This window comes from Mesobacillus foraminis, assembly GCF_004340465.1.
Classification (GTDB): domain Bacteria; phylum Bacillota; class Bacilli; order Bacillales; family Cytobacillaceae; genus Mesobacillus_B; species Mesobacillus_B foraminis.
This window is the reverse complement of sequence record NZ_SLVV01000006.1, coordinates 1-55,832: the sequence shown is the minus strand read 5'-3', so window position 1 is coordinate 55,832 and position 55,832 is coordinate 1. Positions and strand designations below refer to the sequence as shown.

Below are 55,832 nucleotides of genomic sequence, written 5' to 3'. Positions count from 1 at the left end.
ACGTCCATCCGCTTTTTCACTGTTCAATATATACAGGATCCCGTCGGCTCCAAGGGAGGAATCTCTGTCACAAAGTTGTTTTGCCAGCTCTGCGCGACGTTCCTCCGTAAAGCCGTAATCACGGTCCATTTCATCGATCAGCAAAAAGTCATTGCCTGACCCATGGCACTTTATTAGTTCAATCATCATAATGGAAGCCTCCAAATTCTTTTACTATAATAAAAGATGCCATAATTTTGCTGAATGTTCAATAAAGAATCCAATTTTCCCTGGTAATGGAGCTGATGGAATGAATGAACCTTATAAATTTTCGTTTTTTATTACAGAAGTTGAAACAGCAGAAAAAGGACTAAATGAAAAAATTGCCGTAGTGGAAACCTCCTGTGTTCATCCCCAGGCAGGAAAAACGGCCGGAATCATCCGGGTGCGCTTCAACGATTTCGGCATCTTCCCTAATCCTGAAGATATAGCTGCCTTTACCAGCCAGCTTTCACTTAGACGCGCCCTTGCAGCAGAGATTAAACGGTATATAAAGCCGCAAAAACCATTTTTATAGGTGATGGTGATGATATTCACTTGCCACAGTTCATTACGGGAAATAGGCAATCACGCTCAAGGAAGTTTCTTGATTTCTTTCTCGAGAAATTCCTTCGTCATCCCTCCCACCGATTTGCTGCGGATGACGCCATTTGCATCGATAAAGAAGCTGGTTGGATAAGCCAGGATTTCATAATCACTTGAAACCCTGTTTTTTTCATCCATTGGAATCAGGAAGCTCAACTCGTATTTTTTCACAAATTCGCTGACATCCTTTTCGGATTTTTCCGTAACCGTACTGTTGACGGCGAGGATTTCAAATCCCTCTTTTTTATATTTATCATACATTTCCTGCATGTATGGCATTTCAGCTTTGCAAGGCGGACACCAGGTGGCCCAAAAATTCAGGAGTACCTTTTTCCCGCGGTAATCGCTGAGTTTTACTTCATCGCCGTTTAGTGTCTGCAGGGTAAAGTCCGGTGCACGATTTTTTACCTCAAGCCCTTCCGGAAGATCTTCAGGATTGGCTATTTTGCTGTATTGACCTGAAAGGCCTGCCTGGCTGAGCATTCCTTGGTCTTTTAAGATGGTCAGGTCAACAATTAGTAATACAGCCAGGATGGAAGCTGCAACCATCAGAAATTTCTTCATGTGTAAACACCCTCCTCTAACTCTATTTTAAGAAGTGTGGACAAAAAAATGAATTCTTTTATGTAAATAAGTAAATCATTAAACTTAAACTTCGCAACACTAGCATTCCTTCCCTAAACAGCTGCAATATTACCAGGCAGCCAGACGTTCTGCCGCAAGCTTCGCGTCCTGATAGCCCTGAACATACAAGTTTTCAAGCTTTACCGGATTCCTCTCAATCCGGCCAACATCCAGCGGCTTTGCAGGCCGTATTACGACCGTATTTCCCTTTTTCTCTTCCTCCCTCAAATACTCTACGGTTTCATTATACTTCCGGTACCGGTCGGCAAGCGCCCTTTGAAGCCCAGTATACTCAGGATATTTTCTTTTTACGAGAAAATGGAATTTTGACGGTTTTTTTAAATAGCCTTCATTTCTGGTGAGTATGACTACATTCCGTTTATTGCCATCCTTCTGTGATTTCCCTAAAGGAATCGGGTCGCTTATTCCGCCATCAAGCAATATCCTGTTTTTAAAGTGAATTTCCGGAGCAATGAACGGCAATGAGCTGGAGGCCTTGATGGCCTTAAGCATTTCCTCACCATAATCCTCTTTTGTTAAATATACAGGTTCACCAGTAAGGCAATCCGTGGTCCCGATCACAAATTGTGATTTACTTTTGAAAAATTCATCGTAATCAAAAGGTACAAGCTTATTTGGAATTTCATCAAAGATAAAATCCATTCCAAAGAGCTGACGATTTTTAAAATAATTTCTCCATGAAAGATAACGCGGGTCCTTTACTAATTCAATATTTACTCTTTTATTTCTTCCCTTTTGCTTGGAAAGATAAGATGCAGCCATCGCGGCACCCGCTGATACACCGATTACATACGGAAAGGAAATTTCCTTTTCCAGGAAATATTCAAGCACTCCGGCTGTATATACCCCTCTCATTCCGCCCCCTTCAAGAACAAGGCCAGCGTCTACAGACATTGTCATTCTCCCTTTCTCCAATCGACTTTAATAGTTTTGCCTGCTGTTATCTTCGTTTCCAACAGGCACACCAGGCAAAGAGTAGTATACCATTTCCTTTCAAAACCTCGCTTAAAACAGCTTTTACGAGTTTTTAAAGTACCAGTCCCCTCCTTGAAGCAGGTTTATTTTATACATGTTAATTCATTAATTATTTTTTAACGAAGGGTTAAAGATTGTTAACTATTGGAAAAACCTGTTTTCTTTATTTAAAAAGCTTGTATGATGAGATTGTATAAAAAAATTGTTTTACAGAGGAGGCAATTAAAAAATGAAAAACCTGCAAAAATGGCTTTTGACTTTGATGGCTGCTTTTATGCTGACAGGGGTTGCCACAGGCTGTACCAATGCGAATAGCGAAGAAGAAACGGAAGAAAACCAAGAAGTTGAAGATGACACGAATGATGATACAGAAGCGGAAGATACGGAAGAAGATGCCGCCGACGATGAAACCAATACAGATGATACTGAAGAAGAAGGTCAATAATAAATCAAGAGCGGGCTGTGCCGGTAACGGAACCAGCCCGCTTTTTTATTGGATACCGGATGACTATCACTTGTGATTCGTTAGCTCCAAAGTAGAATTTTAGGTTATCAGTCAATCCCAGTACCAAAAAAAGTGCCAGGAGACTCCCTGGCACCTCTCTTGATATTGAACCTCCCCTGTTCCAGATTATGTGAACAAATCAGCCGTCAGAGCTTTATAGAATCCGAAAAATAAATGGAATCCTGTATTGTTCTCCCTCATAGGCCTTGATCGCCCCCATAACAGTGAATATAACTGCCATCACTGCCACAATTGGCAACAAGAACATTCCAATCAATATAACCATTAAAAGTCCACTGATAAACGAATAAACAGCATATGAAATAAGAAAGTTGAAATATTCTCTCCCATGATAATCGATATAGCCCGAATGATCTTTTTTCACCAGCCAAATGACGAGCGGGCCAATGAACACCGTAAAAAAGCTAATCGCATACATTGCTGCAGCAAACAGTCTTTCCTCATGGCTTGGCATGGACCGGTCCCCCTGATTTTTCTATTTAGTTAAAACTCGAGTAAATTTAACCTCTTACCATTTCCACTCCAGGATTACTTGTAAATTGAGCTGTATTTTATTGAATATGTATGATGATCAGTTCTTGTTTAGGACAACTTGAATACATTTGTTATACAAACAACTTCTTCCGAGGTGAATGAAAAGATGATGTCAAAAATAGAGGCATTTATCCTTGGAATCATCCAAGGACTGACTGAATTCCTGCCAATCTCCAGCACCGGGCATCTTTTTCTCGGCCGGCATCTTTTTGGGCTGGATGAAGCCGGTCTGTTCCTCGACACAATGCTTCATACCGGCACATTGCTGGCTGTTCTGGTCATCTATAAAGAAGAACTACTGGGCATCCTGAAAAACCCCTTTGGGAAGACTACATGGCTGCTTGTGATTGGCACCATTCCGGCGGTAGCAGCCGGAGTACTGTTCAGTGATTTTTTTGACTCGATATCGAAGACTGGAAGTACAATTGGGTGGGAATTTATTGTGACCGGTTTTATCCTTTGGGTGGCTGACGGAGTAAAAAAAGGAAAAAAAAATATGAGCCAGGTCACCTATCAGGATGCTTTTATCATCGGGATTTTTCAGTCTGCAGCCATTATGCCGGCTCTCTCCCGATCAGGACTTACCATTGCCGCAGCCCTGTTTCGGAAGCTTGACAGGGAAACAGCAGCTTATTTTTCTTTTTTGCTGTCCATACCTGCCATTGCCGGCGGGATCCTCTACCAGCTGCCAAAACTTTTTGAAGGGACTGCTGAAGGCGTTTCCCTTGGAAGCCTGTTAGTGGCTACAATTGCAGCAGCCCTTTCCGGTTACATAGCAGTGGTATGGATGATCCAGTATCTAAAAAAGAATTCATTAAAAGTTTTTGCTGTCTACGTCTGGGCTTTAGGGCTGCTGGTCCTAATCCTGCAGTATGCAGGAATCTTTTGAAATGGAGGAATCTCCAATGGCACAAAACTGTTACTGTAAAAATCAGGGGTTCGGGAAATGAGAAAAATATTATTAAAAAATGCACGGGTCTATCCAATTGTCTTTAACCCGCTTCACCATTGTGATGTATTGATTGATTCCGGAAAAATCAGCTCAATTGGCCCAAACCTTCCTTCTGAAGCAGGCATGGCTGTCATTGATTGTTCAAACAGTTACCTCTTCCCCGGTTTTATTGATGTCCATACCCATTTGGGCCTGTACGATGAAGGTACAGGCTGGGCAGGAAATGATGCCAATGAAACAATTGAACCGCTTAGTCCGCATATCCGGGCAATTGACGGAGTTTATCCTCTGGACCCCGCTTTTCTGGATGCGGTCAAATCCGGCATCACCACCGTCCATGTCATGCCGGGGAGCTCAAATGTAATAGGAGGAACAACTTCTGTTATAAAAACGTCCGGAAAAAATATAAAACATATGCTGCTCCGGGAAACAGCAGGTTTGAAAATAGCTCTTGGGGAGAATCCCAAGCGGATGCACAGCCAGGGAAACAAAGATTCCATAACCAGAATGGGAATCATGGGGATGTTAAGGGAAGCTTTTTACGAGGCGAAACATGCGGATAACCCGGAGGCACTCCGGATTATCCCTCTTGTCAAAGCACTTAATAGAGAAATACCAGTCAGAGTTCATGCCCATCGAGCGGATGATATCATTTCCGCAGTCCGTTTGGCAGAAGAGTTTGATCTTGATTTAAGGATTGAACATTGTACCGAGGGGCACCTGATTGCGGAAGAATTGTCTAACATAGGACTGAAGGTTTCTGTTGGCCCTACGCTAACCAGACGGTCTAAAATTGAACTGAAAAACAAAAGCTGGAACACGTACCAGGAGCTGACTCGCCACGGCATCGAAGTCTCCATTACCACAGACCATCCTTATACCCCTGTTCAATACTTGAACATGTGCGCATCAATCGCTGTCAGAGAAGGGCTGACAGAACAAAAAGCTCTCGAAGGGATTACCATTCTGCCTGCAAGAAACCTGGGAATCGATGAGAGACTTGGAAGTATTGAGGCCGGAAAGGATGCGGACCTTGTCCTTTGGAACCAGCACCCTTTCCACTATCTGGCCAAACCAATCTGGACGATGATTAATGGCCAGTTTGTTTACCATAATGGCAAAAGCTTCAATTCCATTTTGTAGAAATTTGACTAAAAAAAGGGGCGCATTTCCGACAAAAAAACTATTCCCTTTTTATGATTTTTTTAGTATGATTTCTATGAAATTGTTTAACCGAAAAATTTCATATCGGAAAAGTAATGAGGGAAGGCAAATGGTGCGCCACCAGTATCCTGGTTCTAGTGGGTTCGATTCCCACCCCGAAATTTTTTAGCAATTTTACAAAAAATTTCGTGGGTGGGCCGTGTCTATTTCTTATGGGAATCGGACTGCCCTAAATGGAGGGATACTTATGCTCAAAAAACGTGATCTTCAGGATTGTCATGTCCTGTTTGAGCTTATGACGCATCCGGATGTCTTCCCTTTTGTTCGGCAAAAAGCATCCTCTTACGATGAGTTTGTTTTTATTACGAAGCAAACCATTGAAGCTGAAGAACGCGGGGAATTGATTTCCCGGACCATCCTTGATGACTGGGGAGCACCGATTGGAACCATTAATTTATTTGACATCCAGGACGGCGCCGGCTTTCTTGGCACCTGGATTGGGAAGCCCTATCATGGCAAAGGCTATAACAGTCCTGCCAAGGATGCTTTCTTTGAAGAGCTTTTTTATGAAAAAGAGATTGAAACCATTTTTATGCGGATCAGGAAAGAAAACATCCGGTCCATCAAAGCCGCTGAGAAGCTTCCTTATGCTGTCAAAGCAAATGAAACGAGAAGTTCCATTTATGAACAGTTAAATGCCGGCGGTGAAATCTATGACCTATACGAGATACCTAAGGATCAATATACCCTTTACCTTCGCAGGACACAAGCCCAGAACGAAGACGGCTCCCAGCTCCTCGAAGCTTAGAAATGAAAAATGCTGCACGGCTTGTGCAGCATTTTTTATGTTTTTTAAAGGTAAATCCTGTAGAAGCTCAAACAGATTGCCCAGTGGATTTTGCTTAGCCAGAATTTAGGAACTAACGCATTAATCCGATTCCAGTAATGTTGACGCAAGATATATCCATTCCCCACTAATGAAAGCGCTTAAATAATACGGAAGGATTATGCAATTGGTTGGCCTGGCACTTCCTTGTCCAAGTTGGGAAATTCGGATTAGTGCCTTGTTTTTAGATGATCCTCATATATCTTTTTAATTACGAAGGTCTTATGAAGCTCAAGTTTCTTTTTATCGATAGGATGCTTTGTAATCCCTGCACCTCTCAGCTTCTTGATATACCAGCCTTTTGAACCTGCAAATGCCACACCATCATCTCCTTTCATCCTATATAAATTTATATTCAGGATGCGAGAGGATAAGACCCCGGTTCTGCTTAATTATGCTATAATTCATTCTTGTATATTGTTAAACCCCAGCATATAACAAAAACCAATGAATGAGGAAATAGCATGAATCAAACACACTCTAAAAAAGAAAAGCTAAAGCAATTATTTTTTATTTTGTACCCTATCCTGATCACGCAAATGGCCATGTATGCCATGAATTTCTTCGATACGATGATGTCCGGCCATTACAGTCCTGCAGATCTCGCCGGAGTAGCTATCGGCTCTTCCTTATGGGTTCCTGTATTTACGGGGCTGAGCGGGATTCTCCTGTCAATGACTCCTATTGTTGCCCAGCTTGCAGGTGCGAAAAGGAATAAAGACGTAGCTTTCTCCGTTATTCAAGGCGTGTACCTTTCAATTATCATGGCATTGATCGTCCTGGGAGCAGGAGCACTGGTTTTAAATCCAATACTCACTCAGATGAATCTGGAAACCCATGTCAGAACAATTGCACATGAGTATCTAGTTGCTCTAAGTGCCGGAATCATACCCTTGTTTGTGTATAACGTATTGAGGTGTTTCCTGGATGCTCTCGGTAAAACAAGAGTATCAATGTTCATAACTTTAACGTCCCTGCCGCTCAATGCCCTTTTCAATTATCTACTGATTTACGGAAAGTTTGGGTTCCCCGAGCTTGGAGGGGCGGGCGCCGGATATGCTTCCGCGATCACTTATTGGCTGATAACGGTCATATCGCTGTTTATCATTATAAAAACAGAACCGTTCGCAAGCTATAATATTTTCAGCCGTTTTTACAGCGTCGATTTTTCCAAATGGAAAGAAATATTGAAGATTGGCATCCCAATCGGCTTTGCCATTTTTTTCGAAACAAGCATTTTTTCTGCAGTTACCCTGCTTATGAGCGGTTTTGATACAATTACAATTGCTTCACACCAGGCGGCACTGAATTTCGCCTCGTTCCTTTACATGGTCCCTTTAAGCATATCAATGGCCTTGACCATTGTTGTCGGTTTTGAAGTAGGGGCAAGACGATTCAGGGATGCTGCACAATACACCTGGATCGGTTTAACGATTGCCGTCCTTATGGCTGTATTATGCGGTCTTGTGTTAATTACATTCAGATACAATGTCGCGGGAATTTATACAACCGACCCTAAGGTTCTTGCCCTTACAGCAGAGTTTTTGCTGTACGCCCTGTTCTTTCAGCTCTCGGACGCTCTCCAGGCACCCATACAGGGCGCATTAAGAGGGTATAAAGATGTAAACATTACCTTCTTGATGGCACTTGTTTCGTATTGGATTATCGGCCTTCCCCTTGGCTACTACCTGGCAAACCATACAGGCCTTCATGCCTTTGGCTATTGGATTGGCTTGATTGCAGGACTTGCAGCAGGTGCCCTGTGCCTTCTCGGCAGACTGATCTTTATCCAAAGGAAACAGTCCAATGTCAGCCTTCGCGCACAGCAATAAATAGAAAGGCCAGCTGCACAATTTTGGCGCAGCTGGCTTTTTTATAAGTTAATTTTCTTTCCGGAACGCTTTTCCCAGGACGTCCTTTCCTCCTGTTACCGGTATAATGCCTCCTGTAATATAGCCTGATTCATTCGAAATCAGAAAGGATATGACCCTTGCGATATCCTCACCTGTACCGGGTCTTCCCACCGGAACAGTCTCATCCGCACTCCCGACTGTATCAGCTATATTTTTTTCCTTCCAGTCACCCACAATGTCTCCCGGGCTAACCATATTCGCTGTAATCCCATGCTGAGCTTCTTCAAGTGCGATGGTCTTTGTCAGGGAAGCAAGCCCAGACTTTGCTGCTGCAAAGGCTGATCTGTAAATCCAGCCTGGAGCCGATTCTACACGGTCGAAACCAATGGTGATGATTCTGCCCCAGTTCCGCTGACGCATGACAGGAATGATCAGGCTGGAAAGGTAGAACACACTGTTAAGATTGCCGTTGATAAGGTATTGCCACTCCTGGACAGAGTAGTCAGCCATCCTTTTTCTTTCATGAACATAAGGACCTGCATTGTGAACGAGAATATCAATAGAATTGAATGCAGACAATGAATCCCTGACTATTTGAACGCACTGTTCAAAGTCGGTGATATCCCCTTTGGCCAGCAGCACCTTAATACCAAATTTCTCTGTCAGTTCTCGTCTGAGCGCTTCTGCTTTTACATGATTGGAACGGTAATTGATTATTAGATTGATTCCCTGTAAAGCTAGCTGGCATGCAGTCTTCCTGCCAATTCCGCTGGCTCCGCCTGTAATTAATGCCGTTCTATTTATCACACCATACCCCGCCAATCCATTCGACATTGATACCATTATATTAAATAGAACCGAAATTATATGCAAATGTTAGGAAACTTTGTTACGTATCACATACTAAAGTTTTCTTAACGGCTGGGCACTGGCCTGCATAGAATGTAAGTACTGACAGCTGATTATTGCAGTTTTTATTAGACGTAAGGAGGGAGGTACAATGTTCCCCTGGAACCTGCATGAAGGGATAAAAAAAAGAGTAGAGAATATGAACCCCGAGGAAATAGATAAATATGTTCAGAGCATGGTTGCCAAAATGTTCCCCCAGAATATGGAGGGGGTGATGAATCCACAGGAATGGCTAAAAGGCATTCAGGGCCTGCAGCCTGACCCCGGGCAAGCGGAAGCGAGACTTAATGCATCTGTTTTTGAAACACACGAATTCGTTTTTATTCGTATTCCCATCAAGGATGACGCATGGCTTAAGAACATGAAGATTCTTCATACCTCCAACCAGGCAATCATTAAGAACATTCCTCAATCGGGAGAGCAACATACAATACCGTTGCCAGCAATTGTGAAGAAAAAAGGCGCAATTGCTTCTCACCGGGATGGAATTCTTGAAATTAAGCTGCCAAGAAGCTTTCATACCCAAATTTCCGAGATCAACGTTCCCGACATATAAAAAGTAACAGAAGGAGGAACATGCCATGGAGGTTGAAAAGCTCAAATATTGGCTGGATTTAACCAGGCAATATGCCGCAGAAAGCTTTTGGAAAGAGGCTTTCAGCCAGGAAACTAACCCCTTTCTTTCCAGCGGCCATATTCAGAACCTGTCACTCGCACCCAAGGGAGGTTCAAGCGAGTGTTTTCCACGGTGCGATTTATATAAGTATAAAGATAAACTGTTTGTTGAAGCTGAGCTGCCAGGCATGGCACGGGAACATGCAGCAATCACCCTCAAAGGGAAACAATTAACCATTCGCGGCCATTACTCCACTTTTAAACCCAATCTCACCTATTTCTTAAAAGAGCGATGTGACCAAAGTTTTGAAAAAAACATTAACCTGCCGTTCAGAGTCAATCATCATGAAATTCAGTCAAACCTCGATAAAGGGCTGCTGACAATCATTCTTCCCATTATCAGCGAAGAAGAAGCTGTTCCTATTCATATTGAACATTCTGCTTCCGCAGAGGCATCCCATCAGCTTCAGGAATAAGCTTTCCTTGCCTAAAAATAAAAACTGCACCCCAAATCTGCCAGAGGAGCCTGACAATTGGGGTACAGTCTTACATACTGCATGATAAATTATTTCCCGATAAACATTTGTGTCCAATAATTTCCTTCTGCAACATGGCCTACACCGATATGTGTAAAGTTGGCGTTCAAGATGTTTTTGCGGTGACCTTCACTGTTCATCCACGCCTGAACTACCTCTTCAGGAGTCTTTTGGCCCATCGCGATATTTTCACCTGCAGCTTTATAAGAAATACCGAATTTCTTCATCATATCAAATGGAGAGCCATAGGTTGGACTTGTATGGCTAAAATATCCTTTTGCCTGCATATCCTTTGATTTTTCTCTTGCCACTTTGCTGAGCTCTGTATCAAGAGTTAAAGGCTTCAAACCATTTTTGGCACGCTCCTGGTTGGTCAGGTCGATAACCTTTTTTTCATAAGCGCTTATTTGTGAAGCAGTATTGGCTGCCTCTTGTGTTTGTTCAGCAGCTGGTGCCGGAGCAGTTGCCTGCTTTGCAGTATTTTGAGCTGGCTTAGCCTCAGTTTGAGGTACAGGCTGCTGTACTTGATTTTGATTGGCCGGTGATTTTACTTGATTCCAGAGAGCTGGTGAATTAGCGAATAATTTTTTTAGAAGATTATTAATCTGTTCCTGATTTAAATTCCCATTTTGATAATAGATAACCTTCGCCTCGCCAGTTGGATAAATTGACGCAGCATCGGCTTTGTCCGTGATTGGATTGACTGCTAGAATTGCTGCTGCAGCCGCAATTGAAAGTATAAACTTTTTCTTCATCCTTGTTTCCTCCCCAAATGATTTCTAAGTGTCTCTATCTCTTGCAACATCATCATATCACGGATTTTTTGTAATATTTCTGGGAGAAAACGGGAATTGAAGGTATTTCAAAATAATATTATTCCGTACTTTTTTCAGTTATTCGCAGCAAAGTCAGTATTTATAAGTGATTGCCCGCAGATTAAGGACTGAAGCTTTTTAATTCACTATCAAACAAGATTGATAGATTTATCATGTTTTGGAGAAAATAGACAGTAAATAAGGGTTGACAAGTTATTTAGATGGCCGCCTTTATTACAACTCTTACACATCTATGACAAAATGGCAGAGTTTGAAACAAAATTTTTTCCTGTTAGAATCGAAAGAGGTACAGGCGGACGATTTGCAAGCTACCTTACTAGACAAAAAAAAGCGCTTCTCTGCCCCCCCTCCCAGCTATTGCATTTCGGTGCATAAGCTTGCATGCAGCTGGATAAGTTTAACCTTGTCCTCATCAGTCAAGCTAGATTCAGCTATCCTTCTAGTCGCCATGAAATACTTTTCATGCAAAGGCCGCCTCACTCGAGGATGTGAATTCTCATCCGTCAGGTCCCTCCTTATTGCTTCCCTAAGCGTTTCTTCTTCGTTTATTCCCGGAAGCTGGCGGTTATTCCAAACTTGACGGTATCGATTCAGTAAGTGGACATAATCCATGTTCGTTGGTTTCACTCCTTTGCACTTCAATCATTTATTGGCATTTTTACATAAAGGGTTGTGTTAATGCAAAAAATAGTTCCAATTCTACTTAATGGAGGGAAATTGAATGACAGTACCTTATCGATGCCCAAATTGCAGAACCAATAAAAGCAGGTTTAACCTGATTCATCAGGTTCCCCAGTCTGTTAAATTGAATCCTCAATCGGGTGAGATCATCGAGGAGTACACTGAAGACCAGCTCAACCCTTTCCATTCACCTTATCGGGGGCCGGAGATGAAAGTCCAATGTGCAGTCTGCGGCTTGATTGAAGATGAAAGGACTTTTATAAAGTTTGGTGAGCTGAATTAACAGAAGAAGGCTGAACCTATTCAGGCTCTGCCTTCCCTTATCTTGCAAGCACTTCAACTTCCTCGAGGAATTGTTTTGAGTCAACCTTCCAGGGTCCCCATGGTGAAAACCGGACTATTGTTATGGTTCCAATGTATTTCTCAGGTCCAATTCCCTTCAGCTGGAGCGCTAATTCCACCGGAACAGACAGTGTCAATGCATCCCCAATATTTTCAGCGGGCAAAGCCGGCATCCGCAAGACGGTTACGTTTTCAATTTGATTAATAATTTTCTCCCTGTCCGGCTTTTGAAGGGCTGCATAATGGATAATTTTAAGGTCCTGCTGTTTTAAACCTGCAAAATACGCATCGACTAATTCATATGGGCCTGCACTCTCAAAGTAATTGTCCAGCTCTCCTGCTGCTTTAAAAATCATCAGTTTATGGGAAAGGTCCATAGAGCTTGTCCGATGAGTTTTGCTGCCGTAAAAATGAATACAAAAATGCCCGGGAAAATTATTATTAAGTGCACCTGCTCCGTGCGGCATTCCGTGCATGGAAGCCGCTATCATCTTCCCCTTGACAATAACAATGATCCCCCGGCGTTTCCAGCTCCATTTCCCGTTGTAAATATGTTTCATAATTTTCGTATCTTTGGTGGTTAAAGGCTGTACATCGGCATGACGGCTTCCCGCCCTCCGCTGAACATGAAACTTTTTCCCTGTTTCAAGATCCTGCACCGTAAATTTACTGTAACGGGGAATGAGTTTATCTGCCTGCTCCCAAGAAATCATTTCAACTGTGTTTTTTTCCCCCTGGATCACTGAGGCGTCCGCTGTAAATAAAAGTAAAAGGGCCATTGGAATAACTACGAATTTCAAGCTGTTCACCCCTTCATTAAATTAAAAGTCTGCGAAGAAAGTTTCTCCGTTTTCCCCTGGTCCTATTCGTTCACGGACAGCAGAAAAAAAGCCTGCAGAATTACAGGCTTTCATTCTTCCTTATGGTTGGCGACATATTCCTTTGCTTTATCAATGGCAATGGGAATCGCTTTTCCTTCGTCGTAATGTTCTTCAGTTAGTAAAGCATTGGCTATTTCAATGGCTTTATTTCGTACATCGGGATCCAGGTTTTTCATTGAAACAGGATAATCGTCCTTTGTCCAGGGCATCTTCATCAACCTTTCTTATCGGGGTTAAGATCTATATACCCTTGATGGACAGGAAAAAACGAATTAATTCTCCAGAGCTTCCAGTTTCAGCTGAATCTCCTTCCAGTCAATGTCCTGCCCAATGAAGACAATCGTAAGCGGCAGTTTTATATACTCCATCATAAATAGCGGCGTTCCATAGGAATACTGAAACAAATCAGGATATTGAGAGTCTGAAAATTGAATGTAGCCTTTTATTCGATAGATTTGGTCAGGCAGGCTTCTAAGAAATTCTTCAAAACGCTCCCGGTTTACAGGTTTTTGAAACCGGTGCACAAACGTACCCAGGCGCAGTGCTTTATGGACATGCGCAGTTTTTGACTCCCTTTTAGGAGCAAATGCCATGTCCTTCAGTTCTCGCTGTGATACCCTTGAATAGGTTGTTAATATGCAACGCGCCTCCGGATTTATGGACTGAATTTCCATCGACACTCTGGCCTGCCCGGAATCTGAAAGAAGATCTGATTTATTGATTAATATTAAGTCCGCATGCCTTACCTGCTCCAGTAATAGCTGCTGGAGCTGGGGCTGGAACTGTGACCGTGCAGCCCATAATGTCCCGTCCACCGTGGTGATGATCCCTCTCATCTCAATTTTTCCCGCAAACAACGGTGACAATACAGAATCCAGAACCTCAACAGGATGTGCAGCTCCTGTTGTTTCAATATAAATGGCATCTGGCTGGTGCTCCACCAGCAGACCCTGAAGCTGTCCCTCAAGTTTATCCTGTATGGTGCAGCAGATACATCCTCCAAGCAGTTCCCTTAATGGCACGTCTTCCCCGACTGCGTCCGAATCGATTGAAATTTCTCCCAGCTCATTCATAAGAACGGCAACTTTTCGCTTTTGCTGCTGCTCCAGCTTAAGGATCTGTTTCAAAAGGGTCGTCTTTCCAGTTCCAAGAAAACCTGCCAATATGTATATCTCGGTATTTTTCATTTTGTTCCTCCGTTCCATCCATTCATTTTAACGGATTGAGCTATTTCTTACAAACACAATGGGTGTCTGGTATAATACAACGATAGAAAGAGGTGGGTGCCCTGCTTGAATACACTGGAGAGCGAATGATTCCAGAAAAAATGAAAATTACAAATGGGATGCTGCTGGAGCATCTGGCACGTTATTACTTTGCCATGCATTATGCAAAAGGAAGAATTCTCGACTTTGCCTGCGGGACCGGCTATGGAAGTAAGCTCATTGCCAGGTCATGCAAAGAAACAGCTGAAATTGTTGCCGTTGACATTGATGCATCAGCGATTGAGTATGCACTGAAGAAACACTACCATCCTAAGGTCAAGTATGTAAAAAGTGATGCGACAGACACTGAAATAGCAAACAGGCTTGGGCTATTTGATGTAATTATTTCTTTTGAAACTCTTGAGCATGTAAATAATGAAACGGCCTATCTCCAAAATATATTCCAGATGCTAAAACCTGGGGGAACGCTCATTATTTCCACTCCTTTTGGAGCTGGGCGCGGCAAGCCAACAAAAGAGCCTTTCCATATCCATCAGTTGACGGAGGAAGAATTCCTCACACTTTTCAACCATTATTCAGAAGTCGATTTTTATTATCAAAAGAGTGTCCTGATTGAACCAAAGCGGCCAGGCAAGCATTACCCGTTCGGAATTGCTGTTTGTACGAAGTAAAAAACTCTCCGGCCCACAGGTCCGGAGAGTTTTCTTATTTATCCAATTCTTTTTTTAATACTTCAACTGCTTTTTTCAGCTGAGGATCGTCTTTGGTCATTTTATCGCGGACAGCCGTCATCAACTCGACTGTTGAACTGTCAGTAAGGATTCCTGTTTGCTCCAGCGAATGATCTTTCTGGAATTCCTTGACCGCTTCCTCTGTCTTGTCATCATAGAATCCATCTTCACGCCCAGGCTCAAAGCCAAGAACCTTCAGCATTTTCTGCGCCGATTTCACCTGCTCTGAAGCAGAAGACAGTTTCAACTCGTCCTCAGGGTCAATAAACGGAAGAGACGCGTATTCTGGCATGGCTACTTCATAATCAGGCTTAATTCCTTTTTTGTGAATCCAGTTTCCTTCAGGAGTAAGCCATTTTTCGGTAGTCAGCTTAATATTGGATCCATCCTCAAAGTCTTCAGCACGCTGCACGGTTCCTTTCCCGAACGTTGTTTCGCCGACTAAAGGAACACCCGCAGATTCACTGACAGCACCTGCAAGGATTTCTGAAGCACTTGCACTCCCCTTGTCTACCAGCACCACCAACGGAAAGTCGGTGTTTCCGCTGCCTTCTGAAGGATATTCCTGGACATTTCCTTCCCTGTCTTCCACCTTAAAGAGAATTTTACCATTAGGCACAAACTTGCTTGTAATCTTTACCGCCTGGTCCAGAAGGCCCCCAGGGTTTTGGCGGAGGTCCAGAACAAGACCTTTCATTCCTTTTGATTCAAGGTCTTCAAGAACCTTTACCAGTTCATCAGATGTATGATCGGAGAAATTAGTGATCTGCACTCTGCCAATGCCGTCCTCCATCATGGTTCCGTATACCGTCTCAATTGGAATCGTATCCCTCGTAATGGTAACGTCCATTGGTTCCGCATTGCCGCGGACCACCGACAATTTTACCTTTGTTCCTTTCTCTCCCCTTATTAAAGCCACCGCTTCCGTAGTGCTCATACCCTGGATGCTTTTCCCATCAACAGAAAGGATTTTATCCTCCGGCTTCAAACCAGCTTTTTCCGCAGGTGAGCCCTTAACAGGAGTAACAATCACAATATGGCCATCCCTGGACTGGATTTCTGCTCCAATTCCTTCAAAAGAGGCAGAGATGCTTTCATGGAAGCTTTTCGCATCTTCCTGGGTCATATAATCGGAATAAGGATCATCAAGCGATTCAACCATTCCATCAATCGCTCCATTGATCAGCTTCTCTTCGTCAATTTCAGTATAGTAGCTGTTCCTCAAGGTGTCATAGGCATCATAAAGCTTTGAGAATTCTGCCCTTTCCTTAATGATTTTCACTGCTGGTTCATCATTGCCGAATGCCAGGGCAAAGGTTGTAATCCCTGCCGTAATGAACACAACAAAAAATAACAGCATGGCGAAATGAAATTTTTTGATGCGAAGAAAGTTTTGCTTCGTTTCGGCATCCCCAGAAAGATCAGAACGTGCTTCGTTTTCTGAACCCTCATTATTCACTTTTTCCTGATCCAATCCATTCACCACTTTCAAAAACTCTAAATAAGGTTATTGACCTTAATAATTGTTAGAATAACATTTTTATAAAAAAATTAACAGAAAAATAATGCCGGCAAGTTAAACACTGACCATAATGGCCTGTTTTCCCCTGCAAAAAAGGCAGTTCTGTTTACAACTGCGTCAGACTATAGATAAAACTCAATGAAAATTCGTATTTTGCCTACAGTCTTTTTTTTTGGTTAGTGGACAAAGTGGGCTGTTGAATTCGTCTCCAGCCGCTTCGCTTTCCGCGGGGCTGGCGCTAAGCCTCCTCGTCGCAGGCTCCTGCGGGGTCTTAGCTGTCCAGCTGATCCCGGAGGAGTCTGCGCGCCTTCCACTCCAATCAACAGGTTTTCAAACTGTACAACCAAGCCTATTATGGTGATGAGTCGCTTTCGAAAAACCAATCCAACGGGACCAATCTGAGACAATATTGGAAACTATAGGAAACCATCAAGCGAATATTCGCAAAAATAAAGCATAGAATGCGTTCAACAACCCAAAGGGACTTAAAAAATGGTCAAAGCAGGCGATGCTTACTTTCTCTAGCTTGAACCTGAAAAAAGATAGCCAAAAGGACATGGAAGAGTCTAATAACGGACCAGAGCGCAAAGTGGGAGTTTTCTCTCCTATTGTAAAAACTCAATAATAGCCCAAAAGGGGTTCGGAAAAGAACCATTCCGAACCCCTTTTGGCAACAAACTGAGGCAGTTCTGTCTGAACTGCCTTTTTCATGCCACTTCATACCCCTGGCTTTCAATTGCTTTTTCTAACTCTTCCATGGAGACTTCGGAGGCCTCATACTGCACTTCCGCTGTCCTGTTTTGATAAGAAACCGTTACAGCTGATACACCATCCACCTTCAACAAGGCATTTTTCACGCTCTCTTCGCAATGATCACATGTCATTCCGTAAACATGAATAGTGGCAATTTCCATTGATGTATTCCCCTCCCGTTATTCAATCTTTTTTTGCGTCTGCCTGCCTTTCATTTTCCCTGTCCGTTTGGCCTTTAATCATGCCCGGACTAAAGATACTTTTCTTGTTTTCTGACTGGAATATAAAAACCCGGCATTTTGCCGGGCATCGTGTCTATATTTTCTTGACGATTTCAAAGTATTCTTCAAGGGTCCAATTGTTCTTGTATATTTCAGCTGCCGCTTTTTTGCCAACATACCTGAAATGCCAGGGTTCATACATATAACCCGTAATTTTTTCCTTTCCTTTTGGATACCGGAGGATAAATCCGTACTTATGGGCATTATCTGCCAGCCACTTACCTTCTTCCGTCTGGCCAAACTGTTCATTTAAATTCAGTCCGGCGCTTTGACTTGAAATATCCATTGACAGGCCTGTCTGATGCTCACTGTTACCCGGTACGGCAACTGCCTGGGCAGCCTTCTCTTCCCCAGCATTCTGAACTTCCGCTTCAAACAATTGATTCTGGCGTTTATATGAGCGGTAACCAGAAACGGCAAATAATTCAAATCCATCTTTCCTGGCTCCTTCAAACATATTTTCCAGAGCATCAGCGGCTTCCTTCCTTAACAGCGCCTTTTCAAGCTTCTGGCTGCCAAACGAAAACGACACATCGGGCCTTGTTAAATCATTGGGTATATAGGTTGAAGGCAGCGCATATACCTTGTTGACCAGCGCCATGGTATTGAGAGGATTCTGGATGATTTCTTTGCCATCCACCTCTTTGACTGTATTAAAATAAGCCGCCTCTAACACAGGGCCCTCAGGTACGGTTTCTGTTTCTGGCTCGGGCTCGGAATTTTGCTGATTTGAATTTCCTTCATTTAATTCAGGGTTGTCCACTTTTTCATCCGTGCTTTCCTGATGCCCGCCGTCAAGATTTAGAAACGGAATTTTACCTGGAATAGATTCCAGCTGGGAGCATCCGGAGAGGAGCAGGGCTGAAGTTAATAATACAATTTGTTTTTTCATAAAATCCACCATTCTTACATTGTTTCAAAAGCAATACACCTATTCTATCATGACTTGCCATCCATGCGTTAGCTCAATTTGCACCAGTTTTTAACATTATGGTGAATTGAAGCCCTTAATAAAAAGGCTCTTTCCCGCTGGAAAGAGCACATAAACCTATTCTTTAACAACAGCCTCCAGGGCAACTTCAATCATCTCATTAAAAGTAGTCTGGCGTTCTTCAGACGTTGTTTCTTCACCCGTAAGAATATGGTCACTGACTGTAAGCACGGAAAGGGCTTTCCGGTCAAACTTTGCTGCCAGGGTATAAAGGGCAGCTGTTTCCATCTCAATAGCAAGGATATTATATCTTGCCCATTTCTCCAGATCACTGTTGTCATTGTAGAACATATCAGCAGTAAAAACATTTCCTGCTTTAAGATTCAGTCCTTTTTGCAGACCAGCGTGATAAGCATTCATCAGCAGGTGAAAATCAGCTGTTGGTGCATAGTCTACACCTCCAAAGGTCAGCCGGTTCATTTGCGAGTCTGTGGATGCACTCATAGCCAGAATAACATCCCTAACCTTAACATCCTTCTGGATCGCACCGCATGTCCCGACTCTGACCAGTGTCTGCACATTGTAGCTGTTCATCAATTCGTTAATGTAAATTGAAATCGAAGGAACCCCCATGCCCGTTCCTTGAACAGAAATTCTTTTACCTTTATAAGTTCCTGTGTAACCGAACATATTTCTAACTTCATTATATAACTGGGCATTCTCTAAAAACGTTTCCGCAATGTATTTTGCGCGAAGCGGGTCCCCTGGAAGCAGTACTGTTTCAGCAATTTCATTTTCTTTTGCACCGATATGTACACTCATTTTTATCCTCCAAATATGTCAGACATGTTCGTTTGTAATAATACCATAATCTATTCCAGCTGGAAAATCTTCCGTGAGATTATTTTTAAGGGGAAGGGAAAACTAAAAGAGGCGGAGGTTTCATATAGAACAACCAGAAAGCCTGAAACAGACCTCTGTATTTTCTAAATGAATGGGAAGGGAGTGTTTCTGTTGGGTAAAAAACACCGAAATCGAATCAACTCACCAAAAAAGAATAACCACATCCCTCCGGAAGCGATCATTGCGGAGCATGAGGCACATGCAAAAGATATCATTTCCGCCAAGGAGAGAAAAAGCTAATAAAAAAACGATGAAGCGGCTGCTTCATCGTTTCTTTTAACAGTATCGGCTAATAGCTGCATGGAGCTTCTGTGACAAATTTGGAACATCATTTCTAGTCACAGTCAGAACTACATTGCTCTCATCCATTTCAAAGGCTTCAGCAAGGAACCCGCCAAGACCTCTTGCCTTTCGGTCCACCTGCATAAAAATCTCGACTTCATTCTCGGAAACAGGAAAGAATACCATCTCTAATTCATCAAGCTTCCCTCGGAAAGAACCTGAAATCGGAACAAACTCAAATTCCTGGACGAACGGATAGTTCCTGCGCAAGCCGTGAGGAGCCTGTTCACAATCCGCATTCCTCAGCCTGAAGCCCAAATCCTCTGCTGCACTAAAGATCGAATCCATCAATGAATTAGGAAGAACCTTTAAAGAATCCTTGTCTGAAGGGTCAACAGCATTTTTGATATCCAGTCCCGTTGCAACCCATATTTTCGTCCGCCCAATTGATACAGGAACATCGATTGGGAGAATGAACGAAAACGGAATCTCTTTTGTTTCCGAAGGTTGAATCGTAAACGGATCATTAAGGCGGAATCGATCAATTGTCGCAGTCGCTGTATACTTTTTATCATCAGATTCCTTAATGTAAGTTGTATGTAACGACAGATATATTTCGTCTACCTTTTGTTCTGTCCTGCCTCCCTTTACGTGGACAATCCCTCTGACTTCTTCCCCGGGAACGACTGTGTCACTTTCAAGCCTTGTATCGACCTGGGCCGAACCGATTCCGATACTGGCGAATACCTTATTAAAGATTGACATTTTCATTTCCTCCTCTGCCTGTTTTATGTACTATTTTATTAAAGTCCTCATATATATCTTTCCACCCCTGATAGGGCTTTTCCTCCTGAAGGAGTTTGCGGATTACGAACGTGCTAAAAGGCGGCAGCTTCAATTCTTCCTCCCAGCAGAGTTCCTTTTGATTCTCGCCAGCTTCAAAACCAGAGAACAGCAGGAATAGAATAAGATGCCCCAGGCCATAAAAATCACTCTGATAGGAGGCTTCCTTGAGCAGGTTCGCTGGTTTGCGGCGCCAAGGATTCGTGTTTCTCTCCAAACTCCTTGCAAGCCCGAAGTCAATCAGCTTCAATTCGCTCCCCTGTACCATAACATTCGGTATCCTGATATCTCTATGGACAATCCCCCTGCTGTGGATATAGCCGATAATCCGGATTATTTTCATGCCTATTGTAAACGCCTGGTGTTCGCTGTACGTTTTTCCATCTTCAAAAATTAATTGTTCAAACGTTTTCCCATGGATCTGTTCCATTGTGAAATAGGGAACGCCCTGATGCTCCCCAATACAGTAAAATTTCGGAATGGCTGGATGACAAAAGGATTGTAAAAGCTCCGCTTCCCGCATAAAACTTTCCCTTCCCCGCCGTGTCAGCCGTTTATGGAGGCGGAGTGATTTTAACACAGCCTGCCTTTGTTCGCCGCAATCATAAACAAGATAGCTTCTCCCGTAGCTTCCAGTTCCAAGGAGGCTGTCAATCCGGTGGCGGCCGCCGATGATTTCTCCTTTTTTATAACATTGTTCCATTGCATCAGAAAACCCAAGAATCAGAGATTTAATCATGTGCTGCCTTCCATTCGATCAAAAGTAGATCAGCTGCTGTAAAAACTGCTGAAGCTGCGGCTCTTGTGCTTCCGCTTATAGTAGTGATGCCCCATGCTTGAATGCTTGTGGTGTTTGTGTTTCTTCCAGCTGTCACTTGAGCCGTAGTGTTTTTTCTTGCCCATGGCATTTTTCATCACTGAATTAATGATTTTTTTGAGCACGCTTCGTCCTCCCTCTTTTACCTTATATGGATATATACGAATATTGCCTGCACAAGTTTCATTTTACTATCTATTTTTTACCTTAAAAAGACGGACCAGACCGGCCCGCCTTCTTTACTCATTATCGACTTCTTCGTCGATAATGCTTTTATCAAGCAAATATTCAAAAGTGATATCTGCGATTTCCTCCAGTTCTTCTTCAGTGGGAACGTATCCCCTCTTTACCAGCTCATGAAAGAAAAATTCAGCTATTTCTTCCGTATCGATAATGACTTCGATCTCTTTCACAGAATCGCCCCCCTTTTTACAGAATGTATGAAGCACAGATATTTTTCATTCCTAGTTCTGTACAAAGTAATATTTTCAAAGAAGGCTAATAAAATTGAACTGTAATAAAAATTAATTCTATGGTCTAGCTGGCAATGGACAAGCATAAATTGTTAAAAAATGGACGGGGTGATCATATGGAAAAAATTAAAGCAGCGGTTCAAACATTCGTTGAAGACATTAACAGTGAGGACAGTGCAACTATCGAAGTTTTCGGCCAGACCACAAACTGGCTATTCAGCCTGATCTTATTCCTTGGAGTTCCATTTTTGACCTTTGTGATTTTTCAATTTATCACTCTGATTTAGACATCGTTCTTCCGTCGTTGTTCACAATTATGGCTAGCTTTCGCAGGACCACTTTCATGACATGAGCATATTCATCGTCTCCAAACCAATTATAAAGGATCCGATAGTCATTATAAATGTCCAGCAGGCTATCAATTTGAATCCGTTTCTTGTTCTTTTTTCTGAGTTCGTCTTTTTCAGCGTTTTTTCTCGTATTTGGCGCAGCTGATTTTTTATCATTGGCAGGGGCTGGCAAAGCCTTCTTCTCATTGGAATACAGCAAACCAAGCTTTTGAATAAAAACCTCAGCGCTCTCGGCATCCGCCACGAGAGTCAACTCTTCTTCTCCGGCTTCCAGCCATTCCCCGTCTTTTATACGGGATAGCTCATAGATGACATCCTCCCAGGAATCCTCCTTGTATCGCCAGATTTCCGTCCGGAATCCTACTATTTTAAATAGATCGGAGCCATAGCCTTTCACTTGGACAAGATCTCCGAAAAAAAACTTATATTCTATATCAATATGCTCTTTTTCAAGGAGCTTTCCTTCATATTCAGACAACGGCAGCAGACTTGATTCAAGATATAGCCCCTGGCTTTTATTAATCTCATAGACATACAAGCCATCAAGCCATTTAACATTTGTAACCTTACCCACTGTGCCATAAATTGTGATCACGACCGTATCACCGATTTTATATTTCGGTTCCTTTCTTTTCTCCATTTCCTCCATCCTCTCAATGATGCGTCGTGAATTTTGTTACCACATTATATGCGCTTGATGGAAAATCGCCACGCCAGGAGAAAAGAAAACCATTGACTTTGAAGACTGTTTAGTCCAGGCGCTTTGCTTTCCGCTAGGCCGGCTGTCTGCCTATCGATGGGAATGCCACTGCAAGACCTCTGTCCCGCTGATCCCGCTGGCGCAATCGCACCCACACCTACAATCAACTGTGTTTAAAATTTATGTAAACGTATTACCAAGACTATTTTAAAATTGATAATTATAAGGCTTGGGTGATGTAAGCTTTTGAAAAACAACCTAATCTAACGAAATCAACTAGAGAGGTTGCTATAGATCAAGTTGTTCAGCAAAACCAGTTTATCTGGAGAAATGGAAGCAGCTCATGATTTTCCCTTCATTTATGAAGTGGGGGTAGATGTATTTTGAAGGTGGCCGCCTTAGTAGTGAATCTGACATTATTTATAAAGCTCCCTTTCATTCGTACCTTAAGCATCAAAAATAATACAAAACAAAATGGGTTCGGAATGTGAGGATTCCGAACCCATTTGTCTCCAAACTTAGGCAGAGTAGAGTATAATATCTACCCCTCTGACTGAAGATATAATTCCCACGCCTCATCAAAAATGGCCATGCTTTCCAGATATTGCCCATTAAACTCAAGGTAGGTACTTATCTCATCATAGTCCTCGGAATTTTTTGGGAATCCATGGTCCTCATATGCACTATTGGCAAATGCACTAATGGAGTCTTGGGGCTTTGGATGTCTATATTTCATTAAAAAATGGTAGAAGCTTCTAAACATTTCTCATACGCCCTTCTATCGTAAATATATGTACTATACTATATACGATTGGTTTATATCCGTACAAGGTTTTTCCCCCAATTTTATTGTATCCCCAATGCCAATTTACTCCAGCCTTTTATACCTTTCTTCTTCTCATGCACGGATCTATAAACCTATTTATTAAGTTATAAGATCCTTGTCGCTACAGCCTGCCCGTCACCACGCACTAAAACAAAAAGCCAGATGCAGAGTAAATGCAACTGGCTCCTTTAAACGGGACTCAAGAACAGAACAAACAGGGCTTGGCCCAATAAACATTTAATGTGTTTTGCCTTCTGGAGACCTTCCTATGCAGCTTGCTTTAGTCAGGATCTAGCAATATTACGGAATGCAAACACTTTGTTGAATATTTAGAAAGTTACTTATACATTATGTCGTCCCGTAAAGTAGCAACCTTGGTCAAAGCCTGGTCAATATCATTTTCACTTACACCAAAATGGGCGAGCGCCTTATGTAAATGCCTGACAATGGCATCGAAATGCTCCGGCTGTATATTCATCCCTTGATGTGCTTTAGCCATAGAGTTTCCGGAATATTGATTAGGACCGCCAAGGGCAAAGCTAATAAACTTTGTCTGATGCCGGCGCTGTTTCTCCATATCTGTGTCCTTGAAGAACTGGTTTACAGTTGGATCCTTTAAAACCAGCTCATCATAAAAATAATCCACAACTTTGCCAATCGCTTCCTCCCCGCCAACCTTTTCATATAGTGATTGTTCCATATCAGTAACACCCCCTTTTGTTTTCAATCATATATAAATTACCCTGAATTACAAGCAGTATGCATTTATGCTACCACTTTCTGTAACCGGAGATAGAGCTAGTTAAAGCAGTAGCACCATTTCTCTGTCAGGTGTTTCGTCGTTTTCAAAAATGCATACTCCGGCTTTAGCCATCCCACTTTATATAAAGAAGCAATATGTAAAATAGCCTGTCCTGAATTTTCTTGGATGAAACCTTTCTTGCATTCAACCGTAAATAAACTAATAAGCAACCTTAAAGGGGAGATTTTATGGGTAACATGTTACTATTTTCATTGATTGCGGGGCTGGGTTCTGCGCTGCTGCTCTACCCGTTCTCAAGAAATAAACAACAGGAAAATGAAAACACCAAAAAGGCATTTCCGGCTATAATGGTTACAGCTGTCCTTGTCTGTATGTTAAGCGTCTTTGTCTTTTATTATCTAACCAATCGGGACCTCAATTTCTCATCATTGTGGGTATTCTTCATTTTAATTGCGGCGGCAGGAGCCGTTTTGGCCAAAGGCAAGGAAAGAATCATCAAAGGAATTCTTTTCCTCGGCAGTCTCCTCCTCGGTATTTATCTCCTGTCTGCCTTCTTATTCAATGCAAACGAAAAATATGAGATTGCAAAAATGGCGACAAAAACTGAAATCGAGACATTTGATGAAACTGAAACGCCGGCAAGTGTACCACCGCAATTTGCCAGGAATAAAATGAAAAAAGCTTTTGGCCAGGTGCCAAATACGAGCTATTATGAGCTTGGAAATTTACAGATTCAAAAGGTAAACGGAGAGTATGTTTATATTGCACCAGTTGAGTTTTCCGGTTTCTTTAAATGGGTGAACGGAGATGTAACACCTGGCTATTTTACCATCAGTGCGACCGACTCTTCCGCAAACCCTAAATTTATCAAAAGCGAAATGTCCTATACTCCTTCCTCATACTTTAATAAGAAAATCGAACGTCATATAAGGATGAAGTATCCAAAAGAAATTTTCTACGGAGACGTCCAACTGGAAATTAACGATGATGGAAAACCATATTATATCCGTTCTTTCGGCGAATTTGTTTCTGCACGCAATGGTTTTGATGTAAAAGGAGTTGTTGTTGCAGACCCAGCGAACGGCGAAATAGAATCCTATAATTTAAATGAAGTTCCTGAATTTATTGACGGTGCAGTATCTCCGGAAGCAGTCAGCCTGCAGAATAGTTATTTCGGCAATTATATACATGGATTCTGGAATAGCAAGTTTGGAAAGAAAGATGTAAAACTTCCTTCAGATGAGGGGACGGAAGCGAATGTCAGTCCTATTTTCGATGAGAATGGCGAGATGTTCTATTTCACTGATTTCACGTCGCCCAAGGAAGGGGTAGATTCCATGCTGGGCTACTCTCTTACGAATTCCAGAACCGGGGAAGCGACCTATTATACAGGAAATTTAGAAGAATCGTATATGGATTCGCAGGGAGCCCTTCAGATTATTGAAAAGAAATTCATTGAAAAAAAATGGAATGGAAAGATGCCGATTCTTTACAATTTCTATGGAGAAGCCAGCTGGCTGACACCTGTACTGGATGCAAATGGTTTCCTGCAAAACTACTTTATTGTATCAGCAGCCAATCCGGAAATATCCGTATATGGAACAACTCCAAATGAAGCCTTAAGGTTATATAAAACGGCATTGCAGAGAGGCGGAGGTTCGGTTGATGGAAGCTCAAAGGCAGAAGAAAAACAAATCAGCGGAACTGTGCTTAGAGTCTACAAGGAAAAAACAGGCGATGCCACAGTGGTTACCTTCTTCCTAAATAACAAGAAGAATTACACCATTTCTTCGGAAACCAGTCCATTAGCCATTTATCTCCAAGAAGGCGATAAAGTGAGAGTTAACTACCTGGATACAGGAGAAGTTTTCCTTCCTGCCAAAGAACTAGTTATTGAAGGCCTTGAATAAGGAAGAAGCCTGTTACCGCGGCCAGTTTTGGCCAGGGAACAGGCTTCTTTATTGACGGGGTACCCGCCGCTAATGAAATTGGTACGTGTTCTTCCCTGCCCCTTTTGCCTGGTACATCGCTGTATCGGCGTTTTTGATTAGAATGCTTGTTTCTTTACCATCCTCAGGGTATAAGGAAATCCCTATGCTTGCAGATATGACAATTTCGTTGCCGTTGATAATAAACGGGGTATTTATGGCTCCAGCGATCCTTTCTGCGACCTCCATGGCCAAAGTCCTGTCACCCTTCGATAAAAGAATCAAAAATTCATCTCCGGCATAGCGAGATACCAAATCCTCTTCCCTGGTACAGTTCAAAAGGCGAGTTGCCACCTCTTTTAAAAGCAGATCTCCTGCAAGGTGCCCATACGTATCGTTCGCTTGTTTAAAGCCGTCCAAATCTAAAAATAACAGTGCAAATCTTGCGGTTTCAGTCCCCTTGCCATGAGAAACCTCGAGTAGACGATCCTCAAAAGATTTGCGGTTTGGAAGTCCAGTCAACTGATCATAAAATGCTAATTTTTGCAGAGTTCTTTCCCTGCTTACCCGTTCAGAGATATCCATAATTGAACCAGAAATGACAGGCCTGCCATCCCTTATTAAAATTGTACTGTAAAGCTCTACCTCAATGATTTTATCATCCTTCCTGATTGCCCTGATCTGCAGAACAGAAAATTCTTCATGATTATGAAGCTTGCTCATGATAGATTGAGCTACCAGATCATGGTCCTCGGGTACAATTAGGTCATGGAAATCCCTTCCAATAACATCTTCCCTTTTGTATCCCAAAATTTGCAAGAAGCGACTGTTCACATAAGTAATTCTTGCATCCTCGTAAGAAAAGATCCCAACGAGCGAGTCTTCCGTAAATCCTTTGTATCTTTCCTCAGCTTCCTGCATGGTTTTCTGTTGCCTCATGACAATGATGGTAAATGGACTCATGATCAGCAACAAAACAATGATGTCAATTAATTCTTCCTTATTGTTGACAGGTATATCCTGGTACCAATGAAGAACCCTTTGGAATACGACCATTTCTGCTACTTTAAGCATTAATACCCCTGCTAAAACAATGCCGGGCTTTATCTTCCATTTAAGCTTTTTAACTTTCCGGGATTTCATAAAATATCTCCATTGCCTTAAACGTTTTATAAAAAATTATATTATAAATACCTAATCGTTCAAGAAAATGATCTTCCAAATTGATAGAATCAGCCATATTAAGAAGCATCATAAGTCTAATAACTTAATCGAATCTTTCACAGAAGGGATAACCCGGGAGGAGAGGATACTCCTGCTCCAGCTTATTAAATCCCGCAGAAGGAGGATCGAAGGATGGGGTGTCAGGAAAAGTTAAAACCCTGTTTTATCAGTGCCGGCCCTACTTTTTTAGCATATTCTTCAAAGCCCTGATCATAAAAGGAGGCAATGCTCCCAGACCAGTTGTCACTTCTTTTCCTATCGCTTCTCTCTGCATGATATTTTGCCACCATATCATCATATTCGTTGATAAGTTCACTCTGTCTATCAGAGTTATATTGCTCTTTATGGTAGACTGCATCCAATGGCAGCCGTGGTTTTTGGCCAGGAATCTTCCTTGGTGCACCCACAGCAAGGCCAGTTACCGGGAACACGTAAGGCGGAAGCTTCAATTCATCTATAAAGGTTTCCGGGTTCCTTCGTATTCCGCCAATGGGGACAATGCCAAGTCCCATGGATTCTGCTGCCGCGATTGCATTGCCAAGGGCAATCCCGACATCAGTGGAACCAACGAGTAAAGCTTCTATATTGTCCACAATTTGAAGCTCTTTCCCGTTTTTCTCAGCAGCAATTCCCGCCCGGTAAAAGTCAAGACAGAAAACAAAAAACACAGGTGCCTCTTCAATCCATTTCTGGTTGCCTGCGTGTTTTGAAAGCATCGATTTTTTGGCGGGATCACGAATCTCAATCACACTGACCTGCTGGCCGTTGATCCAATTCGGTGCAGCCATTGCGGCTTCCATAATCACTTGAACCTGACATTCAGATATACCTTTTTCGGTATCAAACTCTCGTATCGAGCGATGGTTTTTTAACAGCTTGATTGTTTCATTCATTCTATCACTCCTCATATTCTCCACCTTACAATAAGTATAACGGTATTATCAAACATTCTGCGGCTTAACTCTTACGGACTGAAGAAATACTTTCGCATAGGACGATAGCCAAATAACATATCATTACAAAGGGAGAAATTATAAAGAGCATGACTAAAAGGTCATGAGCAAAAGGAGGCGGGCTTCCCATGTTAATCCGTCATCAGATGGTAAAGAAACCAGATGTGAAATACTGTAATGAAACTTTCACTCTCAGCCAGGCCCTTGGGTTTTTAAATCGGACTGGATACCGCTGTGTACCAGTCCTTGACAAGACACAAACAAGGTATATAGGCAATATATATAAGGTTGATATTTTAGAATACAAAGAAGGAAATTCCTTGGAAGAGGCTGTGTGTTCACTTGTCACTGACCGGGAAACCGTTCTATACGAAAATGACTGGTTTATGAAAGCCTTCTTTAACCTTAAACGGTATCCTTATTTACCTGTAATTGACGAAAAAGGAAACTTCGCCGGAATACTGACCCATGCCGCTGTCCTAGAGCTTTTAGAAGAGGCCTGGGGACTTCACAAAGGCAGCTACACTGTCACAATCGCCAGCCATGGAACACGGGGAACTTTGGCGAAAATGACTGCGATCATCAGCAAATACAGCGACATTCAGGGAGTCATAACACTCGATTCTTCCAGCTATCATGCGAGCCTGGTTCGCAGGGTTCTCTTTACTCTTCCAAAGGGGACCTCAAAGGATACCCTCGAAATCATAAAAGAAAAACTCGAACAGAATGGCTGCCGTGTCATCGGGATTGAAGAACATTAAAGATAAGGACTACCAGGACAAAACAAACAGTCCTGGTTTTTGACAGCTTTTTGTATGTTATAATATATCTATGCGTTTAATAAAGCATATATTTTTGATAAGGAGTCTTTAATGGATAAAAAACACCTATCGGCTCAAATTGGACAACGGTTGAGGTATTACCGGCTTCAGCGACAGTTTTCATTGGATGAACTTGCAGGAGCGACAGGAGTCAGCAAGCCCATGCTGGGACAGATTGAACGCGGGAACTCCAATCCAACAGTATCAGTCCTCTGGAAAATCGCTGCAGGCTTACAGATTCCCTTTGCTTCGTTTCTCGTCAATAACCCATCCATTAAGATTAAACGAGCAGGAGATCAGCCTGATTTCAGGGAAGATGATGATAAATTTGAGACCTACAATACATTCGCCTCACCAGGAATCCCACTCGAGACATACCGAATTCGATTACTTCCTGGGTGCATCCACCATTCAACCCCAGGCGGGATGGGCGTCTTAAAATTGCTAACCGTACATTCAGGAACTCTTACCATTAAAATTGGTTCGGAAGAAGAAAACGAATTATATACCGGCGACTCTATCTCATTCTCAAATGATGTTTTTCAAGTGTACCAAAATACAGCCGACGATGTTTGTGAGATAAGCATGTCGCTGTTCTATTCCAGCCATCAAATATAAAATTTTGGTTCATTAAAACCAACTGCGAAAGGATGTTCAACTTGGGAATGCATATTGAAAAGGTCTTTTATTTAGAAAACCCTGAAGCTGGAATAAAAAAATTTGCCACGGAGTCGCAAATCAGAGTAGAAAATATTGTAAAAGATGTTTTTGGCGTGGCAACAATTGGTGATTTACCAATGATGATTAAGTATAATAAAAAATTTCAGGGTTCAGTTTGCGATGTTAATCAAATTAAACCAAGTGAAATTACAGTGGACTTAATCTTTCGTGTAGCTACTAAAAACGATTTGCTGCCGCTAAAAATTCATTATCAACAGCTAAAGGAGCATAACAATCAGGATGCAGATACTCCTCCATTCAATACGGTCATCCAGCTGGGAGATGGAATCTTTCAGTGGGACGATAGTACGAATTCCTATATTAAAATGGAATCCAACTAAATCCTCCACTTAGGCATCTGGTAATTTATATAAATTGCACCACCTGGCTCTATTAACCGGAAAATAGCCATGAACATAAAGAACTTATATCCATGGCTATTCCATATGCTTTATTTTTCAGCCAGTTCCTCCAAGATAGGGAAAAGCTCTTCTAAATGTTTGATTTCGTATGTAGGAACTACTTCATTGCGTTCTTTATTATGCCGGTTAATCCATACCGATTTAATTCCTGCCCTGTTTGCCCCCAGAATGTCTGTCATCAGATTATCGCCAACCATGATCGCTTCTTCCTTCTGTAAAGACAAAAGAGACAATGCATGTTCAAATATGCCCGCATCCGGCTTCCCTCTGCCAAAGTCACCAGAAATAACAATCTCGTCAAAATAAGGGCTTAGTTCGGCAGTAATCTCAAGCTTTGTGTTTTGCAGATCAGGTGATCCGTTTGTAAGAAGCAGCAGCCGATAGTTCCCCTTTAACGCATCAAGTGTTTGAAACGTTTCTTCGTAGACAAACGGCACTTTTCTGCGCTCCGCTGGAAAAAGTTCACCTAGTTCGTATCCAAATTCCGGATCATCCACTCCCATTGCTTTAAGGCCCATTGTCCATGCATCCTTCCGGTAGCCGGGAGCCATGTCCTTCATCTTTTTAAAATCTTCCTGGTCATCCAAAAAATTTCCCCATAATCCTTCGAATGGATTAATTCCAATCATTTGAGTGAAAGGATAAATTTCATATGAGGAATATAACTTTCTTGCTGCATCACGAACAGCCTCTTCAAATTTCACCGGATCAAGGCCGTATTTTTCCTCCGCCGCTTTACAAGTTGCCACAAAGGCCTCCTGGATGCTTTTTTGATCCCAAAGAAGGGTATCATCCAAATCGAAAAAAATTGCTTTTATCATGCTGATCCTCTCTTTACCTAATAAATTTTATTATCTAAATAGTTTACCATTTTTAAAATTGAAAAAATACATAAAAAAAGGAACTTTCTCCCCTCACTTTCGCAAATATCTTTGTTCACGTTTACTTTTTTGAGAGGAAGGAACAGTATAGTAGTTATACTTTTATCAGTTAATGATGAAATCAGGAGGAATCAGCATGTTCTTAGAAAGCTTTATTAATCAAAAAATACAAATAAAACTCAAGAATTTTCCGGAACACCTTACCGGGCAAATGACAGGAATCTATGACCCAGATGCCTGGTACCTTGTAAAATTGATGAAAACCGAAAGCCTGGGAATATGGGTGGAAAATCCCTGCCATAAAAGAGTAAAAATACAAGAAGAAGATGGAACCGTTATACCGGAAGATAAACAAAAAGAAGAGGAATGTACAACAAACGTTCTTATTCGGTGGGAATATATAAGCTCTGTCATTACTTTCCCAGCGGAAACAACCATCGGTGTTGATAAAAAAGCGAAGTTAATCGGGTTTCGTCCATAAATCATAAATTAGTCCATTGCTCCGGCTTTGGGCCTTTTTTAACTCTTTATTCGGTGTTATGCTAGAATTATCAAACAATTCTATTCACTTCGGAGGTCGAAATGCCTAAAAGAAAACTGATCATTACTCAAAACCTCGAACAGAAACAGATTAATACAATCGAACAAATTGTACCCTCTTGGGAAATCATCACGGGGAAAGAACCTTCAAATTGGCAGGAACATCTCAACGATGCCGAAATTATTGTCGGTTGGAAAAAAGAAATAGCGAGTTCTCTCGACAGCTGCCCCTGTCTCCGCTGGATTCAATCCTGGAGTGCCGGGGTAAACAGCCTTCCCCTGGAACGACTTGAGTCACGAAATATCCTGGTCACTAGTGCCAATGGGGTCCATGCCTATCCGATTTCGGAAACAATCTTTGCCATGATGCTGGGGTTCACAAGAAAGATCAATACATATGTAAAAAATCAGCTTGAGAAAAAATGGGATCATTCCGGATTGAAGCACGAAATCCACGGTAAAACAATTGGGATTCTTGGAGTAGGCGCCATCGGAAAAGAAACGGCCAGAATTGCCAAGGCATTCAGAATGAACGTATTGGGCGTCAGGCATTCTGGAAAGCCAGAGGAATTTGTTGATAAAATGTATACTCCCTGGCAGCTGAATGAAATCCTCCCTCTATGCGATTACGTGGTGGTCACTCTGCCGCTCACAAAAGAAACACACCATTTATTCGGAAGAGAACAGTTTTCAAGAATGAAGCCTTCAGCCTTCATCATTAATATAGGGCGGGGAGCCGTCATTGATGAATCCGAGATGGTTTTAGCGCTGTCAGAAGGGAAGATCGCAGGGGCTGGGCTTGATGTCTTTGAAGAGGAACCATTAGGCGGAGACAGTCCTTTATGGGATATGGATAACGTCCTCATCACTCCGCATACCGCTGGATCAACCGAATATTATACAAAGAGGGTGATTGAGGACATTTTCATGCCTAATTTAAAAATGTATTTAAAAGGCGAATCTCCTGCGATCAACCTGGTTGATTATCGGAAAGGTTATTAGGCCTTGCTATATACTTATCTATGACGAATGACTCATCTTAAAAATAAAGAGGAAGGGCCGGAAAGCTCCCGCACCCCGGAAATATTTTAATAGGCCTACAATATACAGTATTGTAATTCCTTTTTTTCTGGAATAAGATGTTACTAGGTACATAGCCTTATAACAAGGAGAGGAAAATATGTTTTGTCCTAATTGCGGGGGCCAACTAAACCAAAGAGCAAGAGCTTGTTCTACCTGTGGACAAAGGCTTTATCAAAAATATACTGGAAAATGGCTCGCAAGTCTGTTTATAATTACGCTTGTCTTATGTGTAGGTCTTTTTTCATTTCTTTATGGAAAGTTAACACTTCCCAACCAAACTCAGCAAACTGTCAAATTGGCAACCGAGCCTGAACCTGTAAAACAAACCACTGTAAAACTGGTAGAAACCAGAACAAAGCTTACCGAAATAGAATCCAAGGATGTTTCTGATATTATTCAGGGAGCACAGCCAAAAGTATATACCATTATAAATGATTTTGGGCAAGGTTCAGGTTTCCTTATGAACAATAATGGTGATATCCTGACAAACGCACATGTTGTTGAAGGAAGCATCCATGTTACCATACGGAACCATCAAGGAACTGAATATAAGGGCACTGTCATTGGTTACAGCAACGAAGTGGACATTGCCGTCATCCGTGTTCCGGATTTAGCCGGAAATGAACCATTAATACTTGAGACGGTAAAGGAATCAAACCTTGGGGATGAAATAATCGCGCTCGGTACCCCAAGAGGTTTTGAGAACACTGCTACTCTCGGTAATATTAGCGGGGTAAATAGAAGCTTCGTTATTGAACCGCATACTTATGACGGGATCTATCAGATATCAGCTCCTATTGCCCCAGGAAGCTCTGGAGGCCCTCTTTTAGATAAAAATACAGAAAAAGTCATCGCCATAAATTCAGCCAGGCATACCCAGGAAACAAATATCGGCTTCAGCATCCCAATTTTTAAAGTAATTGAGATTGTAAATAGATGGGTCAGCTCGCCTATGTCAGAAGAGGAAATCTCAAATCTTTTCTATAATCATACAGGTCAATTCTTTTATCAAGACCTATATGATAGCGAGCATTACTTTGATGGTGGAGACTATGCGGAGGAATACGAAGAATACTACTTTTATGAAGAACCATATACCGAAAGTACCGATGACTCAATAGATGGCGATATGTACGAGGAAGAGTATGATGAGGAAGATTTGTATGGCGGCTATGAAGAGGATATTTACGAAGAAGAATACTACGATGAGGACGATGGTCAGGAAGAGTACATAGAGGAATACTATGACGAAGAAGACGAATATACTGATGAATATTTTGAAGATGAAGACGAAGCTGAAACCTCTGAAGAAAACAGCTATGATGACGAACTAAACGAAGATTCCACTGACAATGCGAATGAAGATAATGAGACTGAAAACAGCGGTGAAATAGGAGAAGAGCCTATTGATACCTCTGGAGATGATTCAGAATTGGAAGATTCCGAATCGAGTTTAGAAGACCTTACGGAAGAATAACCTTCACAAATGAGACGGGATCAGCAGCCTCCCGTCTCATTTTTCTGTCCGCTTCCCCATTTTAACATCATTTGTGCACCCCTGGATGCAGGCTTTCTATGCAGCTTCTTTCCTTCTACGAAATAACCTCTCTTTATAACGCTGGAAAACCCAAATGGATACAGCCAGCCAAAAGCTTGCAGCAAGATAGCCTCCGATGATATCGCTAGGATAATGGACGCCAAGATAGATCCGGCTAATCCCAATGGTAAGGATAAAGACTGTGCTGAATATAAGCAAGATGGTACGGCCCCACCTGACTGGAATATGTCTCCAGAGCAAAAAGGTCAGAATTCCGTATAAGGTAAAGGCATTCATGGCATGTCCACTCGGAAAACTGTACCCCCCTATTTCTATCAGCCTGTTTAGATCGGGCCGGGCACGCTGGAAAAAAACTTTAAGCAATTGATTCAGGATCGGTGATCCAATCATTACTGCCGCGAACAAAATCAGCTCTTTCCGATGCCTCAGTAACTTATAAAGAATCAAGAGGACCAGGAGAGACAGAGGCAGAACAACTGGAACAGAACCAATGGTAGTAAATACTTCCATTACAACAGTTAAACCAGGTGACTCCAAACCCTGGATATACGAGATAATGGCACTGTCAAAAAGCAATAATTTTTCCGCTCTGATTAAAAGTGCCAGGTACCCAAACGCCATAAAGGAAAAGAGACTTAGGATGAAAGCAACACCAAGCTGTTTTTTTAAATTCATAAAAAAGGACCTCGTCAGTATGATTTTAGAGACTTGCTGAAAAGAATTTTTTTATGACAATATCATATCATAGAGAATATTTTCCCCCATCCAGTTTTGCCTATCCCTCAGGCAAAATGGAGTATTCATAGTTCTGTTCATAAAAGTGCTGACTACAAGTGCTCGTTCATGCAGGGGAAAGTTTTTTTGTGATAATAGTATCGAAAAATTTTAATTTTGCACGAAAAAAATCCAGACTATTTATAAAAAATACTCTGGATAATCTTGTTTCAAATTCTTTTTATGGTCATTAACCAGCCTCAAGTGATTGATCATTAATTCCTCTGCCTTTTGAGGATTTCGCTGAACAATAGCCGTAAAAATTTGTTTATGCTGAATAACGATATCATTCCAATCTTTATTCGATGCCAGGCCTAAAATCCTTAGTCTGTCGAAATGACTTTTCAATTGATTAATCATTTTCCACGTCCGAATTTTCCCGCATTGCTCAAATAAAATTTTGTGGAATTCTTCATCCAGTTCAAACAACCGCTGGTGCGTGCCTTTCTCAAGGCAAAGTTCCTGCATGGTGACATTGGTTTCAAGGATGAACAGCTGTTCTTCCGTAAAATCCATACAAGCCATTTTAACAATGGACCTCTCAATGTTTTCCCTGACAAACCTAGCTTCTTCTACATGATTTAAATCAATTCTTGATACAATTGTTCCGCTTTGGGGATAAATACCTAAAAGCTCTTCCTGGGCTAGCTTCATGAATGCTTCACGCACAGGTGTCCGGCTTACCTGAAGCCTATGTGCGATTTCCTTTTCTGAAATTCTGGTTCCAGGCTTTATCTCCAAATTAATAATGTCATTTTTAAGAATATTGTAGACATATTCTCGTGTTGAACCCTGACGTACAGTACTGATAGATTCCACCCACCCAACCTAAGTTTGTGTAAATAATACTAGTATGGTAGTTATGGACTATTATATTACTTACAGTTAATATTATCTATAATTTTGCGCTTTATTTTAAATTTAAAAAGTATTACGCACCATACTACAATGATGAAACACATTAAACATTTAAAAAAAGATAGCATTAAATTATGTTTAACCTACTATTTTTATCAAAAAAACATTGCAGGTCGATCACTCTGCAATGTTTTAATTAATTGGAAGCCAGAAGAAGCTAGGCCCTCTCTCTGTTTTCAGAGTATATTAAAGGTTTTCCTTGCCTATACCCCGGAATAGGACATAAACCCGCCATCCACGGGGATTGTAATCCCCGTTACAAAGCCAGACATGTTTTCGTCTGCCAGCCATAGCAGGGTTCCTAGCAGATCCTCAGGTTTGCCGAATCTGCGCATCGGTGTGTGGGATATGATTTTGTTTGATCGATCAGTCAAGGAACCATCTTCATTCATCAGCAATTTCCGGTTTTGCTCAGTCAGGAAAAAGCCGGGGGCAATTGCATTGACTCTTATCCCCGCCTCTGCCATATGCACAGCCAGCCACTGGGTAAAGTTATCAATCCCCGCTTTTGCTGCACTGTAGGCAGGTACCTTTGTCATCGGAGCAGGGGCACTCATGGAAGACATGTTGATGATAACCGCTCCTTTTCTATTTAACATTTTCCTGGAAAATACTTGGGTTGGCAATAGTGTACCAAGTATGTTCAGGTTGAACACGGAACTGAATCCCTCTTGGCTCAAATCGAAGAATGTGGTAACTTCCTCATTTCCAAGGTCCTCCAGACGAAAAGTCTCATTGGTCGTGATTCCTTCAGGATGATTTCCTCCTGCTCCATTAATGAGAATGTCACAGATACCGAACTTTGCAGAAATGATTTCCTCCGCCCTCTGTAAGCTATCGATTTCCATCACGTTGCATTCAACTGCAATGGCTTCTCCTCCTGCAAGAAGAATTTCTTCGGCTACCTTTTCTCCTTTCGCAGCGGTTCGGTTAAGAATAGCGACCTTTACTCCCTGCCTCCCAAGTTCTTTAGCCATGGCACCGCAAAGGACTCCGCCTCCGCCTGTTATGACCGCCACCTTGCCTTTTAAATTGCCGTTAATCGGGAGCATGGTTCACCCTCCTTTCTGGCCTTCTCAAGTGAATCCCAGATTCCCCATAAATACATAATGCCAAGAGCCCTGTCATACAACCCGTATCCCGGTCTGCATTCTTCGTCAAAAATATGCCTTCCATGGTCCGGCCTGGCATATCCTGCATACCCAACCTCGTGGTAAGCCTTAACAATTTCAAGTATATCTATGGAACCATCCTGTGCCCTATGGGATGTTTCAATAAAGTCACCATTTTCTTCAATTCTTACATTGCGGATATGGGCAAACGGAATTCGTTCCGCAAATTCACGCACCATTGCCGCAACATTATTCGAGGGATTTGCCCCCAGTGAACCGCTGCATAACGTAATTCCATTGTAAGGGTTATCCACCAAGCGCAAGAACCTGCGAATATTGTCCTGGCTCGTAATAATACGCGGGAGACCAAAGATAGGCCACGGTGGGTCATCCGGATGAATGGCCATTAAAATGCCATTGCTCTCCGCAACCGGGATAATCTCTTCCAGAAAATACTTTAGATTCATCCACAGGTCTTCCTGGGATACATTTTTATAGGCATCAAAGAGATTGGATAGATGCAGTAATCTTTCAGGCTCCCATCCGGGCATGGTATAATCTGGGTCAGCCGCCATTTTGGCTACTAGCTCCATCGGATCTATATTTTCAATTTTTTCTTTCTCGTAGAAAAGAGCCGTGGATCCGTCTTCAAGTTCCTTATAAAGGTCCGTTCTCACCCAGTCAAATACAGGCATGAAATTATAGCAAATGACCTTTACTCCAACCTTTGCGAGCTTTTCAATTGTTTTTTTATAGTTTTCTATGTATCGATCTCTCGCAGGGAGCCCCAGTTTGATGTCTTCATGTACGTTCACACTCTCAACGACATCGATATTCAAGCCGTGCCTATCAGCCTGTTGTTTAACCTCGAGAATCTTTTCCATCGGCCATTCTTCGCCTGCCGGAATATCATGCAAGGCCCAGACGATTCCCTCTACACCCGGGATTTGTTTAATATGCCTGAGTGGAATTCGATCATTCCCCTCACCATACCACCTAAATACCATTCTCATCATTTTCCCTCCACCCTTATATTTGCTGTAACCGAAGTAACGTGAAGCTTGATTATGTTTAAGCTGGATTCCCTGTCATTGAACCATCCTTTGGAACCAGTTTGTAAATTTTAAAATGCTTGAGAATATGGCTGTCATCTTTGTTTTTAAAAATATATATTGTCCCATTTCCCCTTGAAAACTTCGCTCCACTTAGGGTTAAAACATCATCTCCTTCCTAAATAAAATTTTAGCACACTAACATACTTGTATGGTAGTTTTTTTTCTGAAAATTTTTATTGCCTTTCATATCAGGCTTGCTTTTGGGAATCGTTACCCATTATCTGATAAGCCAATCGGTTGAAGACCAGAAATATTACGTTGATCCCAATCCCTATGAACGTTAGTAAAAAGCATTATCTGCAGCCGCAAAAAAAGAGCATAGATTGAAATCTACACTCTTTTCTACCTTGTACTATTCATTACTATACTGAATCTTATTTTTTCTTCGCAAACTTCGGATAACCTGCCAATATGGCAATGATACCGCAGATTCCAATTAATACAGGGTAATAGGAAAACATCAGTATACTTAACGGGGAAATACCTGCAACCCCAGCTGCAACCAAAATCTGAGCTCCGTAAGGGATTAAGCCTTGAACTGAACAAGAGAATATATCCAGAAGGCTTGCCGATTTCCGAGGATCAATTCCATATTGGTCTGCAATGTTTTTGGCAAGCGGACCGGCAATCAGGATGGCAATCGTATTATTTGCTGTTGATAAATCTGTCAGACCTACGAGTCCGGCAATTCCAAATTCGGCACCTTTCTTTGATTTAATTCTCCTGGTAACCAAGTGGAGCAAAAAGTCGATTCCGCCATTGTATTTGATTACTTCGACCATGCCGGCAATCAATATTGCAAGAAAGGCAATTTCGTACATGCCCGCCATACCCTCTCCAACTTGTTGGATCAATTCCATCAGCTTATAGCTTCCATCAGCTAAACCTGTTAGTCCGGCAAGAATAATCCCTAATGCTAATACGAGGAACACATTTAAACCCATTAGAGCGGTGATGATTACCAGGATATAAGGCAGTATTTTTACCCATTGGTAAGCCTGCTTTGCAATTACAGCATTTTCCCCTAAGGTTAACATCCCCAGAATCACACAGGTGACAATCGCTGCAGGGAGAACAATCCAGAAATTCACCTTAAATTTATCTTTCATCTGTGTGTGTTGTGATCGAACAGCAGTAATTGTCGTATCAGATATAAACGAGAGATTGTCCCCAAACATTGCGCCCCCAATAACGGCTGCCATTGAAAGAGCCATGGAAATATCCGTTTGTTCACTAATTCCTGCACCTATGGGCGCCAAAGCGACAATCGTTCCCATTGAAGTTCCCATCGATAATGAAATAAAACAAGCAATGATAAATATACCGACCATGAGCAAATTTTGCGGCACAACTGAGAGGGCAAGGTTGACGGTAGATTCAACAGCACCCATTCCTTTTGCCACTTGAGAAAAGGCTCCGGCTAAAAGGAAAATTACAACCATCAGCATGATGTTCAAATTCCCGGCGCCCTGGCAAAAAATATCCACTTTTTTTTGAAATGATTCCTTTCTATTCATAGCTAATGCTGCTGCACATGATATTGCAATAGCTACAATGACGGGAAACAGGTAAAAGTCTCCCGTGACTGCACCTGTCCCGATAAACAGGATTAAAAAAACGGCAAATGGCAATAAAGCCCAAGGATTTCCTCTCTTCACTTCTCCCATGATGTACCTCCTAGATGTTTTTGATATTGCGGGAATGCGGCCTGTTCTACTTAAGGCACTCTGCTAAATAAAAACCTCTTCTTTTTTACAAGAAGAGGGCTTATAAAGAATATTATAAAACACTCTTCTTATCCTCCAAGCACCTATGCTTGCTGGATTTGGCACAGCAACTCCAAAGAGCTCCGCTGCCGAGATTTCATCGGGCCAGTCCCTCCATCTCTCTTGATAAGAAGATATTAAGATTTTGGTATTCCAGACACATAAATAATAGACTACAATAAATTCATCATATACGCAACCTAAAAAAGCAGGAACAACTACGGATGGATACCATTACGCTTTTTGTTAAGATCTTACATGATTATGACGTATCAATTAGATAAAACGAACCCTCCCGCTATCCCGCAAGATTTTTTTGAACTGCTGAAAGATACGCTTGCTTCTAGTTTTCTGTTTAATTTATGTACAGGAAGGCTGCTATCTCTTATAATGGTTTGAATAATTAAAATTTCAAACTATTAAATTAATATATTCTTACTTTCAACCCCTGGGAGTGTTAAAAATGAGTAGCCCATTGAAACATACAAAAAATTACCTTTTATTAATCGGAATCATTTTTGTAGCTTTTAATCTAAGACCTGCCATCACTTCAGTCGGTCCGTTGGTAAACTCAATCCGCTTTGACACAGGGATATCAAATGGAGTTGCCGGCTTGCTGACAACAATTCCTTTGATTGCATTTGGACTCGTTTCTCCTTTTGCCCCCCGACTGGCAAAAAAAATTGGCAATGAAATGAGTGTGCTCATTGGATTATTAATTTTAGGAATTGGAATTCTCCTGCGGTCGTCGGGATTATTCGTGACTCTCTTTATTGGAACAGCCCTGGCTGGGGTGGGCATTGCCGTGTGCAACGTCCTCATTCCGGGGATTGTAAAGAAAAGTTTTCCAAATCAAGTAGGACTCACAACCGGGATTTATACATTTTCTATGGCTTTCTGGGCAGGAATGGCCCCTGGGCTCAGTATCCCTCTATCGGAATCTCTTCAGCTTGGCTGGCGTATGTCTCTTGGTGTATGGGCTGTCCTCCTGATGGTCGCTATTTTCTTTTGGGTGCCCCAGTTAACTGGGAATAAGAGACAAAACAAAGATAAGGCGATACCCCAGCCCCGACGTTCTGTTTCCATTTGGTCTTCAGGCATAGCCTGGCAGGTTACCTTTTTTATGGGCTTACAATCGTTAGTCTATTTCAGCATGACGGCCTGGCTTCCAGAAATCCTTCAAAGCCGGGGCTTAAGTGTGAGCACTTCAGGCTGGATGGTTACTCTCATGCAGTTTTCAGGCCTTCCTGCCAATTTTATTATCCCTGTACTTGCTGACCGGCTGCCTAACCAGAAAGGAATTGCATGGGGAATTGGTAGTTGCAGTTTAATCGGTATTCTTGGTTTACTTATTGGCGGAAACACGATTGCGTTAATTGTCAGCATCATCCTGCTGGGAATCGCACTCGGTGCCGCTATCAGCCATTCCTTAACCCTGATCAGTCTGCGAGCAGCTGATCCCATCCAGGCATCGGACCTATCTGGGATGGCCCAGTCAGTGGGTTACCTTTTAGCCGCAGTTGGCCCTTTTTCGCTCGGTTTCCTATTTGACCTATTCCATTCATGGACCTTGCCTTTGATTATGCTGGCCTTAGTCTCTGTTTTATTTACTATTGCTGGAATAGGGGCAGGTCGAAACAAGCATGTCTTTGATAGCGGCCATTCACATCATAAAGATGCTTCATCCACCATGGCATAAATTTCTTTTAGGAAATATATGCGTTAAAATAAGGGAAAACTTGATTGTCGAGGTGAAAGGTGATGTGCGGTCGATTTACTTTAACAGCTGACTTTGAGCAGTTAATAGAACGATTTGAAATTGAATCATTTCATCTGGATGACGAATACGTTCCGAGTTATAATATTGCCCCTTCTCAGTCCGTACTGGCTGTCATCAACAATGGACACATCAATAAAATGGGGTACCTAAAATGGGGCCTAATCCCTTCCTGGGCAAAGGAACCGTCGATAGGCTATAAAATGATCAATGCTCGCGGAGAATCGCTAATGGAAAAACCAAGTTTTAAAAATGCATACCGGAAGAAAAGGTGCCTTGTTATCGCTGATAGTTTTTACGAATGGTCTAGGGTTGGAGGAAAGAAAAAAATCCCAATGAGGATCAAGTTAAAAACGGATGAGGTATTTGCCATGGCCGGGCTGTGGGAACAGTGGAAAACACCAATCGGAGATTCAGTTTTTTCCTGTACAGTAATTACTACTGCCCCTAACCAATTAGTGAGAAATATTCATGACAGAATGCCGGTAATCCTAAGACCCGAAGATGAAAAGGTTTGGCTGGACCCTTCAATTCAGGACCCCCATTTACTGGATCCTTTGTTAAGACCCCTTGACCCAGAATTAATGGATGCCTATGAAGTTGGGCCAGCTGTAAACTCACCGAAAAACAACTCTGCAGAGCTGATTCAAAGGATTTGTTAAACATCCGTCTAAGCAAAAAAGTGCATCCATTTGGAATGCACTTTTTTCTTTTCCTCATTTCCCATATGCTGTCTTAGACCTTGCAGCATCTATAAACAATACGATTGCTGTAATAATATGCATGATCATCCCCACGAACGGAATCCACGCTACAATAGAAGTAATAATACCAAGAATGCTGGCATGCTTATTCTGAAATTCTCTCATGGAAAAAATAAGGGTAACAATGTGTAAAATCAGCATAAGGAACAACGGAGTCCATGCGTAACCAAGAACGATGGCACCGCCCAGTACAGGGATTCCAAGGAAAGCTTCCAAACCGCCTGTAACCCATTTTAGTACAGTTGAAACATTCATGTTGACACCTCCAAACATTACTAAGTATATCTACTCCTTGTAACTAAAAAAAGTTTCAATGTTTTGCAATTTATTTTGACTGAATCCCATAGCCATTTGAAAAATACACTAGCATTTCATATTCATCTTCGTTTAATGGCCGTCCCAGTTCTGTTTCATAGGCATCTGCCATACTGCTTATCCCCCCGTGATGGGCCTCCGTCAGATGTGCTGCCTTTTTTAGTATCTTTATCTCTTCGTCAAATTCTTTTTTTGTTTTTACTTCTTCATGGGACAACACATAAAATTCAGCGTCAAATGTTTCAATTATGTCCAATAGTGTCACAACATTTTTGATTGTATAATTTGTTGCCGGCGCAAAGATATCGGCATATACACAATCTGCAAGGAAAAGTATTTTTTCTTCCTTAATATAAATGATTAATGAGTCTGCTGAATGGTCTCCACCTACATGTTTAACCAGGCATGTCACGCCTCCCAGTTCTATTGCCATTTCACCTTCAAATGAAATCGTAGGCAACTGTATTTTAATGTTGCGTTGCTGACCAAATTCTTCCTTGATTGCAGCTGCACAGAACTCAATTTCCAAACCGTTCTTTACCCTATCTTCCAACGCTTGATCACTCCAGGAATAGGGAAGGAGTTTTTGGATTTCCCGTTTGGTCTCAGAGGTGGATATTGATGGCATATCCAGAGCGGACATGCCAAAGATGTGATCCCAATGCCAATGGGTGATGACCAACAGGCTGGGAGCTCGAAGCTTTCTGATTTGAAGTTCAGATAGAAATGATTTTGCGTGAGCTTCTGAATTACCCGCATCAATCATCAGGGTTCTTTCATTACCAACAACCGCAGCGATTATCGGCCGGTCCGTTAATGAAACAGGGGTCTGGTACCAAAAGCGTTCGTTAATTCTTTTTATTTCTTGCATTACACGTCCTCCAGACATTATGTATACGATGTAACAACATTTTACCTTATCCTGATTTATTTGGTATGGGATTGAATCTTAATTTTTACAGTCAAATATCCTTACTTTCTGGAATGGCCAAATAAAAACAGCACTCTGAACTGTTTATTAAGGGAATCAACTGTTTTTTTAGCAATTATATGTATTATTTTTGTTTATACATGAGAATGCGATGTATTAAAAAACGTGATTGCAACTAAAAAGATTACGGGAAAAAGACCAGCTATAACAGCTGATCCTTTGCATGCCTGGCAGCTTCCTCCTGACTGAGGACCCCCAACTGGACGATGCAACTCTTTTCCTTCTCCGCCCTACATTTTCCGTTCGCTGCCCTTTTCTCTAGAGCGCTCGTTAGGGATAGATACGTGCTGGGGCCGTTTGGGAAAGTTCCTCTTATCCTTGTCTGGACCGTGAAAATCATCCCGATGGTCAAAATGATTCGCTTTTTCTGACATAGTAATACGCACCTCCTAACATTATTCTGTTTGAAAAACGGATAAACATACTGAAAACAATTAATGATCATTTTAGTTTTCAATTGCACATTGATTCTCTAGTAATTATTTTTTGTATAACCCGATTAATACTTATGATTAAACGGATTAAAAGGTATCATGTTGTAATCATTGGCTGCATGACATTCCTGTTTGCCTGACTGGATATCCATAAATCAAAAAAAACTGCAGGATTAAATATGCAGTTAACATTGTTTATTTAATTTGGAAAGTAACCTCCTCCCTATTTTGTCCACTCTTCATCTGTTCCAACTCGAGCTTCATTTTTTCTGTTTCAATGAGGTAATTTTCCTGCTTGATTTTTTCAAGTTCTAGCTGGTCCTTTAACATGTCCCTTTTAATTACAGCCTGTTTTTGGAAGTGACTTGTCATAATGGCGACTATAGGAATTGAAAACACCATGATAACTGCAATGCTACCTGTCATCATTTACCCTCCTTTAATGTCCGTTTTCCAAATTATACTATATTTCTAAGTATACTGACAGTTTTGAAGAGAAGTCCAGCCTAAAAAAAGCAGCACTTTTTAAAAGTGCTGCTGACTGACAAAACCGCTTAAAGTTATCCGGCCCGTCTTTCTAGTTTTACTTCAGCTTTCTTTTTCACTCTGTACATCCCGGTTAGGATTACACCGGCAATTACCACAATTTCGAATCCATACTTGACAATTTCGTTTGTGAAAATATCAGCCAGGAACGCTTCTTTTACTATCATTTTAGAAGCTGTCCAGGCAAGGATTGCTGATCCAAGTGTAATGATGATTGGAAAACGCTCAATCCATTTTATGATCATAGTACTTCCCCACATAACAATTGGAACGGAAATAAGCAAACCTATTACAACTAACAGCATATTCCCATGAGATGCCCCAGCAACGGCAAGGACATTATCCAGTCCCATTAAGGCATCTGCAATAATAACGGTTCTAATGGCAGCCCAGAAGCTTTCCCCAGCTTTTACATCGGAATGATCATTATCGTCTACTAAAAGTTTATAGGCAATCATGACTAAAAGAAGTCCGCCGATTAAGTGCAGTCCAGGTATTTCCAATAGCCACACTACAGCAAGAGTAGCTGCTATCCTAATGACTATTGCTCCTAGGGAACCCCATAAAATTACTTTCTTTTGCTGTTCTTTTGGCAGGTTCCTCGCGGCCAGGCCGATCAGGATTGCATTATCCCCTGCAAGAACTAGATCAATTACTATGATTGATAATAAAGCAGATAAAAACCCAAATTCCAATTAATGTACCTCCCAAAATGATCTAAATCTATTATAGGTTTGTTTTTCTGATTTGGCTAGTAGGATAATATGGATACTACTCTTCCATCGCAAGCGATTTATTAATAGAATAATTGATTGTATTTTACTAGTCGGAAGATCGTGGGACTGATTCCAACCAAAAAAACATAAAAAATGCTGCCTGGCTTCCAGGCAGCAATTCAAAAACAATCACTAAATATGGTCTTCAATCTAACTCCTGTTTGATTTATTGATGAACTGAACTAGGCAACACAGAGCTTCCCATTAAAAAAGCATCCACCTCGCGGGCTACTTCACGGCCTTCATTGATGGCCCAAACAATCAGGCTCTGCCCTCTTCTGGCATCACCTGCAGCAAATACTCCGTCGACATTGGTAGTAAATTTGCCATACGCGGCTTTTACTTTATTATTGGCTGAATGAACACCAAATTGTTTTAATAACGGCTGTTCCGTACCCTCAAAACCAATCGCAATAAAAACATATTGTGCTGGCCATACCTTTTCAGTCCCAGGAACTTCCTCGAAATAATAACGGCCATTTCCGTCCTTTAATTTCTTCATTTGAATGGTATGAAGCTCTTTTACATTTCCGCTCTTATCCTTGACAATCTTTTTAGTCTGAATGGAGTATTGGCGAGGATCTTTTCCAAACTGCATTTGAGCCTCTTCGTATGCATAGTCCAATGTAAATATATTTGGATACGCCGGCCACATATTATCCGAAGTACGTGCTGCCGGAAGCTGAGGATGTTTGCCAAACTGAACCACACTGCGGCATTTTTGGCGAAGGGCAGTTGCCACACAGTCCGCACCAGTATCACCGCCGCCAATGACAATTACATCCTTATCTTTTGTATCGATGTAGTTTCCATCCTGGAAGTTGGAATCCAAAAAACTCTTTGTTGATATTGTTAAGTAATCCATCGCAAAGTGAATGCCATTCGCTTCCCGGCCCTCAATCGCAAGATCCCGCTGTTTCTGTGCACCAGTACATAAGATAACCGCATCATACTTGTTTTTCAGTTCGTCGGCGGTAATATCTTTTCCTACGTCTGTATTTGTAACGAAATCGATTCCTTCCTGAGTCAACAATTTTATCCGGCGCTCAACCACATCTTTTCCCAGTTTCATGTTAGGAATCCCGTACATCAGCAATCCGCCCGGACGGTCCGACCGTTCATATACAGTTACTGAATGGCCTGCTTGATTCAGCTGGTCAGCACTGGCTAAACCAGCTGGGCCTGAACCGATAATGGCGATTTTCTTTCCAGTTCTTTTTGCAGGAATTCTTGGTTTGATCCAGCCATTTTCAAACCCTTTGTCAATGATTGTCCGCTCGATATTCTTAATTGAAACTGCCGGGTCTGAGATTGCGAGAGTACATGAGCCCTCACAGGGAGCGGGACAGACCCGCCCTGTGAATTCCGGGAAATTATTGGTTTTTAATAAGCGTTCGAGCGCCTCTTTCCACTGACCCCGATAAACTAAATCGTTCCATTCAGGAATAAGATTGTGAATCGGACATCCTGTTGTGGTCCCTTGGAGCTCCATCCCCATATGGCAGAAAGGTGTACCACAGTCCATGCAGCGCGCTCCCTGTCTTCTTAAGGCATCATCAGCTAAAGGAGCAGAATATTCATTCCAGTCGTTTGTACGTGTAAGAGGGCTGCGTTCTTTTCCCTTTTCCCGAGTAAATTCCATAAATCCTGTTGCTTTTCCCATCGTTCTGTCCCCTTTCCTACTGTGCTAACGATTCTGGTTGTTCGGACGATTTTACCTTCTGTCCAGCATTTGCCTGAAACGCGTGCATTGTGGCTTCCTCGTCTGTCAGGCCAGCAGCTTTTTGCATGTCAATCTGCTCAACCATCCGCTTATAATCATTCGGAATGACTTTTACAAACTTTCCTGCGACATCTTCCCAGTTTTCCGTAACATAAGTTGCTTTTGCGCTATCGGTATATCTCAAATGATTTTCAACCATAGCTTTTACTGCATTTAATTCAGCCTTATCCCTTATCGTTTCAAATCCGACCATCTCTTGATTGCAAAGACCAATAAATTCGTCCAGGTTATCAGCCAGAACGTATGCAATGCCTCCGGACATTCCTGCTGCAAAGTTTTTCCCCACATCGCCAAGGATGACAACACGTCCTCCAGTCATATATTCACAGCCGTGATCTCCAATTCCTTCAACCACTAAATTTGCGCCGCTGTTGCGGACTGCAAAACGCTCCCCGGCACGCCCGCTGATATAGGCTTCACCACTTGTTGCACCATAAAAGGCAACATTTCCGGCGATTACATTGCCAGCCGAGAATAATTTTGCTGGCTCATGGGCTCTTACAACCAATTTTCCGCCAGATAGACCCTTTCCGATATAGTCATTTGCATCCCCTGTCAATAACATGGTCATTCCTTTTGGAGCAAAGGCCCCAAAGCTCTGTCCGGCTGAACCGATAAATCTCAATGTTATCGTATCTTCAGGCAAACCGGCTTCCCCGTACTGCTTGGAGATTTCACTTCCTACAATTGTGCCAGTTACACGGTTGACGTTCGTGATTCGGAAGGAAGCTTCAACCGGTGTTTTTAATTCGATGGCACCCTGAACTACTGGTAAGATTTGCTGTACATCAAGTGACGCTTCGATTTTATGGTTTTGCGGTGTAGAGAAAGTCCGGGCGCCATCGATCGTATACAGCAAGGTGGCAAGATTTAGATGCTTTGCCTTCCAATGCGATTTTGCACGCTCACTTACCTTCAGGACATCCGCACGTCCCACCATTTCCTCTACACTTCTAAACCCAAGTTCTGCCATAAGTTCCCGCACTTCCTGAGCCACAAATTTCATATAATTCACAATGTAATCTGCTTCACCAGTGAATTTTTTACGCAGTTCTGGATTCTGAGTCGCCACTCCAACAGGACAAGTATCCAGATGGCATGCCCTCATCATGACACAGCCAAGAACGATAAGGGGTGCTGTCGCGAAACCAAATTCCTCGGCTCCAAAAAGCGCCGCCATGACAACATCTTTACCAGTCATCAATTTTCCGTCTGTCTCAAGAACAACACGATCACGCAAGCCATTTAGCATCAATGTCTGATGAGCCTCGGCAAGGCCAAGCTCCCAAGGAAGACCCGTATGCTTTATGCTTGTTTTTGGAGAGGCTCCTGTACCGCCATCGTAGCCACTAATAACAATTACATCTGCTACTCCTTTGGCAACACCCGCTGCTATTGTTCCAACACCAGCTTTAGATACCAGCTTTACGCTAATTCTTGCATTGGTGTTTGCATTTTTTAAATCATGGATTAATTGCGCCAAATCTTCAATCGAATATATATCATGATGCGGAGGTGGTGAAATTAAGCCGACACCCGGTGTTGAACCGCGCACTTCCGCAACCCAAGGGTATACCTTATTCCCTGGAAGCTGTCCGCCTTCACCAGGCTTCGCTCCTTGCGCCATCTTGATTTGCAGTTCATCCGCGTTGACCAGATAATGACTTTTAACTCCAAAGCGACCGGAAGCAATTTGTTTGATTGCACTTCTACGGTTATCGCCGTTTTCATCAATAATATAGCGGTTTGGATTCTCTCCGCCTTCTCCGCTGTTGCTTCTTCCCCCTAAACGGTTCATGGCAATAGCGAGCGTTTCATGGGCTTCTTTACTTAAAGAACCAAATGACATGGCACCTGTTTTGAATCGGCGAACGATGGAATCTACAGATTCTACCTCATCAATAGAAATTGATTTGCGTTTTTCATCAAAGCTGAACAAATTCCGTAAAAAGCCGATTCTTTCCTCATTGGCAGCCTCAGAGAACTGTTTAAACAGACCATAGTCGCCTTTTCTCGTTGCCCATTGAAGAGTATGGATGGTTTTTGGGTTAAATGCATGGTGCTCTCCAGTCTTTCTCCACTGGAAATCACTTCCTGGTTCCAAAGTATCGTCAATGGATCCGGCATATGCACCATCATGAATTATTTTAGACTCCTTGGAAATCGTCTCCAGGTCAATTCCGCCTAATTGAGAAGCAGTGCCGCTAAAATAACGGTTAATCACTTCCGACCCAATCCCGACTGCTTCAAAAATTTGGGCGCCCCGATAACTTTGCACAGTGGAAATCCCCATTTTCGACATTACTTTTACGACGCCTTCAGTGATGCCCTTAATGTATTTATTGACTGCCTCTTCATAAGAAAGGCTGATCTTGCCTTGAGAGACAGCTTGCTTAAATGTAGCAAATGTCAAATACGGGTTGATGGCATCTGCCCCATAGCCAATTAATGCTGCAAAATGATGAACCTCTCTAGCCTCACCTGATTCAACAATGATGCTGGCCTTTGTACGGTTTCCGTTTCGGACAAGATGCTGATGCAGAGCACTTGCCGCAAGCAATGTCGGAATAGCCGCCGCTTCCTGGTTCATGTTTCTGTCTGAAAGGATTAATAGACTGATTCCTTCAGAGATTGCTTCTTCAGCCTCTTCACAAATCCGTTCCAGTCCACCTTCAAGATCTTCAATATATAATGTATGGATTACCTTGCTTTTTACCCCTTCCAAAAGGTTTGATTTTAACAAATCCACTTGCCCATTTGTTAAAACCGGGGTATCCAGCTGAATCCTTCTGCAATTTTCTTCAGTTGGGTGAAGAAGATTTCCTTCTTTGCCCAGATAGGAAACTGTTGATGTGACTATTTCTTCACGAATTGCATCTATTGGCGGGTTCGTTACCTGCGCAAACAATTGCTTAAAGTAATTAAACAAGGATTGTGGACGATCAGATAAAACCGCGAGAGGAATATCATTCCCCATTGAACCAAGCGGATCTTTCCCCTCCGTAACGATTGGGATCAGATACTTGTTTACGTCCTCGTATGTGTAACCAAAAGCCTTTTGGCGGGTTACAATATCTCCAAACTCTTCTTCTTTAATATCAACCTTTAAATCTTTCATTCTGACAAGCTTTTCATAAAGCCATTGCTGGTAAGGGAGTTCGTTTGCCATTTCCAATTTGATTTCTTCATCCGAAATGATGCGTCCTTCCTCCAGATCAATCAGCAGCATCTTGCCAGGGCTTAGACGCTCTTTATACAATACATTATCAGGCTCGACATCAATGACTCCCACTTCAGAAGAGAAGATGATGTAATCATCTTTTGTTACATAATAACGGGCTGGACGCAAACCGTTGCGATCAAGAATGGCCCCGATTTGTTTGCCGTCTGTAAAGGAAATGGCGGTTGGGCCATCCCAGGGTTCCATCAGTGTACTGTGATATTCATAAAACGCACGTTTTTCTTCCGTCATATGCGGATTTTTGGACCAAGGCTCCGGTATAAGCATCATTGCGGCATGTGCCGGCTTCCGGCCAGCAAGAACGAAGAATTCAAGAGCATTGTCCAAAATAGAAGAATCACTACCATCAGTATTCAAAACTGGCAGGAGCTTTTCCAGGTCATCACCAAAAGCTTCTGAAACAAATTGCTTTTCACGGGCCTTCATCCAATTAATGTTCCCTCTTAACGTGTTAATTTCACCATTGTGAATGAGGTATCGGTTTGGATGTGCTCTTTCCCAGCTAGGGAAAGTATTTGTACTGAAACGGGAATGCACCAAAGCAAAAGCTGAAATAAAATCCTCATCTTGCAAATCCAGATAAAACGCATCTACTTGTTCAGGAGTAAGCAGTCCTTTATAGACAATCGTCCTGCTTGACAGACTGGCGAAGTAGAATTGCTTTTCAACAGTTCCTGCCCATAGCTCTGCCTGCTTCCTGATGATGTACAATTTTCTCTCGAATGTTAAATCGTCCTGGATGGACTGTTCTGCTCCAATAAACACCTGACGAACAACGGGAGTCGTTTTTTGGGCGATCTTACCGATTTTTCCGGCATCTACCGGAACCGTTCTCCAGCCAAGCAGGATTTGCCCTTCCTGTTCAATCAGATTGTTGATATGTGCTTCAATTTCTATCCTTTCTTCCTCAACATTGGAGAAAAATATCATCCCCACACCGTAGCGTCCGTTTTCAGGAAGATTCATTTCCGGACAGGACTTTTTAAAAAACCGGTCTGGAATCTGAACCATAAGCCCTGCTCCGTCCCCTGTTTCCGGATCGGCCCCCTGGCCGCCTCGATGGTCTAATTGGCAGAGCATTTGTAGTCCTTTTTTAACAATATCATGTGTTGCGTATCCCTTGATATGAGCGTATAATCCGATTCCACATGCATCATGTTCAAATTCAGGACGGTAGAGACCTTGTGCTTTTGGTATTTGATGATAAGTCATAACTATCTCCCCCGTTTTAATAAAATTCCGATTATTTTTCCTGTTTTCTATTTTAGATTTTATATATAATATAAACAATATATAGTTTGGATCAAATCAATCTCGATTTGAAATGAATGATAGGAGGATAAGAAATGGAGCTGCGTCAATTGCAATATTTTGTGGAAGTAGCCGAAAGGGAACATGTTACAGAGGCAGCTACTCACCTTCATGTAGCCCAATCAGCAGTCTCCCTGCAAATTTCCAAACTTGAGTCAGAGCTTGGGATTACATTGTTTGAAAGAGTAGGCAGAAATGTCAAGCTGACGCCAGTTGGCAAAACATTTTTAATTTATACAAAAAAAGCGCTTAGAGCACTTGATCAGGCAAAACAAATCGTAGAAGAACACTTGAATCCTTCTCAAGGAACAATAAAAGTAGGCTACCCAACGAGTCTGGCCAACCACCTGCTCCCCACGGTCATTTCTGCTTTCAGAGAGAAAAACCCCGACATTGCCTTTCATCTCCGGCAGGGATCCTACTCCTACTTAATTGAAGCAGTAAGATCCGGAGACCTAGACATTGCCTTTCTGGGACCCGTGCCTACTAGAGAAAACGATATTGAGGGTCATATCTTGTTTACAGAAAGATTATCTGCGCTTGTTCCTGCAAACCACCCCTTTGCGGAACGAAAATCATTATCTCTCAGTGATTTACGGAACGACCACTTTGTCCTGTTTCCTAAAGGCTATATCCTGCAAAGAATTGTTGTGGAAGCTTGCAAGCACGCAGGTTTCACCCCTCACATTGCCTCTGAAGGAGAGGATATGGATGCTTTAAAAGGACTTGTATCCGCCGGGATCGGGATAACCCTGCTTCCTGATAGTACCTTTTATGATTCTCTGCCACGCTTCACAGTTAAAATTCCAATCGATGAACCAAGTGTGAAAAGGACCGTCGGGTTAATCGTACCTAAGACAAGGGATCTTGCACCTTCAGATAAGGTTTTCTACCAATTTGTTAAAAACTTTTTCTCCGTACTCGAACAATTTCAATAAAATACATCCTTAAAAAGATGGCGCCCAGTGGGTTCCATCTTTTTATGAGGAAATATAATTTTTTAACCAGCATCCGAAGGTTAATATATGCAGTTGTACTGAAAATTTCCTATATAATAATCCACCTTGTTCGTAAATATCAGCCATTGGAATCTTTTTAAAAATTTAAATAATTGGTATAATTCAACTACAACCAGTTTCTCACAAGCCAAAAATTATTTGGAGGAGGGAGTAAAGTGGAGAAATGCGTTCATCTTATTCCGTATAAATTGGAAGAGCAGCTGGAAATGGTTAATGAAATACCTAAGGGTGTTGAAATTATCCAGGCCCCAGAGATTTGGAGCGAAACGAAAGGTCAAGGCATTACTATAGCAATCCTTGATACGGGCTGTGATACTGATCATCCAGATTTAAAGGACCGTATAATTGGCGGACGCAATTTTACACAGGATGACGGCGGAAAAAGCGAGATCTATGAGGATTATAATGGACACGGTACACATGTTGCAGGAACCATCGCAGCAAGCCTTAATAACACAGGTGTGGCCGGAGTAGCTCCCGAAGCCAATTTGTTGATTTTAAAAGTACTTGGGAAAAATGGGTCAGGCCAGTATGATTGGATTATAAAAGCCATAGACTACGCCATTAGCCAGAAGGTCGATATTATTTCAATGTCCCTGGGCGGCCCGGAAGATGTAAAAGAGCTGCATGATATCATAAAAAAAGCGGTGAATCAAAATATATTGGTTGTATGTGCTGCAGGCAATGAAGGTGATGGTGAAGACAGTACGGATGAACTGGGTTATCCGGGCTGCTATAATGAAGTAATAAGCGTTGGGGCAATTGACCTCGAGCGGCAATCATCCGAATTTACCAATTCCAACAACCAGGTGGATTTAGTGGCACCTGGAGAAAAAATAACATCAACCTACCTCAATGGAACTTATGCATCTCTCAGCGGAACATCAATGGCCACTCCACATGTCTCGGGCGCACTGGCATTATTAAAGGTATTGTCCAATTCAGATTTTGAAAGAGATTTGACGGTGCCGGAATTGTACGCGCAGCTGGTAAAAAGAACGGTACCACTAGGAAACTCCCCAAAAATTGAAGGAAACGGAATGGTTTATTTAACTCTTTTAGACCATGTCAAAAAAGTATTCGATCAAAAAGCCGTTAAAGCCTTAATTAATATTTAAAATGAACAAAAGGAAAGAACAGCTATATGCCAGCTGTTCTTTCTGTCGTTGTTACGTTAATTCATTACTAAAAATTATCCTTTAAAAATGGAAATTTTATGAACTTGAGGAGAAATAATATTTTATTTAAAAAAGGTCTATTATTCCTTTTGTATTTTTTGTATAATTTGAATATTCACATTTCTCTGTGTTGCGTTTTTTAAATTGCAGTACCTACATAAGTATTTAGGAAGTTTGCCTTCCTTATAGTTTGTTATTGGATTTGGACTTCCTGTTAGTGGGTATATGACTTATCAGGAAAGAGTTTTTGATCCGGATTCTCCTTCTGGCTCCTCCTGAAACTCCCAAGCCGGCCTCAGTTTTTTCAATTGACAGCACTGTTGCTATATGGAATACTTGAACTATGGTTCATGTTTATTTATTAATTGTATTTTACACCCCTCTAACCTTTAATCAATAAACATGTTCCCTGTAATAATATATTTACGATTGTAAAATTTCCGATGGAAGGCGGTAAATACGGTATGAAAGCAGAAAATGATGATAAAAATATGATCTCTGTCAATTCGTCCATTTCTCTAAAAGGAATTGTAAAGGCTATATTTAACGACACCATCCATGTTCAAATTGGCGGGAAAATTATTACTTTACCCCTTTCAGACAAAGACTCAAAAAACTTGACTGTTTAGTAAGATTAGACAATCCAGCTTATTTACTTTAAACGATTATAATAGGATTCAATACATGGAGCCCGGCATTTATGCCGGGCTGATTTATGTAGTTTTACACATAATAAAAAAAGCTGTCAAACCTGACAGCTTTTTTTATATGACCCGTACGGGATTCGAACCCGTGTTACCGCCGTGAAAGGGCGGTGTCTTAACCGCTTGACCAACGGGCCGGATGGCTCCGCAGGTAGGATTCGAACCTACGACCGTTCGGTTAACAGCCGAATGCTCTACCACTGAGCTACTGCGGAATAATTTGTTTTTTAATGATGGGCCTAAATGGACTCGAACCATCGACCTCACGCTTATCAGGCGTGCGCTCTAACCAGCTGAGCTATAGGCCCATATGTCTAGCTTCTGCTTTTATGCAATTCATTTTTGGAGCGGGTGATGGGAATCGAACCCACTACATCAGCTTGGAAGGCTGAGGTTTTACCAGTAAACTACACCCGCATGAATAATACATGGGGCGATCGATGGGAATCGAACCCACGAGTGTCGGAGCCACAATCCGATGCGTTAACCACTTCGCCACGACCGCCATGAAAGGTATTTGGCAGGGGTAGTAGGAATCGAACCCACACTGGAGGTTTTGGAGACCTCTGTTCTACCTTTAAACTATACCCCTGTAATGGTGGAGGGGGACGGATTCGAACCGCCGAACCCTGAGGGAGCGGATTTACAGTCCGCCGCGTTTAGCCACTTCGCTACCCCTCCAAAAACTGGCAGCTATACCAATTGTACTATTATACTAGTAATATAATGGCGGTCCGGACGGGACTCGAACCCGCGACCTCCTGCGTGACAGGCAGGCATTCTAACCAACTGAACTACCGGACCAGATTGCGGGGGCA

Annotated in this window: 62 protein-coding genes, 8 tRNA genes and 1 riboswitch (1 of these 71 running past the window's edge); of the genes, 24 read left to right on the top strand and 46 right to left on the bottom strand. The window is 42.0% G+C overall.

Annotated features, from left to right (window positions below; genetic code table 11):
• Positions 1–189, bottom strand: the beginning of a protein-coding gene (dapF, locus tag EV146_RS11440; RefSeq protein ID WP_132006029.1) for a diaminopimelate epimerase. 771 nt of this gene lie to the left of the window's left edge; only the first 189 of its 960 coding nucleotides appear in the window; the start codon lies at positions 187–189; its stop codon lies beyond the left edge, outside the window.
• Positions 190–289: 100 nt separating this feature from the next.
• Here dapF and EV146_RS11435 point away from each other — a divergent pair, with 100 nt between their 5' ends.
• Positions 290–556, top strand: a complete 267-nt coding sequence (locus tag EV146_RS11435) for a hypothetical protein (protein WP_121612166.1) — start codon at positions 290–292, stop codon at positions 554–556.
• 56 nt (positions 557–612) lie between these two features.
• Here the strand turns inward: EV146_RS11435 and EV146_RS11430 are convergent, their stop codons facing one another.
• Positions 613–1,188, bottom strand: a complete 576-nt coding sequence (locus tag EV146_RS11430; RefSeq protein WP_132006026.1) for a redoxin domain-containing protein — start codon at positions 1,186–1,188, stop codon at positions 613–615.
• 129 nt (positions 1,189–1,317) lie between these two features.
• On the bottom strand, positions 1,318–2,163 hold the full coding sequence (locus tag EV146_RS11425) for a patatin-like phospholipase family protein (RefSeq protein ID WP_121613973.1): 846 nt from the start codon (positions 2,161–2,163) through the stop codon (positions 1,318–1,320).
• Between the two features lie 310 nt (positions 2,164–2,473).
• Here EV146_RS11425 and EV146_RS11420 point away from each other — a divergent pair, with 310 nt between their 5' ends.
• The gene (locus tag EV146_RS11420) at positions 2,474–2,689 is read left to right on the top strand and encodes a hypothetical protein (protein WP_132006023.1); all 216 of its coding nucleotides are present in this window, start codon (positions 2,474–2,476) and stop codon (positions 2,687–2,689) included.
• Between the two features lie 214 nt (positions 2,690–2,903).
• On the opposite strand, the gene EV146_RS11415 is transcribed toward EV146_RS11420, so the two are convergent.
• Entirely contained in the window at positions 2,904–3,224 is a 321-nt protein-coding gene (locus EV146_RS11415; RefSeq protein ID WP_132006020.1) for a DUF4870 domain-containing protein, read from the bottom strand.
• A gap of 189 nt (positions 3,225–3,413) precedes the next feature.
• Here EV146_RS11415 and EV146_RS11410 point away from each other — a divergent pair, with 189 nt between their 5' ends.
• The 3 genes from EV146_RS11410 to EV146_RS11400 all read left to right on the top strand — a co-directional run bounded on the left by EV146_RS11410 (position 3,414) and on the right by EV146_RS11400 (position 6,228).
• Positions 3,414–4,193: an undecaprenyl-diphosphate phosphatase gene (locus EV146_RS11410; RefSeq protein ID WP_132006891.1), complete on the top strand. Its 780-nt coding sequence runs from the start codon at positions 3,414–3,416 to the stop codon at positions 4,191–4,193.
• Between the two features lie 57 nt (positions 4,194–4,250).
• Positions 4,251–5,399 carry an amidohydrolase gene (locus EV146_RS11405; protein WP_132006017.1) on the top strand — a complete coding sequence of 383 codons (1,149 nt, stop codon included), beginning with the start codon at positions 4,251–4,253 and terminating at the stop codon, positions 5,397–5,399.
• A gap of 268 nt (positions 5,400–5,667) precedes the next feature.
• Complete coding sequence (locus EV146_RS11400; protein WP_132006014.1) at positions 5,668–6,228, top strand: GNAT family N-acetyltransferase; 561 nt, start codon at positions 5,668–5,670, stop codon at positions 6,226–6,228.
• A 248-nt stretch (positions 6,229–6,476) separates the two neighbouring features.
• Here EV146_RS11400 and EV146_RS11395 read toward each other — a convergent pair whose 3' ends face one another.
• Entirely contained in the window at positions 6,477–6,626 is a 150-nt protein-coding gene (locus EV146_RS11395) for a DUF2639 domain-containing protein (protein WP_132006010.1), read from the bottom strand.
• Positions 6,627–6,770: 144 nt separating this feature from the next.
• Here EV146_RS11395 and EV146_RS11390 point away from each other — a divergent pair, with 144 nt between their 5' ends.
• A complete protein-coding gene (locus EV146_RS11390) occupies positions 6,771–8,138 on the top strand; it encodes an MATE family efflux transporter (protein WP_132006007.1) in 1,368 nt (455 codons plus the stop codon).
• 48 nt (positions 8,139–8,186) lie between these two features.
• Here the strand turns inward: EV146_RS11390 and EV146_RS11385 are convergent, their stop codons facing one another.
• The gene (locus tag EV146_RS11385) at positions 8,187–8,966 is read right to left on the bottom strand and encodes an SDR family oxidoreductase (RefSeq protein ID WP_132006004.1); all 780 of its coding nucleotides are present in this window, start codon (positions 8,964–8,966) and stop codon (positions 8,187–8,189) included.
• 193 nt (positions 8,967–9,159) lie between these two features.
• Here EV146_RS11385 and EV146_RS11380 point away from each other — a divergent pair, with 193 nt between their 5' ends.
• Positions 9,160–9,624 carry an Hsp20/alpha crystallin family protein gene (locus tag EV146_RS11380; protein ID WP_121612157.1) on the top strand — a complete coding sequence of 155 codons (465 nt, stop codon included), beginning with the start codon at positions 9,160–9,162 and terminating at the stop codon, positions 9,622–9,624.
• A 25-nt stretch (positions 9,625–9,649) separates the two neighbouring features.
• A complete protein-coding gene (locus tag EV146_RS11375; protein ID WP_132006001.1) occupies positions 9,650–10,159 on the top strand; it encodes an Hsp20/alpha crystallin family protein in 510 nt (169 codons plus the stop codon).
• An 89-nt stretch (positions 10,160–10,248) separates the two neighbouring features.
• On the opposite strand, the gene EV146_RS11370 is transcribed toward EV146_RS11375, so the two are convergent.
• Both EV146_RS11370 and EV146_RS11365 read right to left on the bottom strand, forming a co-directional pair.
• A complete protein-coding gene (locus tag EV146_RS11370) occupies positions 10,249–10,974 on the bottom strand; it encodes a CAP domain-containing protein (protein WP_132005998.1) in 726 nt (241 codons plus the stop codon).
• A 435-nt stretch (positions 10,975–11,409) separates the two neighbouring features.
• The gene (locus tag EV146_RS11365; protein ID WP_241993897.1) at positions 11,410–11,682 is read right to left on the bottom strand and encodes a hypothetical protein; all 273 of its coding nucleotides are present in this window, start codon (positions 11,680–11,682) and stop codon (positions 11,410–11,412) included.
• Between the two features lie 94 nt (positions 11,683–11,776).
• Here EV146_RS11365 and EV146_RS11360 point away from each other — a divergent pair, with 94 nt between their 5' ends.
• Positions 11,777–12,019: a DNA alkylation repair protein gene (locus EV146_RS11360; protein WP_121612153.1), complete on the top strand. Its 243-nt coding sequence runs from the start codon at positions 11,777–11,779 to the stop codon at positions 12,017–12,019.
• A gap of 37 nt (positions 12,020–12,056) precedes the next feature.
• Here EV146_RS11360 and EV146_RS11355 read toward each other — a convergent pair whose 3' ends face one another.
• From EV146_RS11355 to EV146_RS11345, 3 genes are all read right to left on the bottom strand, one after another.
• Complete coding sequence (locus EV146_RS11355; RefSeq protein WP_373566058.1) at positions 12,057–12,887, bottom strand: hypothetical protein; 831 nt, start codon at positions 12,885–12,887, stop codon at positions 12,057–12,059.
• Between the two features lie 101 nt (positions 12,888–12,988).
• Entirely contained in the window at positions 12,989–13,168 is a 180-nt protein-coding gene (locus tag EV146_RS11350; RefSeq protein ID WP_121612152.1) for a DUF2188 domain-containing protein, read from the bottom strand.
• Positions 13,169–13,231: 63 nt separating this feature from the next.
• A complete protein-coding gene (locus EV146_RS11345) occupies positions 13,232–14,146 on the bottom strand; it encodes a CobW family GTP-binding protein (RefSeq protein ID WP_132005995.1) in 915 nt (304 codons plus the stop codon).
• 125 nt (positions 14,147–14,271) lie between these two features.
• Between EV146_RS11345 and EV146_RS11340 the strand changes: the two genes are divergently transcribed.
• On the top strand, positions 14,272–14,856 hold the full coding sequence (locus EV146_RS11340; protein WP_181215860.1) for a class I SAM-dependent methyltransferase: 585 nt from the start codon (positions 14,272–14,274) through the stop codon (positions 14,854–14,856).
• Positions 14,857–14,890: 34 nt separating this feature from the next.
• Here the strand turns inward: EV146_RS11340 and EV146_RS11335 are convergent, their stop codons facing one another.
• From EV146_RS11335 to deoD, 5 genes are all read right to left on the bottom strand, one after another.
• Complete coding sequence (locus EV146_RS11335) at positions 14,891–16,390, bottom strand: lmo1851 family serine protease (protein ID WP_277873213.1); 1,500 nt, start codon at positions 16,388–16,390, stop codon at positions 14,891–14,893.
• Between the two features lie 224 nt (positions 16,391–16,614).
• A complete protein-coding gene (locus tag EV146_RS26995) occupies positions 16,615–16,845 on the bottom strand; it encodes a hypothetical protein (protein WP_158287075.1) in 231 nt (76 codons plus the stop codon).
• Positions 16,846–17,145: 300 nt separating this feature from the next.
• Complete coding sequence (locus EV146_RS11330) at positions 17,146–17,352, bottom strand: heavy-metal-associated domain-containing protein (protein WP_132005992.1); 207 nt, start codon at positions 17,350–17,352, stop codon at positions 17,146–17,148.
• Between the two features lie 154 nt (positions 17,353–17,506).
• Positions 17,507–18,364 (bottom strand): M15 family metallopeptidase, encoded by an 858-nt coding sequence (locus tag EV146_RS11325; protein ID WP_132005989.1) that lies wholly within the window; start codon positions 18,362–18,364, stop codon positions 17,507–17,509.
• A gap of 156 nt (positions 18,365–18,520) precedes the next feature.
• On the bottom strand, positions 18,521–19,225 hold the full coding sequence (gene deoD, locus EV146_RS11320) for a purine-nucleoside phosphorylase (protein WP_132005987.1): 705 nt from the start codon (positions 19,223–19,225) through the stop codon (positions 18,521–18,523).
• Positions 19,226–19,417: 192 nt separating this feature from the next.
• Here deoD and EV146_RS28145 point away from each other — a divergent pair, with 192 nt between their 5' ends.
• Positions 19,418–19,546, top strand: a complete 129-nt coding sequence (locus EV146_RS28145; protein WP_258235911.1) for a hypothetical protein — start codon at positions 19,418–19,420, stop codon at positions 19,544–19,546.
• 36 nt (positions 19,547–19,582) lie between these two features.
• On the opposite strand, the gene EV146_RS11315 is transcribed toward EV146_RS28145, so the two are convergent.
• The 4 genes from EV146_RS11315 to EV146_RS11305 form a co-directional block, all read right to left on the bottom strand.
• Complete coding sequence (locus EV146_RS11315; protein ID WP_132005984.1) at positions 19,583–20,353, bottom strand: sporulation protein; 771 nt, start codon at positions 20,351–20,353, stop codon at positions 19,583–19,585.
• A complete protein-coding gene (locus tag EV146_RS11310; protein WP_132005981.1) occupies positions 20,340–21,170 on the bottom strand; it encodes a serine/threonine protein kinase in 831 nt (276 codons plus the stop codon). Before EV146_RS11310 ends, EV146_RS11315 begins: the two co-directional genes overlap by 14 nt.
• 29 nt (positions 21,171–21,199) lie before the next feature.
• Entirely contained in the window at positions 21,200–21,373 is a 174-nt protein-coding gene (locus EV146_RS27545) for a hypothetical protein (RefSeq protein ID WP_181215859.1), read from the bottom strand.
• Between the two features lie 114 nt (positions 21,374–21,487).
• A complete protein-coding gene (locus tag EV146_RS11305) occupies positions 21,488–21,661 on the bottom strand; it encodes a YozD family protein (protein WP_121612145.1) in 174 nt (57 codons plus the stop codon).
• Positions 21,662–21,837: 176 nt separating this feature from the next.
• Between EV146_RS11305 and EV146_RS26990 the strand changes: the two genes are divergently transcribed.
• Positions 21,838–22,008: a hypothetical protein gene (locus tag EV146_RS26990; protein WP_158287074.1), complete on the top strand. Its 171-nt coding sequence runs from the start codon at positions 21,838–21,840 to the stop codon at positions 22,006–22,008.
• Here EV146_RS26990 and EV146_RS11300 read toward each other — a convergent pair.
• From EV146_RS11300 to EV146_RS11290, 3 genes are all read right to left on the bottom strand, one after another.
• Entirely contained in the window at positions 21,995–22,711 is a 717-nt protein-coding gene (locus EV146_RS11300; RefSeq protein WP_121612144.1) for a hypothetical protein, read from the bottom strand. The genes EV146_RS26990 and EV146_RS11300 overlap by 14 nt on opposite strands.
• A gap of 601 nt (positions 22,712–23,312) precedes the next feature.
• Positions 23,313–23,534: a YozE family protein gene (locus EV146_RS11295; protein ID WP_121612143.1), complete on the bottom strand. Its 222-nt coding sequence runs from the start codon at positions 23,532–23,534 to the stop codon at positions 23,313–23,315.
• 400 nt (positions 23,535–23,934) lie between these two features.
• Complete coding sequence (locus tag EV146_RS11290) at positions 23,935–24,297, bottom strand: group I truncated hemoglobin (RefSeq protein ID WP_132005978.1); 363 nt, start codon at positions 24,295–24,297, stop codon at positions 23,935–23,937.
• Positions 24,298–24,587: 290 nt separating this feature from the next.
• Between EV146_RS11290 and EV146_RS11285 the strand changes: the two genes are divergently transcribed.
• Positions 24,588–26,270: an MFS transporter gene (locus EV146_RS11285; RefSeq protein WP_132005975.1), complete on the top strand. Its 1,683-nt coding sequence runs from the start codon at positions 24,588–24,590 to the stop codon at positions 26,268–26,270.
• 69 nt (positions 26,271–26,339) lie between these two features.
• Here the strand turns inward: EV146_RS11285 and EV146_RS11280 are convergent, their stop codons facing one another.
• Both EV146_RS11280 and EV146_RS11275 read right to left on the bottom strand, forming a co-directional pair.
• Positions 26,340–27,431, bottom strand: a complete 1,092-nt coding sequence (locus EV146_RS11280; protein WP_132005972.1) for a sensor domain-containing diguanylate cyclase — start codon at positions 27,429–27,431, stop codon at positions 26,340–26,342.
• A 221-nt stretch (positions 27,432–27,652) separates the two neighbouring features.
• Complete coding sequence (locus EV146_RS11275) at positions 27,653–28,405, bottom strand: NADPH-dependent oxidoreductase (protein ID WP_132005969.1); 753 nt, start codon at positions 28,403–28,405, stop codon at positions 27,653–27,655.
• A 188-nt stretch (positions 28,406–28,593) separates the two neighbouring features.
• On the opposite strand from EV146_RS11275, the gene cbpA reads away from it, so the two are divergent.
• From cbpA to EV146_RS11260, 3 genes are all read left to right on the top strand, one after another.
• Positions 28,594–29,226, top strand: a complete 633-nt coding sequence (gene cbpA, locus EV146_RS11270) for a cyclic di-AMP binding protein CbpA (protein WP_132005966.1) — start codon at positions 28,594–28,596, stop codon at positions 29,224–29,226.
• 111 nt (positions 29,227–29,337) lie between these two features.
• Positions 29,338–29,904 carry an XRE family transcriptional regulator gene (locus EV146_RS11265; RefSeq protein ID WP_132005963.1) on the top strand — a complete coding sequence of 189 codons (567 nt, stop codon included), beginning with the start codon at positions 29,338–29,340 and terminating at the stop codon, positions 29,902–29,904.
• Positions 29,905–29,945: 41 nt separating this feature from the next.
• Positions 29,946–30,347 (top strand): hypothetical protein, encoded by a 402-nt coding sequence (locus EV146_RS11260; RefSeq protein WP_132005960.1) that lies wholly within the window; start codon positions 29,946–29,948, stop codon positions 30,345–30,347.
• Between the two features lie 110 nt (positions 30,348–30,457).
• Here EV146_RS11260 and EV146_RS11255 read toward each other — a convergent pair whose 3' ends face one another.
• Positions 30,458–31,249: an HAD family hydrolase gene (locus tag EV146_RS11255; RefSeq protein WP_132005957.1), complete on the bottom strand. Its 792-nt coding sequence runs from the start codon at positions 31,247–31,249 to the stop codon at positions 30,458–30,460.
• A gap of 172 nt (positions 31,250–31,421) precedes the next feature.
• Here EV146_RS11255 and EV146_RS11250 point away from each other — a divergent pair, with 172 nt between their 5' ends.
• The 3 genes from EV146_RS11250 to EV146_RS11240 all read left to right on the top strand — a co-directional run bounded on the left by EV146_RS11250 (position 31,422) and on the right by EV146_RS11240 (position 34,409).
• Positions 31,422–31,790, top strand: coding sequence for a hypothetical protein (locus tag EV146_RS11250; protein ID WP_241993895.1), 369 nt, complete (start codon positions 31,422–31,424; stop codon positions 31,788–31,790).
• A gap of 101 nt (positions 31,791–31,891) precedes the next feature.
• Positions 31,892–32,851 carry a D-2-hydroxyacid dehydrogenase gene (locus EV146_RS11245; protein WP_132005954.1) on the top strand — a complete coding sequence of 320 codons (960 nt, stop codon included), beginning with the start codon at positions 31,892–31,894 and terminating at the stop codon, positions 32,849–32,851.
• A gap of 178 nt (positions 32,852–33,029) precedes the next feature.
• On the top strand, positions 33,030–34,409 hold the full coding sequence (locus EV146_RS11240) for a trypsin-like peptidase domain-containing protein (RefSeq protein WP_132005950.1): 1,380 nt from the start codon (positions 33,030–33,032) through the stop codon (positions 34,407–34,409).
• Positions 34,410–34,505: 96 nt separating this feature from the next.
• Here EV146_RS11240 and EV146_RS11235 read toward each other — a convergent pair whose 3' ends face one another.
• The 5 genes from EV146_RS11235 to EV146_RS11215 all read right to left on the bottom strand — a co-directional run bounded on the left by EV146_RS11235 (position 34,506) and on the right by EV146_RS11215 (position 40,076).
• A complete protein-coding gene (locus EV146_RS11235) occupies positions 34,506–35,165 on the bottom strand; it encodes a phosphatase PAP2 family protein (protein ID WP_132005947.1) in 660 nt (219 codons plus the stop codon).
• A 240-nt stretch (positions 35,166–35,405) separates the two neighbouring features.
• Positions 35,406–36,083, bottom strand: a complete 678-nt coding sequence (locus EV146_RS11230; RefSeq protein ID WP_373566057.1) for a GntR family transcriptional regulator — start codon at positions 36,081–36,083, stop codon at positions 35,406–35,408.
• 302 nt (positions 36,084–36,385) lie between these two features.
• The gene (locus tag EV146_RS11225) at positions 36,386–37,234 is read right to left on the bottom strand and encodes an SDR family oxidoreductase (protein ID WP_132005944.1); all 849 of its coding nucleotides are present in this window, start codon (positions 37,232–37,234) and stop codon (positions 36,386–36,388) included.
• Positions 37,210–38,307, bottom strand: coding sequence for a mannonate dehydratase (uxuA, locus tag EV146_RS11220; RefSeq protein ID WP_132006873.1), 1,098 nt, complete (start codon positions 38,305–38,307; stop codon positions 37,210–37,212). Before uxuA ends, EV146_RS11225 begins: the two co-directional genes overlap by 25 nt.
• A gap of 476 nt (positions 38,308–38,783) precedes the next feature.
• Entirely contained in the window at positions 38,784–40,076 is a 1,293-nt protein-coding gene (locus EV146_RS11215; protein WP_132005941.1) for a Na+/H+ antiporter NhaC family protein, read from the bottom strand.
• A 125-nt stretch (positions 40,077–40,201) separates the two neighbouring features.
• A riboswitch (SAM riboswitch) is annotated at positions 40,202–40,308 on the bottom strand.
• Positions 40,309–40,638: 330 nt separating this feature from the next.
• Here EV146_RS11215 and EV146_RS11210 point away from each other — a divergent pair.
• Complete coding sequence (locus tag EV146_RS11210) at positions 40,639–41,874, top strand: CynX/NimT family MFS transporter (RefSeq protein ID WP_132005938.1); 1,236 nt, start codon at positions 40,639–40,641, stop codon at positions 41,872–41,874.
• A gap of 62 nt (positions 41,875–41,936) precedes the next feature.
• A complete protein-coding gene (locus EV146_RS11205; protein ID WP_132005935.1) occupies positions 41,937–42,614 on the top strand; it encodes an SOS response-associated peptidase in 678 nt (225 codons plus the stop codon).
• Between the two features lie 54 nt (positions 42,615–42,668).
• Here EV146_RS11205 and EV146_RS11200 read toward each other — a convergent pair whose 3' ends face one another.
• The 7 genes from EV146_RS11200 to gltB form a co-directional block, all read right to left on the bottom strand.
• Positions 42,669–42,971 (bottom strand): hypothetical protein, encoded by a 303-nt coding sequence (locus EV146_RS11200; RefSeq protein ID WP_132005932.1) that lies wholly within the window; start codon positions 42,969–42,971, stop codon positions 42,669–42,671.
• A gap of 70 nt (positions 42,972–43,041) precedes the next feature.
• Complete coding sequence (locus EV146_RS11195) at positions 43,042–43,902, bottom strand: MBL fold metallo-hydrolase (protein WP_132005929.1); 861 nt, start codon at positions 43,900–43,902, stop codon at positions 43,042–43,044.
• Between the two features lie 350 nt (positions 43,903–44,252).
• Positions 44,253–44,396 carry a hypothetical protein gene (locus EV146_RS26985; RefSeq protein WP_158287073.1) on the bottom strand — a complete coding sequence of 48 codons (144 nt, stop codon included), beginning with the start codon at positions 44,394–44,396 and terminating at the stop codon, positions 44,253–44,255.
• Positions 44,397–44,651: 255 nt separating this feature from the next.
• Entirely contained in the window at positions 44,652–44,882 is a 231-nt protein-coding gene (locus EV146_RS11190; RefSeq protein ID WP_132006870.1) for a hypothetical protein, read from the bottom strand.
• Between the two features lie 134 nt (positions 44,883–45,016).
• On the bottom strand, positions 45,017–45,697 hold the full coding sequence (locus EV146_RS11185) for a TerC family protein (protein ID WP_132005926.1): 681 nt from the start codon (positions 45,695–45,697) through the stop codon (positions 45,017–45,019).
• Between the two features lie 247 nt (positions 45,698–45,944).
• The gene (gene gltD, locus EV146_RS11180; protein WP_132005923.1) at positions 45,945–47,441 is read right to left on the bottom strand and encodes a glutamate synthase small subunit; all 1,497 of its coding nucleotides are present in this window, start codon (positions 47,439–47,441) and stop codon (positions 45,945–45,947) included.
• A 16-nt stretch (positions 47,442–47,457) separates the two neighbouring features.
• On the bottom strand, positions 47,458–52,014 hold the full coding sequence (gene gltB, locus EV146_RS11175; RefSeq protein ID WP_132005920.1) for a glutamate synthase large subunit: 4,557 nt from the start codon (positions 52,012–52,014) through the stop codon (positions 47,458–47,460).
• Positions 52,015–52,148: 134 nt separating this feature from the next.
• Between gltB and gltC the strand changes: the two genes are divergently transcribed.
• From gltC to EV146_RS27540, 3 genes are all read left to right on the top strand, one after another.
• Positions 52,149–53,051 carry a glutamate biosynthesis transcriptional regulator GltC gene (gene gltC, locus EV146_RS11170; RefSeq protein WP_132005917.1) on the top strand — a complete coding sequence of 301 codons (903 nt, stop codon included), beginning with the start codon at positions 52,149–52,151 and terminating at the stop codon, positions 53,049–53,051.
• 236 nt (positions 53,052–53,287) lie between these two features.
• The gene (locus tag EV146_RS11165; RefSeq protein WP_132005914.1) at positions 53,288–54,250 is read left to right on the top strand and encodes a S8 family peptidase; all 963 of its coding nucleotides are present in this window, start codon (positions 53,288–53,290) and stop codon (positions 54,248–54,250) included.
• A 524-nt stretch (positions 54,251–54,774) separates the two neighbouring features.
• Entirely contained in the window at positions 54,775–54,939 is a 165-nt protein-coding gene (locus EV146_RS27540; RefSeq protein WP_181215858.1) for a hypothetical protein, read from the top strand.
• A gap of 140 nt (positions 54,940–55,079) precedes the next feature.
• Here the strand turns inward: EV146_RS27540 and EV146_RS11160 are convergent.
• The 8 genes from EV146_RS11160 to EV146_RS11125 form a co-directional block, all read right to left on the bottom strand.
• A tRNA-Glu gene (locus EV146_RS11160) sits at positions 55,080–55,151 on the bottom strand.
• A gap of 3 nt (positions 55,152–55,154) precedes the next feature.
• Positions 55,155–55,229: transfer RNA gene (locus EV146_RS11155), tRNA-Asn, on the bottom strand.
• A gap of 19 nt (positions 55,230–55,248) precedes the next feature.
• Positions 55,249–55,322 (bottom strand) — tRNA-Ile (locus EV146_RS11150).
• Between the two features lie 35 nt (positions 55,323–55,357).
• Positions 55,358–55,431: transfer RNA gene (locus EV146_RS11145), tRNA-Gly, on the bottom strand.
• Positions 55,432–55,443: 12 nt separating this feature from the next.
• Positions 55,444–55,519 (bottom strand) — tRNA-His (locus EV146_RS11140).
• 13 nt (positions 55,520–55,532) lie between these two features.
• Positions 55,533–55,606: transfer RNA gene (locus EV146_RS11135), tRNA-Trp, on the bottom strand.
• Between the two features lie 4 nt (positions 55,607–55,610).
• Positions 55,611–55,695, bottom strand: a tRNA-Tyr gene (locus EV146_RS11130).
• A gap of 46 nt (positions 55,696–55,741) precedes the next feature.
• Positions 55,742–55,818 (bottom strand) — tRNA-Asp (locus EV146_RS11125).
• Between the last annotated feature and the right edge of the window lie 14 nt (positions 55,819–55,832).

Excerpts from the sequence above, each read along its gene's own strand:
- EV146_RS11435 (WP_121612166.1), top strand. The coding sequence starts at position 290 with ATGAATGAACCTTATAAATTTTCGTTTTTTATTACAGAAGTTGAAACA.
- EV146_RS11430 (WP_132006026.1), bottom strand. The coding sequence starts at position 1,188 with ATGAAGAAATTTCTGATGGTTGCAGCTTCCATCCTGGCTGTATTACTA.
- EV146_RS11425 (WP_121613973.1), bottom strand. The coding sequence starts at position 2,163 with ATGTCTGTAGACGCTGGCCTTGTTCTTGAAGGGGGCGGAATGAGAGGG.
- EV146_RS11420 (WP_132006023.1), top strand. The coding sequence starts at position 2,474 with ATGAAAAACCTGCAAAAATGGCTTTTGACTTTGATGGCTGCTTTTATG.
- EV146_RS11415 (WP_132006020.1), bottom strand. The coding sequence starts at position 3,224 with ATGCCAAGCCATGAGGAAAGACTGTTTGCTGCAGCAATGTATGCGATT.
- EV146_RS11410 (WP_132006891.1), top strand. The coding sequence starts at position 3,414 with ATGTCAAAAATAGAGGCATTTATCCTTGGAATCATCCAAGGACTGACT.
- EV146_RS11405 (WP_132006017.1), top strand. The coding sequence starts at position 4,251 with ATGAGAAAAATATTATTAAAAAATGCACGGGTCTATCCAATTGTCTTT.
- EV146_RS11400 (WP_132006014.1), top strand. The coding sequence starts at position 5,668 with ATGCTCAAAAAACGTGATCTTCAGGATTGTCATGTCCTGTTTGAGCTT.
- EV146_RS11390 (WP_132006007.1), top strand. The coding sequence starts at position 6,771 with ATGAATCAAACACACTCTAAAAAAGAAAAGCTAAAGCAATTATTTTTT.
- EV146_RS11380 (WP_121612157.1), top strand. The coding sequence starts at position 9,160 with ATGTTCCCCTGGAACCTGCATGAAGGGATAAAAAAAAGAGTAGAGAAT.
- EV146_RS11375 (WP_132006001.1), top strand. The coding sequence starts at position 9,650 with ATGGAGGTTGAAAAGCTCAAATATTGGCTGGATTTAACCAGGCAATAT.
- EV146_RS11370 (WP_132005998.1), bottom strand. The coding sequence starts at position 10,974 with ATGAAGAAAAAGTTTATACTTTCAATTGCGGCTGCAGCAGCAATTCTA.
- EV146_RS11360 (WP_121612153.1), top strand. The coding sequence starts at position 11,777 with ATGACAGTACCTTATCGATGCCCAAATTGCAGAACCAATAAAAGCAGG.
- EV146_RS11350 (WP_121612152.1), bottom strand. The coding sequence starts at position 13,168 with ATGCCCTGGACAAAGGACGATTATCCTGTTTCAATGAAAAACCTGGAT.
- EV146_RS11345 (WP_132005995.1), bottom strand. The coding sequence starts at position 14,146 with ATGAAAAATACCGAGATATACATATTGGCAGGTTTTCTTGGAACTGGA.
- EV146_RS11340 (WP_181215860.1), top strand. The coding sequence starts at position 14,272 with ATGATTCCAGAAAAAATGAAAATTACAAATGGGATGCTGCTGGAGCAT.
- EV146_RS11330 (WP_132005992.1), bottom strand. The coding sequence starts at position 17,352 with ATGGAAATTGCCACTATTCATGTTTACGGAATGACATGTGATCATTGC.
- EV146_RS11325 (WP_132005989.1), bottom strand. The coding sequence starts at position 18,364 with ATGAAAAAACAAATTGTATTATTAACTTCAGCCCTGCTCCTCTCCGGA.
- deoD (WP_132005987.1), bottom strand. The coding sequence starts at position 19,225 with ATGAGTGTACATATCGGTGCAAAAGAAAATGAAATTGCTGAAACAGTA.
- EV146_RS11315 (WP_132005984.1), bottom strand. The coding sequence starts at position 20,353 with ATGTCAATCTTTAATAAGGTATTCGCCAGTATCGGAATCGGTTCGGCC.
- EV146_RS11310 (WP_132005981.1), bottom strand. The coding sequence starts at position 21,170 with ATGATTAAATCTCTGATTCTTGGGTTTTCTGATGCAATGGAACAATGT.
- EV146_RS26990 (WP_158287074.1), top strand. The coding sequence starts at position 21,838 with ATGGAAAAAATTAAAGCAGCGGTTCAAACATTCGTTGAAGACATTAAC.
- EV146_RS11300 (WP_121612144.1), bottom strand. The coding sequence starts at position 22,711 with ATGGAGAAAAGAAAGGAACCGAAATATAAAATCGGTGATACGGTCGTG.
- EV146_RS11295 (WP_121612143.1), bottom strand. The coding sequence starts at position 23,534 with ATGTTTAGAAGCTTCTACCATTTTTTAATGAAATATAGACATCCAAAG.
- EV146_RS11290 (WP_132005978.1), bottom strand. The coding sequence starts at position 24,297 with ATGGAACAATCACTATATGAAAAGGTTGGCGGGGAGGAAGCGATTGGC.
- EV146_RS11285 (WP_132005975.1), top strand. The coding sequence starts at position 24,588 with ATGGGTAACATGTTACTATTTTCATTGATTGCGGGGCTGGGTTCTGCG.
- EV146_RS11280 (WP_132005972.1), bottom strand. The coding sequence starts at position 27,431 with ATGAAATCCCGGAAAGTTAAAAAGCTTAAATGGAAGATAAAGCCCGGC.
- EV146_RS11275 (WP_132005969.1), bottom strand. The coding sequence starts at position 28,405 with ATGAATGAAACAATCAAGCTGTTAAAAAACCATCGCTCGATACGAGAG.
- cbpA (WP_132005966.1), top strand. The coding sequence starts at position 28,594 with ATGTTAATCCGTCATCAGATGGTAAAGAAACCAGATGTGAAATACTGT.
- EV146_RS11265 (WP_132005963.1), top strand. The coding sequence starts at position 29,338 with ATGGATAAAAAACACCTATCGGCTCAAATTGGACAACGGTTGAGGTAT.
- EV146_RS11255 (WP_132005957.1), bottom strand. The coding sequence starts at position 31,249 with ATGATAAAAGCAATTTTTTTCGATTTGGATGATACCCTTCTTTGGGAT.
- EV146_RS11250 (WP_241993895.1), top strand. The coding sequence starts at position 31,422 with ATGATGAAATCAGGAGGAATCAGCATGTTCTTAGAAAGCTTTATTAAT.
- EV146_RS11245 (WP_132005954.1), top strand. The coding sequence starts at position 31,892 with ATGCCTAAAAGAAAACTGATCATTACTCAAAACCTCGAACAGAAACAG.
- EV146_RS11240 (WP_132005950.1), top strand. The coding sequence starts at position 33,030 with ATGTTTTGTCCTAATTGCGGGGGCCAACTAAACCAAAGAGCAAGAGCT.
- EV146_RS11235 (WP_132005947.1), bottom strand. The coding sequence starts at position 35,165 with ATGAATTTAAAAAAACAGCTTGGTGTTGCTTTCATCCTAAGTCTCTTT.
- EV146_RS11225 (WP_132005944.1), bottom strand. The coding sequence starts at position 37,234 with ATGCTCCCGATTAACGGCAATTTAAAAGGCAAGGTGGCGGTCATAACA.
- uxuA (WP_132006873.1), bottom strand. The coding sequence starts at position 38,307 with ATGAGAATGGTATTTAGGTGGTATGGTGAGGGGAATGATCGAATTCCA.
- EV146_RS11215 (WP_132005941.1), bottom strand. The coding sequence starts at position 40,076 with ATGGGAGAAGTGAAGAGAGGAAATCCTTGGGCTTTATTGCCATTTGCC.
- EV146_RS11210 (WP_132005938.1), top strand. The coding sequence starts at position 40,639 with ATGAGTAGCCCATTGAAACATACAAAAAATTACCTTTTATTAATCGGA.
- EV146_RS11205 (WP_132005935.1), top strand. The coding sequence starts at position 41,937 with ATGTGCGGTCGATTTACTTTAACAGCTGACTTTGAGCAGTTAATAGAA.
- EV146_RS11200 (WP_132005932.1), bottom strand. The coding sequence starts at position 42,971 with ATGAATGTTTCAACTGTACTAAAATGGGTTACAGGCGGTTTGGAAGCT.
- EV146_RS11195 (WP_132005929.1), bottom strand. The coding sequence starts at position 43,902 with ATGCAAGAAATAAAAAGAATTAACGAACGCTTTTGGTACCAGACCCCT.
- EV146_RS26985 (WP_158287073.1), bottom strand. The coding sequence starts at position 44,396 with ATGTCAGAAAAAGCGAATCATTTTGACCATCGGGATGATTTTCACGGT.
- EV146_RS11190 (WP_132006870.1), bottom strand. The coding sequence starts at position 44,882 with ATGACAGGTAGCATTGCAGTTATCATGGTGTTTTCAATTCCTATAGTC.
- gltD (WP_132005923.1), bottom strand. The coding sequence starts at position 47,441 with ATGGGAAAAGCAACAGGATTTATGGAATTTACTCGGGAAAAGGGAAAA.
- gltB (WP_132005920.1), bottom strand. The coding sequence starts at position 52,014 with ATGACTTATCATCAAATACCAAAAGCACAAGGTCTCTACCGTCCTGAA.
- gltC (WP_132005917.1), top strand. The coding sequence starts at position 52,149 with ATGGAGCTGCGTCAATTGCAATATTTTGTGGAAGTAGCCGAAAGGGAA.
- EV146_RS27540 (WP_181215858.1), top strand. The coding sequence starts at position 54,775 with ATGAAAGCAGAAAATGATGATAAAAATATGATCTCTGTCAATTCGTCC.